General features: G+C 70.6%; 55 protein-coding genes, 2 tRNA genes and 1 pseudogene (2 of these 58 cut by a window edge). 33 read left to right on the forward strand and 25 right to left on the reverse strand.

Annotated elements, in window-relative coordinates; all coding sequences use genetic code 11:
• Positions 1–836: the start of a glycogen debranching protein GlgX gene (gene glgX, locus ACFC1J_RS01290; RefSeq protein ID WP_375901778.1), read on the reverse strand. It extends 1264 nt beyond the left edge of the window; only the first 836 of its 2100 coding nucleotides appear in the window; its start codon is at positions 834–836; its stop codon lies off the left edge, out of view.
• Positions 837–935: 99 nt separating this feature from the next.
• Here glgX and ACFC1J_RS01295 point away from each other — a divergent pair, with 99 nt between their 5' ends.
• The 3 genes from ACFC1J_RS01295 to ACFC1J_RS01305 all read left to right on the forward strand — a co-directional run bounded on the left by ACFC1J_RS01295 (position 936) and on the right by ACFC1J_RS01305 (position 4605).
• Entirely contained in the window at positions 936–2108 is a 1173-nt protein-coding gene (locus ACFC1J_RS01295) for a cysteine desulfurase family protein (RefSeq protein ID WP_375901779.1), read from the forward strand.
• A 41-nt stretch (positions 2109–2149) separates the two neighbouring features.
• On the forward strand, positions 2150–3247 hold the full coding sequence (gene mnmA / locus ACFC1J_RS01300; protein WP_375901781.1) for a tRNA 2-thiouridine(34) synthase MnmA: 1098 nt from the start codon (positions 2150–2152) through the stop codon (positions 3245–3247).
• Between the two features lie 86 nt (positions 3248–3333).
• Positions 3334–4605: an ATP-binding protein gene (locus ACFC1J_RS01305; protein WP_375901783.1), complete on the forward strand. Its 1272-nt coding sequence runs from the start codon at positions 3334–3336 to the stop codon at positions 4603–4605.
• Positions 4606–4660: 55 nt separating this feature from the next.
• On the opposite strand, the gene ACFC1J_RS01310 is transcribed toward ACFC1J_RS01305, so the two are convergent.
• Both ACFC1J_RS01310 and ACFC1J_RS01315 read right to left on the reverse strand, forming a co-directional pair.
• A complete protein-coding gene (locus ACFC1J_RS01310; protein ID WP_375901785.1) occupies positions 4661–5299 on the reverse strand; it encodes a response regulator transcription factor in 639 nt (212 codons plus the stop codon).
• Positions 5280–6578 (reverse strand): sensor histidine kinase, encoded by a 1299-nt coding sequence (locus ACFC1J_RS01315; RefSeq protein ID WP_375901787.1) that lies wholly within the window; start codon positions 6576–6578, stop codon positions 5280–5282. The genes ACFC1J_RS01310 and ACFC1J_RS01315 overlap by 20 nt, the downstream gene beginning before the upstream one ends.
• A 124-nt stretch (positions 6579–6702) precedes the next feature.
• Between ACFC1J_RS01315 and ACFC1J_RS01320 the strand changes: the two genes are divergently transcribed.
• From ACFC1J_RS01320 to ACFC1J_RS01335, 4 genes are read left to right on the forward strand one after another with little or no spacing between them, the layout of a single operon-like run.
• A complete protein-coding gene (locus ACFC1J_RS01320; protein ID WP_375901788.1) occupies positions 6703–7482 on the forward strand; it encodes an ABC transporter ATP-binding protein in 780 nt (259 codons plus the stop codon).
• The gene (locus ACFC1J_RS01325; protein ID WP_375901790.1) at positions 7479–8849 is read left to right on the forward strand and encodes a hypothetical protein; all 1371 of its coding nucleotides are present in this window, start codon (positions 7479–7481) and stop codon (positions 8847–8849) included. Before ACFC1J_RS01320 ends, ACFC1J_RS01325 begins: the two co-directional genes overlap by 4 nt.
• A gap of 54 nt (positions 8850–8903) precedes the next feature.
• On the forward strand, positions 8904–11222 hold the full coding sequence (gene ligA, locus ACFC1J_RS01330; RefSeq protein WP_375901791.1) for an NAD-dependent DNA ligase LigA: 2319 nt from the start codon (positions 8904–8906) through the stop codon (positions 11220–11222).
• A gap of 30 nt (positions 11223–11252) precedes the next feature.
• Positions 11253–12002, forward strand: a complete 750-nt coding sequence (locus ACFC1J_RS01335) for an ABC transporter permease (RefSeq protein ID WP_375901793.1) — start codon at positions 11253–11255, stop codon at positions 12000–12002.
• A 377-nt stretch (positions 12003–12379) separates the two neighbouring features.
• Here ACFC1J_RS01335 and ACFC1J_RS01340 read toward each other — a convergent pair whose 3' ends face one another.
• The gene (locus ACFC1J_RS01340; RefSeq protein WP_375902699.1) at positions 12380–14278 is read right to left on the reverse strand and encodes a DEAD/DEAH box helicase; all 1899 of its coding nucleotides are present in this window, start codon (positions 14276–14278) and stop codon (positions 12380–12382) included.
• 143 nt (positions 14279–14421) lie between these two features.
• The gene (locus ACFC1J_RS01345; RefSeq protein ID WP_375901795.1) at positions 14422–16122 is read right to left on the reverse strand and encodes a long-chain-fatty-acid--CoA ligase; all 1701 of its coding nucleotides are present in this window, start codon (positions 16120–16122) and stop codon (positions 14422–14424) included.
• 83 nt (positions 16123–16205) lie between these two features.
• Here ACFC1J_RS01345 and gatC point away from each other — a divergent pair, with 83 nt between their 5' ends.
• The 3 genes from gatC to gatB are packed head-to-tail and all read left to right on the forward strand — an operon-like array spanning position 16206 to position 19551.
• Positions 16206–16505: an Asp-tRNA(Asn)/Glu-tRNA(Gln) amidotransferase subunit GatC gene (gene gatC / locus ACFC1J_RS01350; RefSeq protein WP_375901797.1), complete on the forward strand. Its 300-nt coding sequence runs from the start codon at positions 16206–16208 to the stop codon at positions 16503–16505.
• Positions 16502–18037, forward strand: coding sequence for an Asp-tRNA(Asn)/Glu-tRNA(Gln) amidotransferase subunit GatA (gene gatA / locus ACFC1J_RS01355; protein ID WP_375901799.1), 1536 nt, complete (start codon positions 16502–16504; stop codon positions 18035–18037). Before gatC ends, gatA begins: the two co-directional genes overlap by 4 nt.
• Positions 18037–19551, forward strand: coding sequence for an Asp-tRNA(Asn)/Glu-tRNA(Gln) amidotransferase subunit GatB (gene gatB / locus ACFC1J_RS01360; RefSeq protein WP_375901801.1), 1515 nt, complete (start codon positions 18037–18039; stop codon positions 19549–19551). The genes gatA and gatB overlap by 1 nt, the downstream gene beginning before the upstream one ends.
• Before the next feature lie 37 nt (positions 19552–19588).
• Here the strand turns inward: gatB and ACFC1J_RS01365 are convergent, their stop codons facing one another.
• Positions 19589–20209: a TetR/AcrR family transcriptional regulator gene (locus ACFC1J_RS01365; protein ID WP_375901803.1), complete on the reverse strand. Its 621-nt coding sequence runs from the start codon at positions 20207–20209 to the stop codon at positions 19589–19591.
• A 67-nt stretch (positions 20210–20276) separates the two neighbouring features.
• Positions 20277–20651, reverse strand: coding sequence for an SPW repeat protein (locus tag ACFC1J_RS01370; protein WP_375901805.1), 375 nt, complete (start codon positions 20649–20651; stop codon positions 20277–20279).
• Positions 20652–20782: 131 nt separating this feature from the next.
• Here ACFC1J_RS01370 and dinB point away from each other — a divergent pair, with 131 nt between their 5' ends.
• The 3 genes from dinB (at position 20783) to ACFC1J_RS01385 (ending at position 23017) form a co-directional block, all read left to right on the forward strand.
• Positions 20783–22036 carry a DNA polymerase IV gene (gene dinB, locus ACFC1J_RS01375; RefSeq protein WP_375901807.1) on the forward strand — a complete coding sequence of 418 codons (1254 nt, stop codon included), beginning with the start codon at positions 20783–20785 and terminating at the stop codon, positions 22034–22036.
• Positions 22037–22119: 83 nt separating this feature from the next.
• Entirely contained in the window at positions 22120–22452 is a 333-nt protein-coding gene (locus ACFC1J_RS01380; protein ID WP_375901809.1) for a hypothetical protein, read from the forward strand.
• Entirely contained in the window at positions 22436–23017 is a 582-nt protein-coding gene (locus tag ACFC1J_RS01385; protein ID WP_375901811.1) for a hypothetical protein, read from the forward strand. The genes ACFC1J_RS01380 and ACFC1J_RS01385 overlap by 17 nt, the downstream gene beginning before the upstream one ends.
• A 4-nt stretch (positions 23018–23021) precedes the next feature.
• On the opposite strand, the gene ACFC1J_RS01390 is transcribed toward ACFC1J_RS01385, so the two are convergent.
• The 4 genes and pseudogenes from ACFC1J_RS01390 to ACFC1J_RS01405 form a co-directional block, all read right to left on the reverse strand.
• On the reverse strand, positions 23022–23495 hold the full coding sequence (locus tag ACFC1J_RS01390) for a DUF2017 family protein (protein WP_375901813.1): 474 nt from the start codon (positions 23493–23495) through the stop codon (positions 23022–23024).
• A gap of 5 nt (positions 23496–23500) precedes the next feature.
• A complete protein-coding gene (clpS, locus tag ACFC1J_RS01395; RefSeq protein ID WP_375901815.1) occupies positions 23501–23797 on the reverse strand; it encodes an ATP-dependent Clp protease adapter ClpS in 297 nt (98 codons plus the stop codon).
• Complete coding sequence (locus tag ACFC1J_RS01400; RefSeq protein ID WP_375902701.1) at positions 23794–24141, reverse strand: metallopeptidase family protein; 348 nt, start codon at positions 24139–24141, stop codon at positions 23794–23796. Before ACFC1J_RS01400 ends, clpS begins: the two co-directional genes overlap by 4 nt.
• 117 nt (positions 24142–24258) lie before the next feature.
• Positions 24259–24654 (reverse strand): annotated as a pseudogene (locus ACFC1J_RS01405) (GNAT family N-acetyltransferase); the annotation flags it as partial.
• Between the two features lie 180 nt (positions 24655–24834).
• On the opposite strand from ACFC1J_RS01405, the gene ACFC1J_RS01410 reads away from it, so the two are divergent.
• A complete protein-coding gene (locus tag ACFC1J_RS01410; protein WP_375901817.1) occupies positions 24835–25323 on the forward strand; it encodes a LysE family translocator in 489 nt (162 codons plus the stop codon).
• Entirely contained in the window at positions 25305–25463 is a 159-nt protein-coding gene (locus tag ACFC1J_RS01415) for a hypothetical protein (protein ID WP_375901819.1), read from the forward strand. Before ACFC1J_RS01410 ends, ACFC1J_RS01415 begins: the two co-directional genes overlap by 19 nt.
• A 15-nt stretch (positions 25464–25478) precedes the next feature.
• On the opposite strand, the gene ACFC1J_RS01420 is transcribed toward ACFC1J_RS01415, so the two are convergent.
• The 3 genes from ACFC1J_RS01420 to ACFC1J_RS01430 form a co-directional block, all read right to left on the reverse strand.
• Positions 25479–26552, reverse strand: a complete 1074-nt coding sequence (locus ACFC1J_RS01420; RefSeq protein ID WP_375901821.1) for a PLP-dependent aminotransferase family protein — start codon at positions 26550–26552, stop codon at positions 25479–25481.
• 13 nt (positions 26553–26565) lie between these two features.
• Positions 26566–26925 (reverse strand): GntR family transcriptional regulator, encoded by a 360-nt coding sequence (locus ACFC1J_RS01425; protein ID WP_375901823.1) that lies wholly within the window; start codon positions 26923–26925, stop codon positions 26566–26568.
• 107 nt (positions 26926–27032) lie between these two features.
• Positions 27033–27590, reverse strand: a complete 558-nt coding sequence (locus ACFC1J_RS01430; RefSeq protein ID WP_375901825.1) for a TetR/AcrR family transcriptional regulator — start codon at positions 27588–27590, stop codon at positions 27033–27035.
• Between the two features lie 55 nt (positions 27591–27645).
• On the opposite strand from ACFC1J_RS01430, the gene ACFC1J_RS01435 reads away from it, so the two are divergent.
• A complete protein-coding gene (locus ACFC1J_RS01435) occupies positions 27646–28050 on the forward strand; it encodes a carboxymuconolactone decarboxylase family protein (protein ID WP_375901827.1) in 405 nt (134 codons plus the stop codon).
• A 98-nt stretch (positions 28051–28148) separates the two neighbouring features.
• On the opposite strand, the gene ACFC1J_RS01440 is transcribed toward ACFC1J_RS01435, so the two are convergent.
• Both ACFC1J_RS01440 and orn read right to left on the reverse strand, forming a co-directional pair.
• Positions 28149–28224 (reverse strand) — tRNA-His (locus ACFC1J_RS01440).
• A gap of 36 nt (positions 28225–28260) precedes the next feature.
• On the reverse strand, positions 28261–28887 hold the full coding sequence (gene orn, locus ACFC1J_RS01445; RefSeq protein ID WP_375901829.1) for an oligoribonuclease: 627 nt from the start codon (positions 28885–28887) through the stop codon (positions 28261–28263).
• A 45-nt stretch (positions 28888–28932) separates the two neighbouring features.
• Between orn and ACFC1J_RS01450 the strand changes: the two genes are divergently transcribed.
• Positions 28933–29005, forward strand: a tRNA-Arg gene (locus ACFC1J_RS01450).
• Positions 29006–29021: 16 nt separating this feature from the next.
• Here ACFC1J_RS01450 and ACFC1J_RS01455 read toward each other — a convergent pair.
• Together ACFC1J_RS01455 and ACFC1J_RS01460 are read right to left on the reverse strand one after the other, a co-directional pair.
• Positions 29022–29717 (reverse strand): phosphatase PAP2 family protein, encoded by a 696-nt coding sequence (locus tag ACFC1J_RS01455; protein ID WP_375901830.1) that lies wholly within the window; start codon positions 29715–29717, stop codon positions 29022–29024.
• 148 nt (positions 29718–29865) lie between these two features.
• Positions 29866–30129 carry a hypothetical protein gene (locus tag ACFC1J_RS01460; RefSeq protein ID WP_375901831.1) on the reverse strand — a complete coding sequence of 88 codons (264 nt, stop codon included), beginning with the start codon at positions 30127–30129 and terminating at the stop codon, positions 29866–29868.
• 93 nt (positions 30130–30222) lie between these two features.
• Between ACFC1J_RS01460 and ACFC1J_RS01465 the strand changes: the two genes are divergently transcribed.
• From ACFC1J_RS01465 to ACFC1J_RS01485, 5 genes are all read left to right on the forward strand, one after another.
• Positions 30223–30849 (forward strand): LysE family transporter, encoded by a 627-nt coding sequence (locus tag ACFC1J_RS01465; RefSeq protein WP_375901833.1) that lies wholly within the window; start codon positions 30223–30225, stop codon positions 30847–30849.
• A 151-nt stretch (positions 30850–31000) separates the two neighbouring features.
• Complete coding sequence (locus tag ACFC1J_RS01470) at positions 31001–31558, forward strand: single-stranded DNA-binding protein (RefSeq protein WP_375901835.1); 558 nt, start codon at positions 31001–31003, stop codon at positions 31556–31558.
• 75 nt (positions 31559–31633) lie between these two features.
• On the forward strand, positions 31634–32137 hold the full coding sequence (locus ACFC1J_RS01475) for a DUF6993 domain-containing protein (protein ID WP_375901837.1): 504 nt from the start codon (positions 31634–31636) through the stop codon (positions 32135–32137).
• A gap of 121 nt (positions 32138–32258) precedes the next feature.
• The gene (gene ettA, locus ACFC1J_RS01480; protein ID WP_375901839.1) at positions 32259–33938 is read left to right on the forward strand and encodes an energy-dependent translational throttle protein EttA; all 1680 of its coding nucleotides are present in this window, start codon (positions 32259–32261) and stop codon (positions 33936–33938) included.
• Position 33939: 1 nt separating this feature from the next.
• On the forward strand, positions 33940–34461 hold the full coding sequence (locus ACFC1J_RS01485) for an acyl-CoA thioesterase (RefSeq protein ID WP_375902703.1): 522 nt from the start codon (positions 33940–33942) through the stop codon (positions 34459–34461).
• A 45-nt stretch (positions 34462–34506) separates the two neighbouring features.
• Here ACFC1J_RS01485 and ACFC1J_RS01490 read toward each other — a convergent pair whose 3' ends face one another.
• Positions 34507–35391, reverse strand: coding sequence for an acyl-CoA thioesterase (locus tag ACFC1J_RS01490; protein WP_375901840.1), 885 nt, complete (start codon positions 35389–35391; stop codon positions 34507–34509).
• Positions 35392–35459: 68 nt separating this feature from the next.
• Here ACFC1J_RS01490 and ACFC1J_RS01495 point away from each other — a divergent pair, with 68 nt between their 5' ends.
• Complete coding sequence (locus ACFC1J_RS01495; RefSeq protein WP_375901842.1) at positions 35460–36125, forward strand: hypothetical protein; 666 nt, start codon at positions 35460–35462, stop codon at positions 36123–36125.
• A gap of 63 nt (positions 36126–36188) precedes the next feature.
• Here the strand turns inward: ACFC1J_RS01495 and ACFC1J_RS01500 are convergent, their stop codons facing one another.
• The 5 genes from ACFC1J_RS01500 to pepN all read right to left on the reverse strand — a co-directional run bounded on the left by ACFC1J_RS01500 (position 36189) and on the right by pepN (position 42864).
• Positions 36189–36692: an OsmC family protein gene (locus ACFC1J_RS01500; RefSeq protein WP_375901844.1), complete on the reverse strand. Its 504-nt coding sequence runs from the start codon at positions 36690–36692 to the stop codon at positions 36189–36191.
• 52 nt (positions 36693–36744) lie between these two features.
• On the reverse strand, positions 36745–38415 hold the full coding sequence (locus tag ACFC1J_RS01505) for an FAD-binding dehydrogenase (protein WP_375901846.1): 1671 nt from the start codon (positions 38413–38415) through the stop codon (positions 36745–36747).
• A gap of 37 nt (positions 38416–38452) precedes the next feature.
• Positions 38453–38887, reverse strand: a complete 435-nt coding sequence (locus ACFC1J_RS01510) for a globin (RefSeq protein ID WP_375901848.1) — start codon at positions 38885–38887, stop codon at positions 38453–38455.
• Positions 38884–40104, reverse strand: a complete 1221-nt coding sequence (locus ACFC1J_RS01515; protein WP_375901850.1) for a mechanosensitive ion channel domain-containing protein — start codon at positions 40102–40104, stop codon at positions 38884–38886. The genes ACFC1J_RS01510 and ACFC1J_RS01515 overlap by 4 nt, the downstream gene beginning before the upstream one ends.
• Before the next feature lie 147 nt (positions 40105–40251).
• A complete protein-coding gene (pepN, locus tag ACFC1J_RS01520; protein ID WP_375901852.1) occupies positions 40252–42864 on the reverse strand; it encodes an aminopeptidase N in 2613 nt (870 codons plus the stop codon).
• A 188-nt stretch (positions 42865–43052) separates the two neighbouring features.
• On the opposite strand from pepN, the gene ACFC1J_RS01525 reads away from it, so the two are divergent.
• From ACFC1J_RS01525 to ACFC1J_RS01535, 3 genes are all read left to right on the forward strand, one after another.
• Positions 43053–44243 carry a ferrochelatase gene (locus ACFC1J_RS01525; RefSeq protein WP_375901854.1) on the forward strand — a complete coding sequence of 397 codons (1191 nt, stop codon included), beginning with the start codon at positions 43053–43055 and terminating at the stop codon, positions 44241–44243.
• Positions 44244–44305: 62 nt separating this feature from the next.
• Entirely contained in the window at positions 44306–44791 is a 486-nt protein-coding gene (locus tag ACFC1J_RS01530) for a ribose-5-phosphate isomerase (protein WP_375901856.1), read from the forward strand.
• Positions 44791–45792 (forward strand): Fpg/Nei family DNA glycosylase, encoded by a 1002-nt coding sequence (locus ACFC1J_RS01535; RefSeq protein WP_375901857.1) that lies wholly within the window; start codon positions 44791–44793, stop codon positions 45790–45792. The genes ACFC1J_RS01530 and ACFC1J_RS01535 overlap by 1 nt, the downstream gene beginning before the upstream one ends.
• Before the next feature lie 208 nt (positions 45793–46000).
• Here ACFC1J_RS01535 and ACFC1J_RS01540 read toward each other — a convergent pair whose 3' ends face one another.
• Positions 46001–47452 carry a DUF222 domain-containing protein gene (locus ACFC1J_RS01540; protein ID WP_375901859.1) on the reverse strand — a complete coding sequence of 484 codons (1452 nt, stop codon included), beginning with the start codon at positions 47450–47452 and terminating at the stop codon, positions 46001–46003.
• A gap of 311 nt (positions 47453–47763) precedes the next feature.
• On the opposite strand from ACFC1J_RS01540, the gene ACFC1J_RS01545 reads away from it, so the two are divergent.
• The 7 genes from ACFC1J_RS01545 to ACFC1J_RS01575 all read left to right on the forward strand — a co-directional run.
• Positions 47764–48765: a TerC/Alx family metal homeostasis membrane protein gene (locus ACFC1J_RS01545; RefSeq protein ID WP_375901860.1), complete on the forward strand. Its 1002-nt coding sequence runs from the start codon at positions 47764–47766 to the stop codon at positions 48763–48765.
• Between the two features lie 208 nt (positions 48766–48973).
• The gene (gene leuC, locus ACFC1J_RS01550; RefSeq protein WP_375901861.1) at positions 48974–50413 is read left to right on the forward strand and encodes a 3-isopropylmalate dehydratase large subunit; all 1440 of its coding nucleotides are present in this window, start codon (positions 48974–48976) and stop codon (positions 50411–50413) included.
• Between the two features lie 2 nt (positions 50414–50415).
• Positions 50416–51048: a 3-isopropylmalate dehydratase small subunit gene (leuD, locus tag ACFC1J_RS01555; RefSeq protein ID WP_375901863.1), complete on the forward strand. Its 633-nt coding sequence runs from the start codon at positions 50416–50418 to the stop codon at positions 51046–51048.
• Positions 51049–51123: 75 nt separating this feature from the next.
• Positions 51124–52482 carry a UDP-N-acetylglucosamine 1-carboxyvinyltransferase gene (gene murA / locus ACFC1J_RS01560; RefSeq protein WP_375901865.1) on the forward strand — a complete coding sequence of 453 codons (1359 nt, stop codon included), beginning with the start codon at positions 51124–51126 and terminating at the stop codon, positions 52480–52482.
• 1 nt (position 52483) lies between these two features.
• Positions 52484–53236 (forward strand): lysophospholipid acyltransferase family protein, encoded by a 753-nt coding sequence (locus ACFC1J_RS01565; RefSeq protein ID WP_375901867.1) that lies wholly within the window; start codon positions 52484–52486, stop codon positions 53234–53236.
• A complete protein-coding gene (locus ACFC1J_RS01570) occupies positions 53226–54374 on the forward strand; it encodes an NAD(P)H-dependent glycerol-3-phosphate dehydrogenase (protein WP_375901869.1) in 1149 nt (382 codons plus the stop codon). The genes ACFC1J_RS01565 and ACFC1J_RS01570 overlap by 11 nt, the downstream gene beginning before the upstream one ends.
• On the forward strand, positions 54280–54451 hold the start of the coding sequence (locus ACFC1J_RS01575) for a D-alanine--D-alanine ligase family protein (protein WP_375901871.1). The gene runs 911 nt beyond the window's last position; only the first 172 of its 1083 coding nucleotides appear in the window; it begins with the start codon at positions 54280–54282; its stop codon lies off the right edge, out of view. Before ACFC1J_RS01570 ends, ACFC1J_RS01575 begins: the two co-directional genes overlap by 95 nt.

Below are 54451 nucleotides of genomic sequence, written 5' to 3' on the forward strand. Positions count from 1 at the left end.
CCGCCGATGCCCTCTTCGTTGGTGTGGTTGTACACGACGTCGAGGATCACCTCGATGCCGGCCTCGTGCAGCAGCTTCACCATGCCCTTGAACTCGCGCAGGACCGCCTCTGGGCCCTCCTTGCGCGAATCCTCGGTCGCGTAGGCCGCGTGCGGCGTGAAGAAGTTCAGGGTGTTGTAGCCCCAGTAGTTCGACACCCCCCGATCCAGCAGCCGCGGCTCGGAGGCGAAGGCCTGCACGGGCAGCAGCTCGACGGCGGTGATGCCGAGCTCGCGGTAGTACTCGATCATCGCCGGATGCGCGACGCCGGCGTACGTGCCGTGGAGCGCCGGAGGCACCCCGGGGTGGCGTTTGGTGAGTCCCTTGACGTGCCCCTCGTAGATCACGGTGCGGTCGAGGGAGGTCCGCGGCTTGGCGACGCCGCCCCAGTCGAAGCCGTCCTCGATGACGACGGAGCGCCATTCCTCGTAGCCGTCGCCCTGCGCGAGCCCCCGTGCATAGGGGTCGAGCAGCAGGGTCTCGGGGTTGAACGTGTTGCCGGGGCTGTGCGCGCCATCGACGCGCAGCGCGTAACGGGTGCCGGGCTGGAGGAGGTCGGTGGTGATCTCCCACACGCCCCCGGGGCTGCGCTCGAGCGCGAGCTGCGCGGTCTCCCAGTCCAGGTCGGTCTCGTCGAAGATCACGAGCTCGATCGAGGACGCGTTCTGCGACCAGACGCGCAGCGTGGCGCCCCCGTCGTGAAGGCGGACGCCCAGGTCATCCAGGGACGGGTTGCACAGCGTGCAGCCATCGCCGTCGGGTGCCGGCGTCTCGTCCTCTATCGCGTGCGGACACATGAGGGAAAGAATACGCGGCACGGGAGGGGAAGGATGCCACGGCGTACCGCGATCCCTGCTACCGAGTCCCATCCGCGCACGAAGTGCGAGAGTGGTGGGGTGCACTACCTGGATCACGCGGCGACGACCGACCTGCGGCCCGAGGCCGCCGACGAGTGGCTGCGCGTCGCCCGGGCGACGGGCAACGCCTCCTCGACGCACGGTGCGGGCCAGCAGGCGCGGCGGATCCTGGAGGAGTCCAGGGAACGGCTCGCGGCGGTGCTGGGGTGCGATCCGATCGAGGTCGTCCTCACCTCGGGCGGCACCGAGTCGGTGAACCTCGCCGTGCAGGGCCTGTGGCGGTCCCGGCCGGAGGGGCGCGATGCGATCCTGCTCCCGGACGGGGAGCACCACGCGACGCTCGACACGGTCGCCGCGCTCGCCGCGGAGGGAGCCAGGGTGATCGCCGTCGGGCTCGACGCCGTGGGGCGGATCCCCGTCGACGCCTTCGCGGCGGGGCTGGCAGCGGACGGGGTGGCCGTGGCCACCGCGCTCGCGGCGAACAACGAGGTCGGCACCGTCAATGACGCCGCCGCGCTCGCCGCATCGGCGGCGGCCGCCCGCGTTCCTCTGCACCTGGACGCCGTCGCCGCCTTCGGCCATCTGCCGCTCTCGTTCGCGGCGCTCCGCGGCGACGCCCCGGCCGGCGAGGGCCTCGTCGCGCTCAGCGTCGCCGGGCACAAGATCGGCGCCCCCACGGGCATCGGAGCCCTCGTCGTCGCCCGCACCGCGCGCCTCGCACCGCTGCTGCACGGCGGCGGTCAGCAGCGCGGCCTCCGCTCCGGCACGCAGGACGTGGCCGGCGCCGCCGCGTTCGCCGTCGCCGCGGAGCTCGCCGTCGCCGAGCGGGCCGCGGGATCGCTGCGGCTGAGCGCCCTGCGCGACCGCCTCGCCGCCGGGATACTTGACCGGGTGCCCGCCGCCGAGCTCCTCGGCGATCCCGATGCCTCCGGCCGCCTGCCGGGCAACGCGCACCTGCTGTTCCCCGGCGCCCCGAGCGAGAGCCTGCTGTTCCTGCTCGATGTGGCAGGGGTCTCGGCATCGGCCGGATCCGCCTGCCAGGCCGGTATCGCCGAGCCCTCGCACGTGGTCCAGGCGCTCGGCCGCAGCGAGGCAGAGGCCCGCAGCGTGATCCGGTTCACGCTCGGGCGCACCTCGTCCGACGCCGACGTCGACGCCGTGCTCGCGGTGATCGGCGACGCGTACGCACGGGCCTCCGGCGCCGTGCGCTGACGCCCGGCGCCCGCCCAGCCGTCCGCTCGTACACTGGATCCATGCGTGTTCTGGCGGCGATGAGCGGGGGAGTGGACTCCGCCGTGGCTGCGGCGCGCGCGGTCGAGGCCGGTCACGACGTGGTGGGGGTGCACCTCGCGCTGTCGCGGGCGGGCGGCACCCTGCGCACCGGCAGCCGCGGCTGCTGCACGATCGAGGACGCGATGGACGCCCGCCGGGCCGCGGACCTTCTCGGCATCCCGTTCTACGTCTGGGACTTCTCCGAGCGCTTCCGCGAGGACGTGATCGACGACTTCGTCGCCGAGTACCGCGCCGGTCGCACGCCGAACCCGTGCCTGCGCTGCAACGAGAAGATCAAGTTCGCGGCGCTCCTGGAGCGTGCGATCGAGCTCGGCTTCGACGCGGTGTGCACCGGGCACTACGCGGCGCTCGTCGACGGCGAGGGCGGCCTCGAGCTGCATCGCGCCTCCGATGCCGCCAAGGATCAGTCCTACGTGCTCGGCGTGCTGAACGCCGAGCAGCTCTCCTACACGTACTTCCCGCTCGGATCCACGCCGTCCAAGGCGCTCGTGCGCGCGGAGGCGGCCGAGCGCGGGCTGAGCGTCGCGCAGAAGCCGGACAGCCACGACATCTGCTTCATCCCCGACGGCGACACCCGCGGCTGGCTCGCGGAGAAGGTCGGCGCCGAGCAGGGCGAGATCCTCGACCGCGACGGGGCGGTCGTCGGCACGCACGAGGGCGCGCACGCGTTCACGGTCGGCCAGCGCAAGGGCCTGCGCCTCGGCGTGCCCGCACCCGACGGCAAGCCCCGGTTCGTGCTCGAGGTCCGCCCTGTCTCGAACACGGTCGTCGTCGGCCCGAAAGAGGCGCTCGCGATCGCGGAGATCTCCGGGGGGCGGCGTTCGTGGGCCGGGGCCGCGCCTGCCGCGGAGGAGTTCGCCTGCGAGGTCCAGATCCGCGCCCACGCCGATCCGGTTCCCGCGCGCGCCTTCGTCGCGGAGGACGGCGTCAGGGTCGTCCCCGATGAGCCGCTCGACGGCGTCGCTCCCGGCCAGAGCGCCGTGCTGTACGTCGGAACCCGGGTGCTCGGCCAGTTCACGATCGACCGCACGGTCTCGGCGGTTCCGGCCGGGGTCTGAGCTCCGATCCGTCGCCGGGCGTCATCTCGACGGCGACGGCCGCAGCCTCTGTGATGATGGGTGCACCGTCCGACGGAGGAGGCGCCATGACGAGGACGTACATCCGCGATTTCCACGGGGACGATCTGGACCAGATCGTCCGGCTGTGGGGCCAGGTCACGCGTGAGAACGAGTGGCCCATCTACTCGCTCGCCGAGGTGATCGCCTCGTGCCAGCAGGACCACGCCGTCGTCGCGGTCCAGGGCGAGCTGCTCGTCGGCGCCGCCGTCGGCCGCGGTGCGCACGCGCAGGGGTGGATCGTGTTCTTCGGGACGATCGACGACGCGGGATCCGAGGTGAGCTCGTCGCTCCTGCACGCGCTGGAGCGCAAGATGGCGCCGCTCGGCCTCGCGAAGCTCTCGGTGCTCATCCCCGAGGCCGACGGTCTGGGCGCCTTCACCGAGAGCGGCTTCCACGTGCACCACTCCGTGCGCTACCTCGAACGCGCGATGCCCATCCAGCGGCGCGAGATCGATGCGCTCAAGGAGGTGGGCGGACGCATCCTCCCGCCGCATCTGTGGGATCGCGTCGCCGGGATGACGCACGAGAAGACCCTCCTCGAGGAGCGTCTAGTGACCCCGCTCGCCCGGCCGGAGCTCGCCGAGCGGTTCGGCGTCGTGCCCCCGCGCGCCGTCATGCTGTTCGGCCCTCCCGGCACAGGCAAGACCACGTTCGCCCGGGCCGTCGCCTCGCGGCTCGACTGGCCCTTCGTCGAGCTGTTCCCGTCGCGCCTCGCCGATGGCGGCACGGGGCTCGCCGGCGGGCTGCGCTCCTCGTTCGAGACCATCGACGAACTCGAGCACGCGGTCGTCTTCATCGACGAGGTGGAGGAGATCGCCTCCCGCCGCGGCGGAACGCCGCCCTCGCCCACGCAGGGCGTCACGAACGAGCTGCTGAAGCTCGTCGCCGACTTCCGCGACAGGGAGGGGCGGATCCTGATCTGCGCGACGAACTTCGTGCGCGCGCTCGATGCGGCGTTCCTCCGCCACGGGCGCTTCGACTACGTGATCCCGATCGGCCTGCCCGACGCCGATGCCCGCCGGGCGATCTGGGCGCGGTACATGCCGGTCGAGTCGGCCGGCGCCGTGGATCTGGACCGGCTGGTCGCGGCGAGCGAGGGGCTGACCCCGGCCGACATCGAATACGCCGCGCGGCGCGCATCCCAGGAGGCGCTGGCGCGGGCGCTGAGCGATGGCGGGCAGTCGTCCGCGCTCGACACGGATGACTACGCGCGCGCTCTCGGGAGCACGAGGGCGACCGTGTCGGCGGACGAGATCGCGGAGTTCAGGGCGGACATCGAGACCATCGCACGGCTCTGAGGATCCAGGGCGGTCGGCGCATCAGGGTTTCCGCCCACGGGTGGGGATCGGCCGCTCACCTCTGCAGGAAGAGCAGGATCGCTCTGACGCGCCGGTTCTCCTGGGCCGGAGTCAGGCCGAGGCCCGTGAAGATGTTGCCGACGTGCTTGCGGACGGCGGCGTCGCTGAGGTGCAGGGTGTGGGCGATGTCGCCGTTGGATGCGCCCTCGGCCATCAGCTCGAGCACCTCGCGCTCGCGGGGCGTGAGGGCGTCCAGCACGTCGGGCCCGCCGCTGCGGAGCAGGTGCCGCGCGACCTCGGGGTCGATCACGGTGCCGCCGCCCGCGATCATGCGGAGCGCGCGTTCGAAATCGGAGATCCGGTTCACCCGGTCTTTGAGCAGATAGCCGATCCCGCCCTCGGGCAGCGTCAGCAGTTCGCGGGCGTAGCGGTCGGCGACGTACTGCGAGAGCACCAGGACCGGTTGCGTGGGACGTGCCCGCCGTATCGCCAGGGCCGCCCTCAGTCCGTCGTCGGTGCCGTCCGGCGGCATGCGCACGTCCGTCATCACGAGGTCGGGGGCGGTGGCGGCGAAGACCGCACGGAGCTCGTCCGCATCCGCGGCCGTCCCGACGATCTCATGCCCGAGCCGGACGAGCAGGGCCGCGAACGCCTCGCGCAGCAGCGCCGAATCCTCAGCGAGCAGGATGCGCATGCGCGACCTCCTCGAGCCCGCGCGGCGCGGTGAGGGCGATCGTCGTGGGCCCGCCGGCGGGGGAGTCGATCTCGAGCGCGCCGTCGAGGGCCGCCGCGCGCGCGATCAGGCCGGTGAGACCGGTGCCGCCGGACGGATCCGCGCCGCCGCGGCCGTCATCCCGGACGACCACCTCCAGCGACGTGCGATCCGTGCGCGCGATCACGTCGATGCGCGTGGCGTCCGTGTGCTTGACCGCATTCGTGAGGGCCTCGCGCACGACGAAGTAGGCCGCGGCCTCGACCGCGGGGCCGGCGCGCCCGAGCTCGTCGCAGTCCAGCGCCACGCGGAACGGCGATCGCCCCGCGAGCTCCTCGAGCGCAGCCCCGAGGCCGCGGTCGGCGAGCACCGCCGGGTGGATGCCCCGCACGGACTCCCGCAGCGCCGCGGACGCGCGATCGGCCTGATCCTGCGCCGCGACGAGAGACCGGCGGGCGGGATCCGCCTCACGGCCGAGGAGCGCGAGGTCGAGCTCGAGCGCGCCGAGACGCGTCGCGAGCACGACGAGCTCCTGCTGGACGCCGTCGTGCAGATCTCGTTCGATGCGCCGGCGCTCATCCTCGTGCGCGGTCACGATCGCCGCGCGGGAGCGGGTGAGCCGCTCCATCCGCTGGTCGATCTCGGCTCCGCGCGGGGCGAGTAGCCAGGAGATCGTGAGGCTCTGCGCCGTCGCCACGGCGAGGTTCAGGTACGCGGCGAGGATCAGCACGACCACGAGCGCCACCGGTGGGAGCCACCAGGTGCCGGCGTCGAGGCGGATCCTGGCATCCCCGAACAGCAGGATCTCGGTGGCGCCGCGGGTGAGCGCGTGGATCGGCACGCCGACCACCACGATCAGGGCCACCGCCTCGAAGAAGAGCAGTGCGAGCGCGAAGAGCCCTGCGACCAGATCCAACAGCAGGACGAGCGCCTCGCGCCAGGTCGCGGGCTCCGTGAGACGGATGTTCAGCCAGTTGTGCCGGTCCTCCCTCGCCACCCGGACGTGCCCGGTCTCGATCGCGCCGAACCCGAGCAACCTCTGCCGCCGGCGCTCCAGGGCGCCGATGGCGATGCTCCAGATCGGCAGCAGCAGAAGCGTGAGGGGGACGAGCACCAGCAGCAGCGGGCCGAGCACGGCCGAGATCAGGAGATAACCGAGCGCCCGCCACGGCCACCACGCGGTCAGGACGACCCAGGGCGCCCGCTGCAGGGCCTGCGTCACGGTGCGCACGCGACGCGAAGAGGGCGGGCGCGTGCTCATGCGGTCGGTCTAGGGACGAGGCGGATCCGCCGAGTCCGGCAGCGCTGAAGAGTAGACCTGGCGCTACCGGCGATGTCGCTCGCGGCCTCCTGCACGCACGACCGGATCCGGCTGGACTGGAGGCATGGAAGAGATCCTGGTGGCCGAGGGCCTCATGAAGCACTACGTCGCGGGCCGGGAGCGGGTGCCGGTGCTGCGCGGCATCGACCTGGCGGTCGCCGCCGGCGAGTTGGTGAGCATCGTCGGCCCGAGCGGATCCGGCAAGTCGACGCTCCTGTACTGCCTCGCGGGTCTCGAACGCGCCGATCACGGGGAGGTCAGGGTGCACGGGGAGACGCTGACAGGAGCGTCCGCGGCGAGGCTCGCGACGCTGCGGCGTGACCGGATCGGCTTCGTCTTCCAGTCCTACAACCTGATCCCTTCGCTGTCCGTCCGGGAGAACGTGGCGCTCCCCGCCCGGCTGGCCCGTCGCGCGGCGCCGGATGCCGAGGGCGCCCTCGCAGCCGTCGGGCTTGCGGAGCACGGAGCCAAGCGCCCCGGGCAGCTCTCCGGCGGTCAGCAGCAGCGCGTCGCGGTCGCGCGGGTGCTCGCCGCACAGCCGGCCGTGCTGTTCGCGGACGAACCCACCGGAGCGCTGGACTCCTCGGCCGGCGGTGTGGTGCTCGATCTGCTGCGGGGATACGCGCAGGGGGAGCGCTCCGTGGTGCTGGTGACGCATGACCTCGACGCCGCCGCGCGCGCCGATCGCACCATCGTGCTCCGGGACGGACTCGTCGTGGCCGAGCTGCGGAGGCCGAGCTCCGCGCAGATCCTCGCCGCGCAGCACGCCGGGAACGGGGCCGCTTCCGCTCACGGACCCCGCGCGGAGCGACACCCGCTCCGCGCCGCGGAGGCCGGCGCATGATCCGGCTGCTGCTCGGCGAGCTGCGCGCGGACTGGCGCTCCTGGGCGGGCCTCGTTCTCGTCGCAGCCGTTGCGGGTCTCGCGATCGGGATCGGCGGATCCTTCCTCGAGACCGGGCTCCACGTCGGCGGGCGGAGGGGGACGGGGATCAGCGGTGCGTCGTCGATGATCCTGGTGTTCGGCGGCGTGAGCGCGATCGCCGTCACCAGCGCCGTCGCCCGTCTCGCGGTCGATCTCGGCAGGCCGGGCTATGCGCGATGGCAGCTCTGCGGGGTCACCCCTCGGCAGACTGCGGCGGTCGTCCTGTGCCAGGTGGTGGTGCTGAGCCTGACCGGGGCGGCCCTGGGTCTCGGGGCGACCGCGCAGCTCGCCCCGTTCGTGCTGCGCCTCGCCTTCGAGGGGGCCTCCGGAGGCTACGACACGACGACCGCGATCGTCGGACCGCTGACCGCGGTCTTCGTCGGCGGGGGCGTGCTGCTCGTCGCTCTGCTGGGCGGCCTTCCCGCCGCGCGCCGGGCCGCCCGTACGCCTGCGCTCGAGGCGCTCCGCGAGTCCGAGCCTCGCGGTGCGGCGATGCGGTGGTGGCGGGGGGCGCTGTTCGCCGTCATGACGACCGGCGTGGTCGCCGCGGTGCAGGCGTGGATCTCCTCGGCCGCTGCCGCGACCTCCGTCGACCGCAACACACTGATCTCGCAGACGCCGCTCATCGCGCCGCTCCTCACCGTCGTGATCGTGACGGGAGGTCCGGTCCTGTACGCGCCGCTGCTGCGGGCCTGGACGGCGCTGCTGCCGGCGAGGGCCTCCTCGGCGTGGTTCCTCGCCCGGCACCAGGCGCGCTACCACCTCGGGCGCAGTACGGCCTCGATCACCCCGCTGCTCACCGGGACGGCGATGCTGGGCGGCCTCTACACGGTCATCGCGACCTGGGGTGCGGCGGCGAGGGCCGCCGGGGAGCCGTTCGAGGGGCTCGAGCTGGGCCAGGCGATCGTCCTGCTGGGCGGACCGCTGCTGCTGGCGGGGGTCGGCGCAGCCGCGGTCGTGTTCATGAGCAACCGCACCCAGGCCCGCGAGCAGGCGCTGCTGTCCGCGAGCGGCGCGACGACGGCGGTGATCGTCCGAGCCGCGGTGCTGCAGGCGCTCATCCACGTGTGCACGGCCGCGCTGCTGTCCGGTGCGGTGATCGGGGTGACGGGCGTCCTGACGGCGGCGATGCTGCGCCCGTTCTATCCCGCTGTCACGCCGCAGTTCGACGTCGGGTCCGCGGGGATCCTCGTCGGCGCGGGTGCGCTGCTCACCGCGGCGGCAGTGCTGATCCCCGTCCTGTCGCGCCTGCGGGCCTCGGTGGCGACGGCGCTCAGCGCGGTGTGAGCGCCGCCCGGGTGCCGACCCGCCGATGTCCGCGCCCACTCGTAGAATTCAGAGGTGCCGGAGAACATCTCGCTGGAAGCCGCCCGCGTCGAGGCCGACGAGCTGACGACTCGCATCCTTGAGGCGAAGGATGCGTACTACGGACGCGACACCTCGCTCGTGGACGACGCCACCTACGACGGCTGGATGCACCGGCTCGAGGAGCTCGAGCGGCTGCACCCCGAGCTGCAGGGGCAGGACTCGCCGACCCAGATGGTGGGCGCGGCCGACGCGACGGGCCTGCAGACCATCGAGCATGCCGAGCGCATGCTCAGCCTCGACAACGTGTTCTCGCTCGACGAGCTGCGCGAGTGGGCGGCGAAGACCCGCGCCGCGGCGGGTCGCGACGTCGCCTGGCTCACCGAACTGAAGATCGACGGCCTCGCGATCAACCTGCGCTACGAGCACGGCGTGCTCACCTCCGCCGCCACGCGGGGCGACGGGCGGGTCGGTGAGATCGTGACCGAGAACGCCCTGCGCGTCGCGGGCATCCCCGAGAGGCTCAGCGGCTCCGGGCACCCGGCGATCGTCGAGGTGCGCGGCGAGGTCTTCATCCCGGTCGCGGCCTTCGAGTGTCTGAACGCCGCGCAAGCGGCCTTCCGGGACCGCGCGTACGCCGAGGCGCTGGAGCGCTTCCAGGCCCGTGGCGGCGCCAAGAAGCCCTTCGACGAGGAGAAGGCCCGCACCGCGGCCGCCCGGCGCTTCCCGTCCTTCGCGAATCCGCGCAACGCCGCGAGCGGAGGCCTGCGACAGCAGCTGGACAAGAAGGACGGCCTGGAGCTCGAGGCGGGGCTGCTCCGCGTCGACTCCCTCGCGCTGTACGTGCACGGCATCGGCGCGTGGCCGGATCCGCCCGTCTCCGCGCAGAGCGAGGTCTACGAACAGCTGGCGCAGTGGGGACTGCCCACGAGTCCGCACACGAGGGTCTGCGCCACGATCGACGAGGTCGCCGAGTTCGTCGCCTACTTCGGCGAGCACCGGCACGACATCGAGCACGAGCTGGACGGCATCGTCGTCAAGGTCGATGAGCTCGATCTGCACGCAGAGCTCGGCGCCACGAGCCGTGCACCCCGCTGGGCGATCGCCTACAAATACCCGCCGGAGGAGGTGCAGACCACCCTTCTCGACATCGTGGTGTCGGTCGGCCGCACCGGCCGTGCGACGCCGTTCGCGGTCATGGCACCGGCCCACGTCGCGGGAAGCGTCGTGCGCCAGGCCACGCTGCACAACAAGGACGTGGTCAAGGCCAAGGGCGTGCTCATCGGCGACACGGTCGTGCTGCGCAAGGCCGGCGATGTGATCCCCGAGGTGCTCGGCCCGGTGGTCGAGCGGCGCGACGGCTCCGAGCGGGAGTTCGTGATGCCGGAGCGCTGCCCGGAATGCGGTTCGGTCCTCGCGCCCGCCAAGGAGGGCGACATCGATCTGCGCTGCCCGAACACGCGATCTTGCCCTGCGCAGGTGCGCGGCCGCGTCGAGCACATCGGATCCCGTGGCGCCCTCGACGTCGAGGCGCTCGGCGAGGTCACCGCCGCCGCGCTCACGCAGCCGAGCCACCCGGCGGTGCCGCCGCTGGAGACCGAGGCCGGCCTGTTCACGCTCACGCTCGAGCAGCTCGTGCCGATCGAGGTCGTCGTCCGCGACGGCGAGACGGGGCTCCCGAAGGAGGACGAGGACGGGATCGTGAAGACCCGCGCACCGTTCCGGCGCAACCCGACCGCGGCCGAGAAGAAGGAGGGCGTCAACGCGTCGCAGCCGTCCTCCCAGGCCGTCAAGCTGCTCGCCGAGCTCGAGAAGGCCAAGACCAAGGATCTCTGGCGTCTGCTGGTCGCCCTGAACATCCGCCACGTCGGTCCGGTCGCCGCGCGCGCCCTGGCGCAGTGGTTCGGGTCCCTGGATGCGATCCGCGCCGCGTCCCGCGAGGAGCTCGCCGCGGTCGAGGGCGTGGGCGGGATCATCGCCGACTCGCTCCTGGACTGGTTCACCGTCGACTGGCACCAGGACATCGTGCAGCGCTGGGCCGACGCCGGCGTGCAGTGGGCGACACCGGGGCACGCCGGGCCGGGAGCCGCGGCTGCGGAGGGCGGAGTGCTCGACGGGCTCACCGTCGTCGCGACCGGATCCCTCGACGGCTACACCCGCGAGGGCGCGCAAGAGGCGATCATCAAGGCCGGCGGCAAGGCGGCGTCGAGCGTCTCGAAGAAGACCGACTTCGTGGCCGCGGGGCCCGGTGCCGGATCCAAGCTCGCCAAGGCGGAGGAGCTGGGCCTGCGGATCCTCGACGCGGCGCAGTTCCACCTGCTCGTGACCCGGGGGCCCGACGCGCTCGACGCCTGAGAGCGCGACCGCCGGGGGGAGGAGCTGGTCATGACGGGCGGGATCGATCTGCTGCCGACGGTGATCGGGGTGCTCGTCCTCGCCGCGATCGCGACCGCGGCGCTGCTCGCCTTCCGGGTGCCGGGGCGGTGGACTCCGGCGCTCGCCGTCCTCCGCGGCGCGGTGCAGCTCGCGATCATCAGCGTGATCCTGACCGGGATCGTCTCGCAGCCGGCGTGGATCGGCGTCGCGCTGCTGGTCATGTTCGGCATCGCCGCGGGCGTTGCCGTGCGCCGCACGGGCGGCGGTGCGCACATGGTGCTCGTGATGGCGACCTCGATCGGCGCGGGCGCGGTCGTGTCCATCGGCACGGTGTTCGCGACCGGCGCCCTCCAGCCCACGCCGCGCTACCTCCTCGCGATCGGTGCGATCCTCATCGGCAACTCCATGAGCATCGCCACGCTCGCCGGGCGCCGGTTCACCGCGTCGGTGGCCGACCGGTGGGATGAGGTCGAGGGATGGCTCGCTCTCGGCGCGACCCCGCGCCGCTCCACGCTCGAGCTCGCGCGCAAGGCGGTCCGCGAGGCCCTCATCCCGTCGATCGACCAGACCAAGACGACGGGACTCGTGGTGCTGCCCGGCGCGTTCGTCGGTGCGATCTTCGGCGGATTGCCGCCGCTGGAGGCGGGACGCTTCCAGATCGTGGTGCTGGCCGCGATCATGGCGGCGGGATCCCTCACGGCCGTCCTGATCGCGACCTGGCTCGGCCCGGTGCGGACGAAGCCGGTCGTCTCGGCGTGACGGACGCCCCGCGGGGCTTCCCGGGGTGCGCTCTACGCTGCGCGCTGCGCGCTGCGCGTGACCGCCGCTCCCCGCCGAGTGCACGGGAAGCTGCCGAGTGCGCGGGAACTTCGCGTCGGGTTCCGGTGATTTCGGCGATAAGCGGTGTGCTCGTGGATCCGCGTGTCGGGTTCCGGTGATCTCGGCGATAAGCCGTGCGTTCGTGGATCCGTGCGCCGAGTGCACGGGAGCCTGCCGAGTGCACGGGAACTTCGCGCGAAGTGCCGGTGCTTTCGGCGACAAGCCGTGCGCTCGGCGGATCCGGATCCGGGTCCGGATCCGGACCCGGCGGCAAATAGGTCGTGCACCCGGCGAGAACGCCGGGTGCACGAACAGGCTCAGTCCTTGTGGCGCGGCTTGCGCGGGGGGCGGTCGTCGCGCGGGGCGTCGTCGCGGCGCGGACGGTCGCCGTAGCTGCGATCCGCGGATCCGCCGTCGTAGGAGCGGCGGGGACGGTCGCCGTAGCCGCGGTCATCACGGCCGCGGTCGTCGCGGCGCGGACCGCGATTCGGGCGGCCGGAGTCGCGCTGGATCTCGATGAACCGGCCCGAGATGCGGGTGTCGCGAAGGCGGTCCAGCACCGAGGAGTCCAGGTTGGAGGGGAGCTCGACGATCGAGAAGTCCGGGCGGATCGTGATCGCGCCGAAGTCGTCACGGCCCAGGCCGCCCTCGTTCGCGAGCGCGCCGACGATCTGTCGCGGCTCGACACGGTGCCGGCGACCGACCTCGATCCGGTAGGGCGTGTAGTCGCCGCGGCTGCGCCGTTCGGGACGCGCGCCGCGGTCGTCACGGGCGCCGTCGCGTCCTCCCGAGCGCTCGGTGCGCTCGCGCTGCGGCCGGTTGTCGGCGGCGATCGCCGCGGAGAGCGAGTCGTTCGCCGGGTCCAGCAGCAGCGGAGTCTCGCCCTGGGCGACCACGGCGAGGGCCGCGGCCACGTCGGCCTCCGGCACGTCGTGGTTGCGCACGTAGTGGGCGATGATGTCGCGGAAACCCTCGATCCGTCGGGTCTCCTCGAGCGCCGCGGTGATCGCGTCGTCGAAGCGCGCCAGACGGGTGCTGTTCACGTCCTCGGTCGTCGGCAGCGCCATCTGCGTGGGCTGCTGGCGCGTGGCGCGCTCGATGTGCTTGAGCAGGTAGCGCTCGCGCGGGGTGATGAAGCTGATCGCGTCACCGGAACGGCCCGCGCGGCCGGTGCGGCCGATGCGGTGCACGTAGGACTCGGTGTCCGTGGGGATGTCGAAGTTGACGACGTGGCTGATCCGCTCGACGTCGAGGCCGCGCGCGGCGACGTCGGTGGCGACGAGGATGTCGAGCTTGCCGTCCTTGAGCTGGCCGACCGTGCGCTCGCGCATCGGCTGGGCGATGTCGCCGTTGATCGCGGCGGCGGAGTAGCCGCGGGCGCGCAGCTTCTCGGCGAGCGTCTCGGTCTCGTTCTTGGTGCGGACGAAGACGATCATGCCCTCGAAGTTCTCGACCTCGAGGATCCGGGTGAGCGCATCGACCTTCTGCGCGTACGACACCACGAGGTAGCGCTGGGTGATGTTCGCGTTGGTCGTGGTCTTGCCCTTGACCGAGATCTCCTCGGGGTCGTGCAGGTACTGCTGCGCGAGCCGGCGGATCGTGGCGGGCATGGTCGCCGAGAACAGTGCGACCTGCTTGTCCTCCGGAGTCTGCGCGAGGATCTGCTCGACATCCTCCGCGAAGCCCATCTTGAGCATCTCGTCGGCCTCGTCGAGGACGAGGTTCTTCAGCTCGGACAGGTCGAGGGTGCCCTTGGCGAGGTGGTCCATGATGCGGCCCGGCGTGCCGACGACGATGTGCACGCCGCGGCGGAGCGCCGACAGCTGCACGCCGTAGCCCTGGCCGCCGTAGACCGGCAGCAGGTGCACGCCCGGCATCTGGGCGGCGTAGGCCTCGAAGGCCTCGGCGACCTGCAGCGCGAGCTCGCGGGTCGGGGCCAGCACGAGCGCCTGCGGCTTCTGCTGCTGCAGATCCAGGTTCTCCAGGATCGGCAGGGCGAACGCCGCGGTCTTTCCCGTTCCGGTCTGCGCGGTGCCCAGCACGTCGCGCCCGCCGAGCAGCAGCGGGATCGTCTCGCGCTGGATCGCGGAAGGGGTCTCGTAACCGAGGGCCTTGACCGCGGCGAGAACGGGCCCGCTGATGCCGAGCTCCTCGAAGCCGGGACCGGCCGGCGCTTCCGTTTCGGTCGCTCCGTCGCCCTCCGCAGCGGGGTCGATGAGGGGCTCGGTCGGCGTCGCGTCGTCTCGGGTCACAACTCAGAGTACCGTCCCGGGCCTGGGAGATCGCAGCCCGGAGTGCGCGGATCGCTCGATCCGCCGCCGGAATCGTGCGGCTCGCGCGTGTCGAACCGGGGAACGGGTCAGCTCCCGGAGGTCAGCGCGACCAGTCGCTCCTTGACCTGGCGTCGCAGCACCTTGCCGATGAGGGAGGTCGGCAGCTCGTCGACGACGAAGATGCGGCGCGGGACCTTGTAGGGCGTGAGGATCCCGCGAGCGAAATCGCGGATCGCCTCGACATCGACGTCCGTGCCCGGATCCACGACGATCGCGGCGACGACCTCCTCGCCGGAGTGCTCGCTGGGAAGCGCCACCACTGCGGCGTCGATGACGTCCGGGTGCTGGCGCAGCACGCCCTCGACCTCGGTGGGGGCGACGTTGAAGCCGCCGGTGATGATGAGCTCCTTGATCCGATCGACGATGCGCACGAATCCGCCCTCGTCGATCGTGACGATGTCGCCGGTGCGGAACCAGCCGTCCGCGAACACGGCCTCGGTCTCCTCCGGCTTGCCGTAGTAGCCCGAGAACACCTGCGGCCCGCGGACGACGAGCTCGCCGGGCTGCCCCGGTTCGACGTCCTTCGTCGGCTCGTCCGGATCCACTACCCGGCATTCGGTGCCGGGCAGCGGCAGGCCCACGGTGCCGGGCACGCGGTTGTCCGCGACGGGGTTCGCCATGAGCACGGGCGAGCATTCGCTGAGGCCGTACCCCTCGACGAGATAGCCGCCGGTCGCCTTCTCGAACGGGACAACGAGCTCATGGGGCAGCGCCATGGCGCCCGAGATCGCGACCTCGATGCCGGCGAGAGACACGCCCTTCGCGGTCGCCGCCTTGAGCAGCCGGTCCGCGATGGGCGGCACGAGCGGCAGGAACGTCGCGGGGTGCTTCTTGACCACGTCGAGCACGAGATCAGGGTCGAACTTGGGGAACAGCACGAGGCGCGCGCCCATCGACATCGCGAACGTGAGGCAGAGCGTGAGCCCGTAGGCGTGGAACATCGGCAGCACGGCGTATACGACGCAGCCGTTCCCGCGCGTGATCGAGGGCACCCACGCCTGGGCCTGCGCGGCGTTGGCGAGCAGGTTGCGGTGCGTCAGGGAGGCGCCCTTCGGGGTGCCTGTCGTGCCGGACGTGTACTGGATGATCGCCAGATCGTCGGTTGCGGGGCGCGGGTGCGACGAGGGGAGCGGGGAGTACCCGACGACGGACTCCCACGTGACGGTGCCGCGCACACGCGTGGTGAGAGCCTCCCGGGACTCGCGCGCCTTCGCGACCGGCAGGCGCAGCGCGAATCGCGTGAGCGCGGGCATCGCGCGCGTGACGTCGACCGAGATGAGACTCGTGACGGCGATGTCCGCGGGGAACTCCTGCACGGATGCGACGACCTTGTTCCAGACGATCGCGTGCTTCGCACCATGATCCTCGAACTGCTTGCGCAGCTCACGGGGCGTGTACAGCGGGTTGTGCTCCACGGCCACGGCGCCCAGTCGCAGCACGGCGTAGAACGCGATGATGTGCTGCGGACAGTTCGGCAGCACGATCGCGACCGGATCCCCGGCCTTCACACCGAGCGCCTTGAGCCCTGCGGCCGCACGGTCGATCGCGGCCTGCAGGTCGCGATACGAGGTGGTCCGCCCGAAGAACTGCAGCGCGGGCGCGTCCGGATAGTCACGGGCGGACGCCTCGACGATGTCGACGAGGGATCCGGCGACCTCGGCGAGATCCTCCGGCACCCCCTCGGCGTAGCTGGCGGTCCAGGGGCGCGGAGGAACGAACGTCGTCACCTGCACAGCTTATGCCTGCGGCCGCGCGTGGGCGGAGGCCCGCTCGGGCGGGGCGCCGGACGTCCGCTGGCTAGACTGTCCTGGTGTCTGAAATCACCCCTGATCTCGTACGCCATCTCGGCGTGCTCGCGCGCATCCAGCTCTCCGACGACGAGGTGACGCAGCTGACCGGTCAGCTGGACGCCATCGTCGACAACATCGCGAAGGTCTCGGAGGTGGCGACGCCCGACGTCGCCGCGACGAGCCATCCGATCCCGATGCACAACGTCTTCCGGGAAGACGTCGTGGGCCAGACCCTCACCACCGCGCAGGTGCTCCAGAATGCGCCGGACGCCGACGGCGACCGCTTCCGTGTGACCGCGATCCTGGGAGAAGAGCAGTGAGCGAGATCATCCGCTGGACCGCCGCCGAACTCGGCGCCAAGCTGGCCGCGGGCGAGGTGTCGAGCGTCGAGGCGACGCAGGCCCACCTCGACCGCATCGCCGCCGTCGATGGCGACGTGCACGCCTTCCTGCACGTCAACGAGCACGCGCTCCATGCGGCCGCCGACATCGACCGTCGCCGTGCGGCGGGGGAGAGCCTGGGCGAGTTGGCCGGCGTACCGCTCGCGATCAAGGACGTGCTCGTCACGACCGACCAGCCCGCCACGAGCGGCTCCCGGATCCTCGAGGGCTACCGCTCGCCGTTCGACGCGACCGTCGTGGCCCGGGCGCGCGCGGCCGGTCTCGTCGGCATCGGCAAGACCAACATGGATGAGTTCGCGATGGGATCCTCCACCGAGCACTCCGCGTACGGCCCCACCCACAATCCCTGGGATCTGGACCGGATCCCCGGAGGTTCCGGCGGCGGCTCGGCTGCGGCCGTCGCCGCCTTCGAGGCGCCGCTCGCCCTCGGCTCCGACACCGGCGGCTCGATCCGCCAGCCCGCGCACGTCACCGGCACGGTCGGCATCAAGCCGACCTACGGCGGCGTCAGCCGGTACGGGGCGATCGCCCTCGCGTCGAGCCTCGATCAGGTCGGCCCCGTGAGCCGCACCGTCCTCGACGCCGGCCTGCTGCACGACGTGATCGGCGGTCACGACCCGAAGGACTCGACGTCCCTTCCCGACACGTGGCCCTCGTTCGCCGAGGCGGCGCGCGAGGGGGCGACCGGACAGGTCCTCAAGGGCCTCAAGGTGGGCGTCATCAAGGAGCTGCCCGACTCCGGCTTCCAGGCGGGAGTCGCGAGCTCGTTCCACGCCGCGCTGAAGCAGATGGAGGCGCAGGGCGCGGAGATCGTCGAGATCTCGGCACCGCATTTCGAGTACGGCGTCGCCGCGTACTACCTGATCCTGCCCGCCGAGGCGTCCAGCAACCTGGCGAAGTTCGACTCGGTGCGCTTCGGTCTGCGCGTCACGCCCGAGGGCGGCGGCACGGTCGAGGACGTCATGTCGCTCACCCGCGAGGTCGGCTTCGGTCCCGAGGTGAAGCGCCGCATCATCCTCGGCACCTACGCGCTGTCGGCCGGCTACTACGACGCCTACTACGGCAGTGCGCAGAAGGTGCGCACGCTCATCCAGCAGGACTTCGACGCCGCGTTCGCGCAGGTCGACGTCATCGCGACGCCGTCCGCGCCGACCACGGCGTTCAAGCTCGGCGAGAAGATCGACGACCCGCTGCAGATGTACTTGAACGACCTCACCACGATCCCGGCGAACCTCGCCGGCGTGCCGGGGATCTCGATCCCGTCGGGCCTGGCGGAGGAGGACGGGCTGCCTGTCGGCATCCAGTTCCTCGCTCCCGCGCGCGAGGACGCCCGCCTGTACCGGGTCGGCGCCGCGCTGGAGACGCTGCTCGTCGACGCCTGGGGCGGGCCGCTGCTCGACCGCGCACCGACCCTTCGACAAGCTCAGGTACCGCAGGGAGGGACCCGCTGATGGCCGCCGTGACGCTCATGGACTTCGACAAGGCGCTCGAGCTGTTCGAGCCGGTGCTCGGCTTCGAGGTGCACGTCGAGCTCAACACCGAGACCAAGATGTTCTCCGACGCCCCGAACCCGGCGAACGAGCGCAACCACGATGCGGAGCCGAACACGCTCATCGCACCGGTGGATCTGGGGCTTCCCGGATCCCTTCCGGTCGTGAACGAGACGGCCGTGCGCTCCTCGATCAGCCTGGGCCTCGCGCTCGGCTGCTCGATCGCCGAGTCCTGCCGGTTCGCGCGGAAGAACTACTTCTACCCCGACCTCGGCAAGAACTATCAGATCTCGCAGTACGACGAGCCGATCGCGTTCGAGGGATCCGTCGAGGTCGAGCTCGAGGACGGGACGCTCGTGACGATCCCGATCGAGCGCGCGCACATGGAGGAGGATGCCGGAAAGCTCACCCACCTGGGCGGCGCGACCGGTCGCATCCAGGGCGCGGAGTACTCGCTCGTCGACTACAACCGCGCCGGCGTGCCGCTCGTCGAGATCGTCACCAAGCCGATCTTCGGCGCCGAGCACCGCGCCCCCGAGATCGCGAAGGCGTACGTCGCCACGATCCGCGACATCGTCCGGGGTCTCGGCATCTCCGAGGCGCGTCTGGAGCGCGGCAACCTGCGCTGCGACGCGAACGTGTCCCTGCGCCCCCGCGGCCAGGAGAAGCTCGGCACCCGCACCGAGACGAAGAACGTCAACTCGATGCGCTCCGTCGAACGCGCCGTGCGCTACGAGATCCAGCGGCAGGCGGCGATCCTCGCCGACGGCGGCACGATCACGCAGGAGACCCGGCACTGGCACGAGGACACCGGCACCACGTCGCCCGGGCGACCGAAGTCCGACGCGGACGACTACCGCTACTTCCCCGAGCCCGACCTGCTGCCCGTGCAGCCGGCCCGTGAGCTGGTCGAGGAGCTGCGCGCGGTGCTGCCCGAGCAGCCCGTCGCCCGGCGTCGTCGCCTCAAGGCGGACTGGGGCTTCGGTGACATCGAGTTCCAGGGCGTCGTGAACGCGGGCCTGCTCGACGAGGTCGAGGCGACCATCGCTGCGGGCACGACCGCCGACACCGCGCGGAAGTGGTGGAGCGGTGAGATCAGCCGCATCGCCAACGAGCGCGAGGTCGACGCGGGATCGCTGATCGCGCCGGCCTCGGTCGCTGCGCTGCAGCAGCTCGTCGACGCCGGCACGCTCACGGACAAGCTCGCCCGTCAGGTGCTCGAGGGCGTCATCGCCGGCGAGGGAACCCCGCAGCAGGTCGTCGACGCGCGCGGGCTCGCGGTCGTCTCCGACGACGGCGCGCTCATCGCCGCGATCGATGAGGCTCTGGCCGCCCAGCCCGATGTGATGGCCAAGATCAAGGACGGCAAGGTGCAGGCCGCCGGCGCCGTGATCGGTGCCGTGATGAAGGCGATGAAGTGGCAGGCGGACGCCGCCCGCGTGCGCGAGCTCATCCTGGAGCGCGCCGCGCAGTAGCGACAGCCCGCTCAGTAGACGCTCAAGGGCGCCGCACTCAGAGTGAGGCGCCCTTGAGCGTCGCTGTCTGAAGACCGGCGCCGAGCACGCGGGCGATCGCGCGCAGGCTGGCCGGTTCGTGCAGCCTGCGGCGCTGCTCCTCGGCACTCTCGTCGAGGGCGGCGTCGAGGGGCCGGGCCGTGATCGTCGCCGACCAGGCGTCCGCGGCGGCACGCACGGCGCCGCGGTCCGTTCCGGCGGGCAGGCACGCCGTCAACGCGCGCTCGACCGTGTCGTGCAGCGCGCGGCGGTAGCGGGTCAGCGCTCGTGCGACCTCGGGGCGCACGTGGGATTCGTGCCAGAGGATCTCGCGCAGCACATCCGACGCCTCCCGGTCGTGCAGAACGCGCTCGCCCACGTTCATGAGCGTCTGCACGGGGTCTCCGCGCACCGCGAGCGGTACGGCATCGAGCGCGGCGGTGCGCAGGCGTTCGTCGATGAGCGCCGCGAGGATGTCGGGCTTGGCCGGGAAGTAGTAGAAGAGCAGGCCCTTGGGCACTGCGGCGGCACGCGCGATCCGGGCTGTCGACGTGCCGTCGAAGCCGTCGCGGGCGAACAGGGTCTCGGCGGAATCGAGGATCCGGGTGCGGGCGTCGCCGGCTTCCGTGTTCCTGGTCATGACGGCTTCTCATGACGGTGCGGGGCGGTGGTCTCCCAGCGTCCCGCACCCTGTGCAACCGTCCAGGTCACGCGTGAGCCGCCGTGGGGCCGCCGTGCGAAGCGCGGTGGGCCTTTTCGGCGGGCACCAGTGCCCAGAGCCCTGCGACCGCGCAGACGGCTCCGCAGATCCACGAGGCCCAGGCGGGCCCCGCGTCTCCGGCGTAGGAGCCGATCCATGGGGAGATGAAGAGCAGCGCGCCGATCGCGGCGAGGATCCACTCCATCGACACGAGACCGGGGGCTGCGAGGCTCCATACCCCGGCAGCGATCATCAGGACGCCCAGGACGATCATCATGGTCATCGTCATGCCCATGCCGGGCGTCATCACGATGCCCGCCACGACCGCGACCAGTCCGGCGGCGACGGCCACCCAGTCCTGCCAGCGTGTCCACTTCTTCATAGAACTCATCCTCCTTGCAGTCAGATGGCTCCCGAATGGGGGTCGCTACGATTCTACCGTCTTGATTGACCGCCCGGTCAAAAGTCGAGGATCGAAGATCGGATGTCGTCGGCCTCCGCGAGAATGGAAGCATGGGACGAGGCGACGGGTCAGGGCGGATCGTCTCCGCACCCGACGCCGACGACACCGGCACGGGGATCCTGCATGTCGACATGGATGCGTTCTATGCCGCCGTCGAGGTGCTGCACGATCCCTCGCTGCGCGGGCTCCCCCTGATCATCGGCGCTCCCGACGGGCGCTCCGTGGTCTCGAGCGCGTCCTACGAGGCCCGGCGCTTCGGTGTGCGCTCGGCGATGCCGGTGGCGCAGGCGATCCGGCTCTGCCCGACGGCGCGGATCGTGCCGCCCGACTTCACGAAGTACCGCGACGTGTCCCAGAAGGTCATGACGATCTTCGAGCAGTTCACCCCTCTCGTCGAACCGCTCTCGATCGACGAGGCCTTCCTCGACGTGCGCGGGGTGCGACGGCTCTGGGGGAGCCCGGGGCGCATCGGCGCCATGATCCGGGAGCGCGTGCAGGACGAGGTGGGGATCAGCTGCAGTGTGGGCGTCGCCGCCACCAAGCACGTCGCCAAGATGGCGTCGACCATGGCCAAGCCCGACGGGCTGCTGGTCGTCGCCGCGGCCGACACGCTCGACTTCCTCGCCACCAAGCCGGTGCGGGCGATGTGGGGCGTCGGACCCAAGACGGCGGAATCCCTGGAATCGCGCGGCATCCGGCTGATCCGCGACATCCGCGCCACTCCCGCCTCCGCCCTCGAGCGGGCGGTCGGCCCGGCCCTCGCCCAGCGCCTGGGCGAGCTCGCCGAGGGGCGGGATCCACGGAGCATCGAGACGAACCGGGTGGAGAAGAGCGTCGGGCACGAGGAGACCTTCGAGATCGACATCTCCGACCGCGAGGCGCTGCGCTCGGAGCTGCTGCGCCTCGCCGACCGCGTCGCCGCACGACTGCGCAGGGCGGGCTGGGAGGCCGGGACTGTGGCGATCAAGATCCGCTTCGCGGACTTCACGACGGTGAGCCGCTCCCAGACGCTTCCCGAGCCGACGTCGGTCGGCCAGCGCATCGGCGAGGTCGCCAGGACGCTCTTCGACGCGCTCGACCGGCGGGACCCGGTCCGGCTTGTCGGCGTGCGCGCCGAGCGGCTGACGGATGCCGGCGGGGCACTGGGACTGTGGGACGACGACGCCGAGTGGCGTCGCGTGGAGGACGCGCTCGACAGCGCGCAGGCGAAGTTCGGATCCGGAATGGTGACGCGCGCGCGGCACCTGGGCGCGCGGGCCGGGCGCGGGGCGGCGCCGCATCCCCGCGCGCACGGACTGGACTGATCCCGGCGCGACGCGGGGGCCGGCGTCCCTGAGCCGGCGGCAAGCCGGTGGTCGAGGTCGCACGGGTGGGCTAGCGTGGACGCATGCCGCACATCGCACTCGAGCTTGGCAAGAACTCCGCGTCCTTCGGCGTCAAGAGCGCCTACGGCGAGACGCAGGAGGTGGACGGCGCGTCGTTCACCCCTGTCGCCCTGACCTTCTCCGGCTTCGGCGGGGGCTCCGGTGGTGCTGACGGCGCCGCCGAGGGCGAGGGCGGCGGTGGAGGCGGGATCGCGATCCCGCTCGGCGTGTACGTGCGGCGCGAGGAGGGGCTGCGGTTCGAGCCGAACCTGGTCTCCCTGCTGGCCGTGGCTGTGCCCTTCGTCTGGGTCGCCGGGCGTGCGATCTCCCGCATCATCCGTGCCCTCAAGAAGTGACGATCCGGTTGCACGTGCGCTGAGCGAGGCGGTCTTCCGGATCGCCGACGCCGTACGAGCCGTGCAGGCCTCGAATCCCGTGGTGCTCGTGGACGGGCGCAGCGGCGCCGGGAAGTCCACGCTCGCCCGGCTGCTCGCGCAGCACTGGCCGCTGAGCACGGATCCGCAGCTGATCGCGCTGGACTCGATCTACCCGGGCTGGGACGGCCTGGACGCCGGGGCCGAGCGTGCTTACGAGCAGATCCTCCGCCCGCACGGGCGCGATCTCATCGGCACGTGGCAGCGCTACGACTGGGACGCGGGCGAGTACGCGGAGAGCTACGCGGTGGATCCCTCGCGCGGCGTCATCCTCGAGGGCTGCGGTGCGCTCACGCCCAGAGCGGCGCGCATCGCCGACGTGCGGGTGTGGGTGGAGTCGCCGGAGGCGAGCCGTAAGCGCCGTGCCCTGGACAGGGACGGCGAGCTCTTCCGGCCGCACTGGGAGCGCTGGGCCCAGCAGGAGGTGGCGCACATCCGCCGGGACGACCCGATCGGTTTCGCCACGCTCGTGGTCTCGATCCCGTGACCGCTCAGACGCCGTCGAGTTCGTCCGCGGCCTCGACGAGCAGATCCAGTCGGTAACCGAGCCACTCGTACACGCCCAGCCGAGGATCCTCCGGATCGGGAGCGGGGTCGTCCTCGATGCCGAGCCGCGAGGCGATCACGAGCCGCAGCGCAGCGAGCGTGCGCAGCCAGGCGTCCACCACGGAGGGGGCGAGCACCAGCTCGTCCCGCAGAGCGGTCTTCTCAGCGAGGGAGCCGAGACCGGTCTGCACCACGCGGGCGTCGGCGGCCCGCCGGTCCAGCAGGTCGGCGCTGGTCGCATCCGCGAACTCCGCCGACGCGTCGGCGTCCTCCGGGTACACCGCGGGAGTGAGGCGGTTCAGGGCGGCATCCGCACCGATCTCGGTCTCGCGGAGCAGGTCGAGGAACTGCTCGACGAGTTCGGCGAGGTGCTGGGCCTCGATCGACTGCATCGGTACATGGATCTCGGAACCGGTCATCCCGCTCACTCTCCCACTCGGCGCACGGTCGCCCACAGCCCGTAGTCGTGCATCGCCTGTGCGTGCACCTCCATGGTCTCGCGCGGGCCGGTGGCGACGACCGCATGACCTTCGTTGTGCACCGCCATCATGAGGCGCGTCGCCCGATCCTTGGGATAGCCGAAGTACGTCCGGAACACCCGCGCTACGTAGCTCATGAGGTTGACCGGGTCGTCCCACACGACGAGCTCCCACGGCACGGCGGGCGCGGCCTGCAGGTCGAGCTGCTCGTCGACGTCCGGGGTGAGGAGAGGGGAGCTCATGCCCAGCCCAGTTCGTGCAGCTGCGCGTCGTCGATCCCGTAGTAGTGCGCGATCTCGTGCACGAGGGTGGTGTGCACCTCGTCGCGCAGCTCCTCCTCATCGGCGCACTGGGCGAGGTGCGGCTCACGGTAGACGATGATCCGGTCGGGGAGCTCTCCCATGCCGTAGTTGCCGCGCTCGGTGACGGCGAGGCCGTCATAGAGTCCGAGCAGGTCGAGCGAGCCGTCCTCCGGCCGGTCCTCGACGACGAAGACCAGGTTCTCGAGGCCTTCGACCATCTCGTCCGGCAGACGGTCGAGCTCGTCCGCGACGAGCTCTTCGAACTCCTCCTGATGCATCTCCATCCCTCCGGAGAGCTCGATCATCATGTGCACACGGCGTCCGAGATCGTTCAGCCCGATCCGCTCTTCGGTGTCGAGGAGCGCGCGATAGAACGGGTGGTCGGGGGAGTCGCCCTCCGTGAATCCGAGCGAGGCATAGAACGGCGCATTCCACGGCACGTCCGCGAAGGTGCGCAGGGTGACGGCCCCGTGGCCGCGGTCGGCCGCTTCCTCGAGGGCCGCCTCGACCAGCTCGCGCCCGTGGCCGCGGCGCGCGTGCGAGGGCAGGACGGAGAGCTGCTCGAGGTGTGCGTGGCCGTCCTCCTCGAGGACGTGGACGAAGCCCACGGGCGCGCCGTCCTCCTCTTCCGCGATGACGAGGATGAAGCCCGGTTCCGCGGCGCGAGCGATGCCGGAGGGGGCGTCGCCGGCGAGCGCGGCGCCGAAGAGAGGGGCGAAGACGGCGTCGGCCTCGCCCTCGATCCCGGCCAGCTTCGCGAGGTCGGCATCGGTCGCGGTGCGGACGAAAGAAGCCATGTCTCGATGCTATCCGGCCTGCGGCGGCGGTCGGCCGAGGCCGTGAAGCTCCCGGAGCGGCGTCCCGGTCTTCGTTGCGGGGCGAGGCTCGGAGCTTCGTGGGCGCTCTGCGATTTGGACCTTGACAGCCGTGGATTCTTGGATCTTCTGCCTGGTCCAGGTTCCCTCCAGTCTGAGGACATGGATACGAGCTTCCTGGTGACATCGATCGTGATCACGGCGACCCCCGGTAGCGGCGTGCTGTTCACGATCGCCGCAGGGCTGTCCCGGGGCGTCCGCGCGGGGATCATCGCGGCGATCGGGTGCACGCTGGGGATCCTGCCGCACCTCGCGCTGGCGCTGTCGGGCGCCGCTGCCGTGATGGCGGCGAGTTCCGTGCTGTTCGACGTCATCCGCTGGGTGGGTGTGGCGTATCTCCTCTTCATGGCCTGGGGCATGTGGCGGGACGAGCGCGGGCTCGTGGCGACCGCGGAGACGGAGGACGGCTCCGCTGCGCCGGGGATGTCGTTCGGGCGGGTGATCCGCGATGCGGTCCTCGTCAACCTGCTGAACCCGAAGCTCACGATCTTCTTCTTCGTGTTCCTGCCGATGTTCGTGGACGTCGAGGCGTCCGACGGCGTGCTGCGGATGGCGGCTCTGGCGCGGCGTTCATGGGGATCACCTTGGTGATCTTCGCGGCATATGGGGCGGGCGCCGCGCGCGTGCGGGACGTCGTGCGCGCGCGTCCCGCGGTGAACCGGCTCCTCGGCCGTGGCTTCGCGCTGACCTTCGTCGTGCTCGCGATGCTCCTCGCGATCGCGCCGCGGTGAGAGCGACCCGCAGGTTCAGAGGAGACGACCGAGTGCCGCGATCGCAGCCGTGAGCCGGGCGCTCGAATGGGGGCCGTAGCCGATCACGAGTCCCGGCGGGCCGGGGGAGAAGCGATAGTCGGAGAGAGGCTTGACCGAGATCCCCTCGGAGACGGCCCGCTGTGCGAGGTCAGCATCGTCGACGCCGTCCGGCAGCATCACCTGGACGTGGAGTCCGGCGGCGATGCCCTCGACGCGGCACCCCGGCATGTGGTCGCGGATGGCGGCGACCGCGGCGTCTCGGCGCTGCCGGTGCCGCAGCCGGAGGCGCCGCACCTGACGCTCGAGGACGCCGCTGCCGATGAGGTCCGCCAGGACGAGCTGCGGCAGGGCGGGGGAGCCGAGATCCGTCGCCCAGCGCCTGCGGACGAGATCGTCGGCCCAGCCCTCGGGAGCGATCATCCAGCCGATCCGCAGTGCCGGGGCGAGCACCTTGGACAGGCTGGAGATGTGCAGGATCCGCTCCGGCGCACTCGCCTGCAACGCAGGGATGGGCGCGCGGTCGTAGCGATACTCCGAGTCGTAGTCGTCCTCGATGATCACACCGTCCACGCGCTCTGCCCAGGCGATGAGCTCCCGGCGGCGCGAGGGTGAGAGCACCACGCCGGTGGGGAATTGATGCGCGGGCGTGGTCAGCACCGCTCGGACGCCGCTCGCCTCGAGCGCGGCGACGTCGATGCCGTGGCCGTCCACGGGAACGGGGTGCAGCTCGTCCAGCCAGTATCCGAGGATGCGACGGTTCCCGTCGGCGCTCGGGTCCTCGATGCCGCACGAGGTCGCGCCCCGCTCGCGCATTGTCTGGGCGATCAGGCTGAGGGCTCCCGTGACACCCGCCGTGACGATGATGCGCTCCGGGGACACCGCGATGCCGCGACGGCGCGCCAGCCATCCGGCCAGGGCCTCGCGGAGCGTGGGGACGCCCTGCGGATCGGCGTACCCGAGGTCGCGAGCGGTCGCGATCGTGAGGACTCGGCGCTCGGCCTGCAGCCAGGCCGCACGCGGAAACGCGCTCAGATCAGGCGCGCCCTCGGAGATCTGGAGCGGCTCCACCGGCCGGAGCGGTTCAGCGAGACGGCGTGGACGCGGGGGGGGGGGGGGGGAACCCCCCCGGCCAACCGGGTGCCGGCGCCCCGATTGGTGGCCCCCCGCCCCCCCCCCCGCCCCCCACCGCCGCGGCGATCCGTGTGCCTGCGCCCCGATTGGTGACGAGCAGTCCCTCCTCCGTCAGGCGGCGGTAAGCCTCGACGACGACGCCGCGGGAGAACGAGAGCTCCTCGGCGAGTTCGCGGCTCGGTGGCACGCGTGTGCCGGCGCCGAGAGTCGCGTCGGCGACCGCGGCGCGGATCCGTGCGGTGAGCCACGCGGTGCGCCCACGGGACGGCGCGTCGCGCGGGTCCAGTCGGAGGAAGTCGGATCCGGTCATCTGAGGGGGGAGCCTATCCGGCGTGCTGCGCGGCTCGCGACATGGGCGCCTCGTCAGCGGTCAGCGGAGAAGCGTCGTCGACGAGGGAGCCGTGGCGGAATGCGCGATCAAGGGGCGGGCCACAGACTGTCGACCAGTCGTGTCGCGTAGGCCCTGTCGAGCGGTGCACGGGCCACCAAGACCCGGTAGTAGAGCGCGCCGTAGAGGCCGTCGACGAGGATCTCGGGGTCGATGCGGGGCGCCAGCTCGCCGTGCTCGATGCCTGTGCGGAGTCGACGGATCGCGGCGTCCCGTTGGTCCGCGATGTACTGGTCGCGCAGCGCTGTGCCGATCTCGGGGTCGTGCACGCTCTCCGCGATCATTGCAAGGTAAGCCCGGCCCGTCCTGTTGCCGAACAGCTCGATGACCGCCTCGATCTGGGCGACGACATCATCGCGGACGGTCCCGTCCTGTGGGAACTTCACCCGCGGAGCGAGCCTCTCCTTCAACGCATCGATGAGGATGGCCGACTTGGTGGGCCACCGTCGATACACGGTGGTCTTCGCCACGCCGGCCCGGTTCGCGATCTCCTCCATCGTCGCTCCGGGCAGTCCGCGTTCGCAGAAGATCTCCCAGGCCGCGTCCTGGATCCGGGTGGAGGTGCGAGTGCGAGGAGATTCCGGCATCGCATCAGAGTATCGAGCGTTGCGTCGAAACGCTACGTAGCGTAGCGTCGCGCTCATGTCACCTCGAGAGGGAGAACGGTACGACCGCGGCCGGGAGCTGATGGACCGGATTCTCGGTGCGGAGACCGCGGCACGCACGCTGGCAGGATTCGATGAGATCAGTCCGGACTTCGGAACCTACGTGGTCGAAGCGGGCTTCGCCGATGTCTACGGGCGTGAGGCCCTGTCGCTGCCCGAGCGCCAGCTGATCAACATCGCTGTGCTGACGGCGATCGGCGGTGCCGAACCACAGCTCGCTCTGCACATGCGGGCAGCTCTGAATGTGGGCGTCACAGCGGAGAAGATCGTCGAGACGGTCTTCCACACGGCGCTCTATGCGGGTCACCCGCGTGCGGGAAACGGGCTGGCTGTTGCGCGTGAAGTCCTTGGACAGCGCCCGGACGAGGGCGAGCCGCGATGACGCGATCTGCAGGTTCAGGCCGGGGCTCCGCCCACCGGCGACAAGAAAAGAGGGAGGCCCGGACCCTGTCCGAAGACAGGATCCGGGCCTCACCCCATTGGGGTGGCTAACGGGGCTTGAACCCGCGACCCCCGCGACCACAACGCGGTGCTCTACCAACTGAGCTATAGCCACCATGTGCCTGCCGGAGCGGGCAACCTGACAAGTGTATTACAGGTTTGAGGCGAACTCTGACACGACGGCGTCCGATGTCGCCTGCACTTCTTCGGTCGTCGGCCCCGGCTGGTCGATGAACACCGCGCGGCGGTAGTACTCCAGCTCGCGGATCGACTCCAGGATGTCGGCGAGGGCTCGGTGACCGCCGTCCTTGGACGGGGCGTGGAAGAAGACCCGCGGGTACCAGCGGCGGGAGAGCTCCTTGATGCTCGAGACGTCGACGTTGCGGTAGTGCAGGTACTGGTCGACATCGGGCATGTACTTCGCGAGGAACATGCGGTCGGTGCCGATCGTGTTGCCGGCCAGCGGCGCCTTGCGCTCCTGCGGCACGAACCGCCGGATGTAGGCGAGCGTCTGCTCCTGCGCCTCGGCGAGGGAGACGCCGCCCGGGATCTCCTCATACAGCCCTGAGGTGCGGTGCATGTTCGTGACGAAATCGTTCATCTGACCCAGGGCGGCATCGCTCGCGCGGATGACCACCTGGAACCCGGGGTCCACCAGGCGCAACTCGAAGTCGGTGATCACGACGGCGATCTCCACGAGTTCATCGATCGCGAGATCGAGCCCCGTCATCTCGCAGTCGATCCAGACCAGACGATCGTTCTCGGACGAAGAAACCATGCGGCCATCCTACTGAGCGGCGCCGACGCGCTAGCCTGGAGAGGCGCCTCCTTAGCTCAGTGGATAGAGCAACGGCCTTCTAATCCGTCGGTCGCAGGTTCGAATCCTGCAGGGGGCACTTCTTCTGCGCCGGTTCAGGCCGCGGCTCGACGCCCCACCTGCGCGGCGATCACGTCGACGATGAGCCAGCGCACGGCGGCGGCCGTGGTCAGCGCCCAGACGATGGATCCGAGCACATCCGTGGGGAAGTGCAGACCGTCGCTCACCACGGCGAGGCCGATCACCGCGGTGGCGACGGCGCCGAGCACGAGGGGCAGCCAGGCGTACCGCGTGTCGCGGAGCAGGAACCAGAACGCGATCGCCAGGGCGACGACGTACGCAGTGTGGCCGCTGGGGAAGGAGCCATCGGTCTGCAGCGGCGAGAACGGGTGCGCGAGCAGCGAGGCGTCGGGACGCGGACGGTCGACCAGGATCTTGACGGCCGCGACGGGCAGCCAGGTGAGCGCGACGGTGACCCCGAACAGGATCGCGGTGCGCAGCGAGCGGGACACGGCCCACACGATTCCGGCGATCACGAGGGTGATCGCCACGGCGGGGAGCGGCTCGATGCCGCGATAGATCGCGGTGCCGATCGTGCCCCACAGGCCCGTGTGGGTCTTGTTGAGGGCTGTGACGAGGCTCTGATCCGCCTGCGTCGCCTTCATCGCGAACCCGAGGGCGATCACGGCGACGGCGCCGATGACCGCGATGGACACGGCGACCAGCGGGCGCCGAGAGGCGCGCTCAATGCCGGTGAGCGGCCGGGTGCGGGTGCGTCGCAGCTCAGTCATGGGGATCCTCATCCGTCGCGGTTCCTCGCGATGGCGACATCGGAGGCGGGCGCCCGCCGGTTCGCATGCGCCGGATCCATGTTCCGATGCATCGCCTAAGGATTGGCCAAGAAACGCGGCCTTCGTCGGCCGCGTCGCACCCGCGCCGTCAGAAGCGCAGCGCGGCAACGGCGTCGTCGGCGCTCCAGAAGTCCCCGACGATGCGGAACGTTCCGGAGGAGAGATGCAGGCGCTCGGCGCGGTAGCGCAGGCCGAGGTCGTGCGGCATGATCCGCAGGTGCCCGCGGATCGCGCCGCGGCGGTCCAGCACGCGCCAGAGGCACTCGCCGGCTGGCTGCAGCGTCTCGACGGAGCGGGTGAGGACGGGAGTCGCCCAGCGGATGGTCGGTGCGGGGGTGATGTTCGTGGTCATGGTTCCTCCTTCTCCTTCGAACATAAGGACGGCCACCGACATTCGTCGGACACGCCGGAGGTCCGCGCGCCGGATAGTCCCTACACTGTGCTGGTGACCGTGACTGTGTGGCTTTCGCTGGTGGTGGCGTGCCTGGTGATCAGCCTCACGCCGGGCGCGGGCGCGATCAACACCATGACCAACTCCCTGAACGAGGGATGGCGGCGTTCGATCTGGGGGATCGTCGGACAGCAGCTCGCGCTCGTCGTGCATGTCGCGATCGTCGCCGCAGGAGTCGGCCTGCTCGTCGCGCGTGTTCCGTGGCTGTTCGAGACGGTCCGCTACGTCGGTGCGGCGTACCTGGTCTACCTCGGGATCCGGCTGATCATCGCACGGGTGCCGGAAGAGGTCGCCGAAGCCGAGGCCCTGCGTCCCGCCGAGGGCCGGTGGCCCATGCTGCGGCGCGGGTTCTGGGTCAATCTGCTCAACCCGAAGGCGATCGTGTTCTTCCTCGCGTTCGTGCCGCAGTTCATCCGCCTGGACCGCGATCCCTGGCCGCAGTACCTGATCCTCATCGGGACGACGGTGGTCATCGACGTGATCGTGATGTGGTTCGTGTTCGCCGCGACGGCGCAGAGCTTCCGACGGCTCACCTCCAGCCCGCGAGGGCAGCGCACGCTCAACATCGTCTTCGGCTCGCTGTTCATCGCGGTCGCGGCGCTTCTGCTGTTCGTGCACTGATCCTGCCGTTCGGGCGCCTCGGCGTCGCGCGTTCGTTCCTCCTCCACAGGTGGACCCAGGGGCGGGTTCGGCACCGATTGCGCATCGCCGTCTCCACGATCTCCGCCGGGACGGGACGCTGTCTGCAGGAGCGGAGCCGAGAGGGCTCCGCATGAGCAGAGAAGAGCAGATCATGGCCGACACCATCACGGTCCTGGGGAACGTCGCGTCCGACCCGGATCGGGGCGCCACGGCGACCGGTATCCCCACCCTGAGCTTCCGGATGGCCACCAACCACCGCCGGCCGGACGGTGCGGGCGGCTGGATCGACGCGGGGACGAACTGGTTCGAGATCAGGGCCTACCGCGCCCTGGCGGAGAACGCCGAGGCCTCTCTGTCGAAGGGCGACGCGGTCGTGGTCGTGGGGCGGCTGAAGCTGCGCGAGTGGGACGCCAAGGACGGCAAGCGGATGAACGCGGAGATCGAGGCAGAGAGCATCGGGCCGGATCTGCGGCGCGGGCGCAGCGTGTACCACCGGGTGTCGCATCAGGCATCGCCCCGCGCGGAGGGCGCGGCGGGGGACAGCGGGGGAGCCTCTGTCGGTGTCGCCGCCAGTGCCGGCGCTGGTGCGGGCGCGGGTGTGGCGGTCGGCGTCACCGCGGGCGTCGGGGCGCCGGACGCGGCGGCCGATGCGTGGGCGACGCCGGGCAGCGATGCCACGCCGTTCTGACCGCCGTTCTGGCCGGATGGGAGGGAACGGGACCGCCGAGGATCGTCGCGGGCGAGAGCCGCCTAGACTCGTGGAGTGCGTGGATCCCAGGCTGTGCTCGTCCGAACACCCGTGATCCGATCGCTCGCGCCCGTGGCGCTCGTCGTCGCGCTTCTCCTGAGCGGCTGCTCGGCAGGGTCGCCGGTGCCGTCGAAGTCGCCCTCCGCGACGGCGGGGAGCGCGACCGCTTCGCCGGCCGCAGCACCCGAACTCCACCCCGACGGCTCGGCCGAGGACAACCTCCCGTTGTTCGCCGCCGTCGTGGCCCAGGTCTGGGCGGGGGAGAGCCGGATCAAGGGCGGGGCGTACATCGACGCGCTCACCGCCGCGGGATTCGCCAGGGCCGACATGCAGGTGACGGCGGACGAATCGACGGTGGGCAACCCGGCCGAGAGCATCCAGTTCTCCGTGCGATGGGGACAGGAGCAATGCCTCGTCGGACAGGTGGGGCCGTCCACGGGGGATCCGGTCACCTCGGTGCTTCCGCAGGTGGACGGTGGCAAGTGCCTCATCGGCAAGACCGTCCCCGTCGGGCCGTAGCCGCCCCGGGGAGGAAGAGCACGCACCCCGGGTAGGCTGGAGTGTCGATCCCGCGGCACACCGCCGGAGAGCGACCCGCAGCCCTCGCAACCGTCGTCATGACGACAGAAGGAGCGCCCTCGTGGCCGAATACATCTACTCCATGGTCCGCGCCCGCAAGGCCGTGGGCGACAAGCTCATCCTCGACGACGTCACCATGGCCTTCCTGCCCGGCGCGAAGATCGGCATGGTCGGCCCGAACGGCGCCGGAAAGTCCACAATCCTGAAGATCATGGCCGGCCTGGACACCCCGTCCAACGGCGAGGCCAAGCTCACCCCCGGATTCAGCGTGGGCATCCTCATGCAGGAGCCGGAGCTCGACGAGTCCAAGACCGTCCTGGAGAACATCCAGGAGGGCGTGGCGATCAAGGCCAAGGTCGACCGCTTCAATGAGATCTCCGCTCTGATGGCGGATCCCGACGCCGACTTCGACGCACTGCTCGCCGAGATGGGCGCGCTGCAGGAGGAGATCGATGCCGCCGACGGCTGGGACCTCGACTCCCAGCTCGACCAGGCGATGGACGCGCTGCGCACGCCGCCGGCGGACGCTCCCGTGACCAACCTCTCCGGTGGAGAGAAGCGTCGTGTCGCCCTCGCCAAGCTGCTGCTGCAGAAGCCCGATCTGCTCCTGCTCGACGAGCCCACCAACCACCTCGACGCCGAGAGCGTGCTCTGGCTGGAGAAGCACCTCCAGGCCTACAAGGGCGCGGTGATCGCGATCACCCACGACCGGTACTTCCTCGACAACATGGCGGAGTGGATCGCCGAGGTCGACCGCGGTCGCCTCATCGGCTATGAGGGCAACTACTCGACGTACCTCGAGAAGAAGGCCGAGCGACTCGACATCCAGGGCAAGAAGGACGCGAAGCTCGCCAAACGCCTCAAGGACGAGCTCGAGTGGGTGCGCTCGAGCGCCAAGGGCCGTCAGACCAAGTCGAAGGCACGTCTCGCCCGCTACGAGGAGATGGCGACGGAGGCGGAGCGGACGCGGAAGCTCGACTTCGAGGAGATCACGATCCCCGCCGGTCCGCGCCTGGGAAGCGTCGTGATCGAGGCGAAGAAGCTGCAGAAGGGCTTCGACGGGCGCTCGCTCATCGACGGCCTCAGCTTCAGCCTGCCGCCGAACGGCATCGTCGGCGTGATCGGCCCGAACGGCGTCGGCAAGACCACGCTGTTCAAGACGATTGTGGGACTCGAGCCCCTCGACGGCGGCGAGCTCAAGGTCGGCGAGACGGTCAAGATCAGCTACGTCGACCAGTCCCGCGCCAGCATCGACCCCGACAAGACCCTGTGGGAGGTCGTCTCCGACGGCCTGGACATCATGATGGTCGGCAAGACCGAGATCCCGTCCCGCGCCTACGTCTCGAAGTTCGGCTTCAAGGGGCCGGACCAGCAGAAGAAGGCGGGCGTCCTATCCGGTGGTGAGCGCAACCGCCTGAACCTCGCGCTGACGCTCAAGGAGGGCGGCAACCTGCTGCTGCTCGACGAGCCGACCAACGACCTGGACGTCGAGACGCTGAGCTCTCTCGAGAACGCGCTGCTCGAGTTCCCCGGCTGCGCCGTGGTCATCACGCACGACCGGTGGTTCCTCGACCGGATCGCGACCCACATCCTCGCCTACGAGGGCACCGACGAGAACCCCGACCAGTGGTACTGGTTCGAGGGCAACTTCGACGCCTACGAGCGCAACAAGATCGAGCGCCTCGGCGCGGATGCGGCCAACCCGCACCGCTCGACGCACCGCAGGCTCACGCGTGACTGAGATCGCCGGTGCCGGTGCTCCCCCCGCAGCGGCCCCCGACGGGGCCGCTGCGGGGGAGCGCCTGCACATCCCGATCCACCTGCGCTGGGGCGATCTCGACGCCTTCAACCACGTGAACAACACCTCGATGCTGAAACTGCTCGAGGAGGCGAGGGTGCGGGCGTTCTGGCGGCCGGGCGAAGGCGAGCACGGCCCGAGCACGGCGGTGCTGAGTTCGGGGATCGACGCGGGCGTGCTGACCCTCGTCGCGCGCCAGGAGATCGAGTATCTGGCGCCCGTGCCGTACCAGCGGCACCCGCTCGAGGTGCAGATGTGGTTCGGCAAGCTCGGCGGATCCAGCATCGAGGTCTGCTACGAGGTCTACAACGACGCGGCGTTCGAGGAGCGCGTGCTGTACGCGCGTTCGACCGCGGTAATCGTGCTGGTGGACGCGGCCACGGGTCGTCCCACCCGGATCGGCCCGGAGATGCGTGAGGCCTGGGAGCCGTTCTCCGGACCGTCGATCGTCTACGCGCACCGCTGAGCGGCACGGCGTCCCCCTCGGCCCGCCGCTCGGCCAGCGGCGGGATCAGGCCTCGGGCACCCGGATCGTGATCTCCTGGGCGACGCTCGCCACGAGGCCCCCGCTGCGCTCGTAGATCCGCCCTGTCGCGAGCCCTCGGCCTCCGCGCGCGTTCGGCGATTCCTGCACGTACAGCAGCCAGTCGTCGACGCGTCCCGGGCGGTGCCACCACATGGCGTGGTCCAGGCTCGCGACCTTCAAGCCCGGCACATTCCAACTGAGGCCGTGCGCGCGCAGGATCGATTCCTGGATCGACATGTCGCTGAGATACGCCAGCGCCGCGCGGTGCAGGGCCGGGTCGTCGGGGAACGGGGCGCGCAAGCGCATCCACACCGCCTGCTGCGCGGACTTCTCCGCCCCCGCTTCGCCGAACAGCGGCCCCTCCACGTGCCGCATGTCGACCGGTCGGTCGGTGAGCATGCGCTTCGACAGCGGGTGGATCCCGTCGGACAGCTCCTCGTCGGGCGCGAGATCCTCCGGGTCCGGGAGCCCTTCCGGCATCGGCGCGGCATGCTCGATCCCTCGGTTCTCGTCCTGGAACGACGCGATCATCGAGAAGATCGGCACGCCGTTCTGGTAGGCCTGAGCTCGTCGCGTCGAGAAGGAGCGACCGTCGTGGATCCGGTCCACGGCGTACGTGAGCCCCTGCGACGCGTCCCCAGGGCGGAGGAAATAGCCGTGCATCGAGTGCGGGACGCGACCCTCCGGCATCGTCCGCTCCGCGGCGATGATGGACTGGCCGAGCACCTGTCCGCCGTAGATCCGTCCGGTCGGCATTGAATGGGAGGCGCCCGTGAAGATGTCCTCGGTCGTGCGTGCATCGGAGGAGTCGAGATCCAGGATCCCCCGCAGCATCTCGACCGATCGGAGGGCGTGCTCGTCGTGCGTCATGGGATCCTCTCGGCGGACGCCGCGACACACCAGGGGACCGGTCGCGACCGGTTGCTAGTTTAGAGGGCGTGCCCACGCCCCTGATCCTCGCCGATGCCGACACCGCGCGTGATGCGCTCACCTTCGTCTCCCGGGCCGGCCGCGCCGGTGACGAAGGCGTCAGGCTGCAAGCCGACCGGGGAGTGCTCGCGATGACGGCGGCGGCCCTCGTGCCGCAGACGCTGTTCGATGCGACGCCGACGATCCTCGCGATGCGGATCGTGCGGGCCGACCCTGAGCTGCGCTGCGACATCGTGATCGACGAGCTCACCACGACCGACGACCCGCGCGCCCTCGCCCTGCCCGACACCGGCCGCAGCCCCTCTTGGGCCGGAGTCGCGCCGCCACGGGGCGGATGGACGCCGGTGGGAACGCTCGGCGCCGACGCCATAGCGCAGCGAGCGCAGTGGGGCATCTCGGCGGTTGCGCACGGATCCCCGGCGGGCGCGGGTGAGGACGCGGTCCGTGCGCTGCGCGCCGCGATCTGGGGCGAACCGGACGATGACCTCCTCGGCCTGCCTCGCGGCATCGCGTTCGCCGCGCACGCCTTCGGCTTCATCTCCGGTGCCGAGCAGGTGCCGATCACGACCTCGGGGCGGTGGACGCGTCTCGCGTTCTCGCGCGGGCATGTGCTGAGCCGGGGACCGGCAGCCGTGGGGCTGACCGCAGTGCGAGCGACGGGCAGCGCCGGCTGAGGCGCATCCGCTCCGCGGGCGGAAGGTGCGGGCCGCGTAGGCGGGTCGACACCGTGCGGACTGTCAGCGCCGGACGACGGTGATCGTCGGCGGTGACGCGAGGCTCTGTCCGACGACGCAGTAGCGCTCGGTCGAGGCGGCGATCCGCTCCAGACGCCCGTCGTCCGCGTCGCTGTCGATCGTGATCGTGACGGAGATCTCACCGACCCCGACCGGCGCCTCCCGATCCAGCCCCAGCGTCCCGCGCGCATCCCAGTGGCACTCCGCGGTGAGCCGGACGTTCTCGACCGTCACGCCCATCGCCGTCGTGACGGCACGGAACGTCACCCCGACGCACCCCAGCAGCGCCTGCATCAGGAGATCCGCCGAGCACGCATCGGATCCGTCTCCGCCGGTCGCCGGGTGCTGCCCGGCGCGGACAGGGCCCGCCCATCCGTCGATGGTCGCGGTGATGCCCGGATCCCGGTAGTCGCCGGTCGCTCCCGAGACGACGCGCGCGAGCCCCGGATCCTGCCGGTAGCGCTCCTTGAGCGGTGCCTGACGTGCTCGCAGCTCTTCCGCGTCCATGCACGCGATCCTGGCACTCCGATCGCGCGGGGTCCAGTGCTGCGGTCCGGCCTCAGATCGCCTGCGCCGCCGCGCGCCCGGCCTGGCGGCCCGAGAACAGGCATCCGCCGAGGAACGTGCCCTCCAGCGCGCGGTACCCGTGCACTCCGCCGCCGCCGAAGCCGCTCGCCTCGCCCGCGGCGTAGAGTCCCGGCACGGCCTCGCCGTCGGCGCCGAGAGCGCGCCCGTCCAGATCCGTCTCGATACCGCCGAGCGACTTGCGAGTGATGACCCGCAGCCGCACCGCGATCAGGGGACCCGCGGAGGCGTCCTGCAGGCGGTGCGGGGACGCCGTGCGGATCAGCCGATCTCCGCGGTAGGCGCGGGCGGAGCGCAGCATCGCGATCTGCGCATCCTTGGTGAAGTCGTTCACGATCTCGCGATCGCGCGCGACGACCTCCTCGCGCACCCGGCCGGGGTCCAGTGCCTCCCCGCCCGGGAGCTCCTGCATGCGCGCGATCAGCCGCCCGAGGTCGTCCTCGACGACGAAGTCCTCGCCCTTGTCCAGGAACGCCTGCACCGGGTCCGTGGGACCCTTCGCGAGCCGGGAGCGCACGAGGAGCGGTACGTCCTTGCCGGTGAGGTCGGGATTCTGCTCGCTGCCTGACAGCGCGAACTCCTTCTCCACGATCTGCCGCGTCGTCACGAACCAGGAGTGATCGTGCCCGGTCGCACGCAGGTGGGCCAGGGTGCCGAGCGTGTCGAATCCGGGGAACAACGGCACGGGGAGGCGTGCGCCGGTCGCGTCCAGCCAGAGCGAGGACGGGCCGGGCAGGATCCTGATGCCGTGGCCGGGCCAGACCGGATCCCAGTTGCGGATGCCCTCGACGTAGTGCCACATGCGATCGCCGTTGATGAGTCGCGCGCCCGCCGTCGCGGACACCGCCTGCATGGAACCGTCGACGTAGGCGGGCACCCCGGTGAGCATGTCCGCGGGCGGCGTGCCGAGGCGCTCGGGCCACGCCGCGCGCACGAGCTCGTGGTTGCCGCCGATGCCGCCCGAGGTCACGATCGTCGCCCCGGCGGTGATCTCGAACGTGCCGACGGGCTCGCGGTCGCTCCGCACGCCGCGCGCCGACGGGGACGACGCGAGGATCGCGCCCTCCGCTCCCGTGACGACGCCATCCCGGACGGTGAGAGCCGTCACCCGGTGCCGGGGGAGGACCACCAGGTGCCCCGCCTTCTCGGCCTGCTCGATGGCGGCCTGGAACGGCGCGACGATGCCGGGGCCGGTGCCCCAGGTGATGTGGAAGCGGGGGACGGAGTTTCCGGGCCCCAGGGCGCCGTAGCCGCCGCGCTCGGCCCACCCCACGACAGGGAAGAAGCCCACCCCGCGCTCTCGGAGCCAGGCGCGCTTCTCGCCGCTCGCGAACTGGAGGTACGCCTCGGCCCAGCGCCGCGGCCAGGCGTCCTCCTCGCGATCGAAGCCCGCGTTGCCGAACCAGTCCTGCCGGGCCAGCTCGTACGAGTCCGTGATGCCCATGCGGCGCTGCTCGGGGGAGTCGACGAGGAACAGTCCGCCGAAGGACCACCACGCCTGCCCGCCCAGATTCGTGCGCGGCTCCTGATCCACCACGATCACGCGTCGGCCTGCGGCCGCGGCCTCCGCGGCGGCGACGAGGCCGGACAGGCCCCAGCCGATGACGAGGACGTCGGTGGAGTGGGTGGTCGTGGTCGCTGTCATGAGATCTCCGTCGAACTCGGTGTGCGTGCGGGCGCCGCTAGAGGACGGGGCGCCCGTCAGGGGTCGGGGCGCCCGTCGTCGTGCGGCCCGGCTCGAATGTATTCACCATCGCATGCGCGGCACGCTCGAGATAGTCCCACAGCGTCGCCTCGTGGATCGGCGAGAGCTGCGCGTCGTCGACGGCCGTGCGCATGCACCGCAGCCAGCGGTCGCGGGCGTCCGGGTCGACGTGGAACGGCATGTGCCGCATCCGCAGCCGCGGATGCCCGCGCTGCTCGCCGTAGGCGGTGGGCCCGCCCCAGTACTGCTCCAGGAACATGCGCAGGCGATCCGCGGCCGGACCGAGATCCTCCTCGGGGTACATCGGCTTCAGCACGGGATCGAGTGCGACCTCGCGGTAGAAGACCTCGACGAGGCGCTGGAACGTCGCCTGGCCGCCGACCTCGTCGTAGAAGGACACCGGCTCGGTCATCGTTCGTCTCCAGGGTTCTGCGGATCCTGCGGGGCCTGCGGATCGGGGAGGGGCGGGAGGGGAAGGCTCTGCGGAGCCGAAGGAGGGGTCTTCGGCTTCTCGGTCTTCTTCGGCGCGGGAGTCGTCGGCGCGGGCTTGGTGCGCGGCGGGGGCGTGACCGGGGCCGGCTTCTCGTCCTCGGTCTTCTTCTTGCGCCAGAAGCCGCGTTCCGGAACCGCGGGGGCGGTCGCGACCGGGTTGGGACGGGTGCGCGGGGGGTTGGCGCCGTGCACGCGGCGGGCGCCTTCGGGACCGGCGAGCTGCACGGTGGCCATGCTCGGGACGGTCAGGTCCATGCCGAGCACGGTGTCGCGCAGCCGCATCCGCAGCTCCCGCGCGACGTCGTCCATCGCGTTCGTGCGGGTCTTCATCACGACCCGGACCACGAGGGCGTCGCCGTCGATCGACTCCAGCCCCCAGATCTCGGGCTTCTCGATGATGCGCGTGCGCCACTTCGGATCCTTCGCGAGCCCCTGGGCGGCGGCGAGCAGCGCGTCCTCGACCGCGGGGACGTCCGCGTCGGCCGGCACGCCGAGATCGATGATCGCGCGGGCCCAGCCCTGCGACATGTTGCCGATCCGGGTGATCTCGCCGTTGCGCACGTACCAGAGCGTGCCGTTCGCGTCGCGCACCTGCGTGATGCGCACGCTGACGTACTCGACGACGCCCGAGGCGAGCCCCAGGTCGACCACGTCACCGATGCCGACCTGGTCCTCGGCGACGAGGAACATGCCATTCAGCACGTCCTTCACGATGTTCTGAGCGCCGAAACCGAGACCGGCGCCGACGGCCGCGGTGAGCAGGGTCAAGGACCCCAGCAGAGTGGGTTCGATGATGTTCACGATCAGGACGACTGCGACCACTACGAGGATCACGTTGACGATGTTCTGCAGGATCGTACCGAGTGTCCTCGTCCGCTGCACGAGGCGCATGTCCGCAAGCGGAGAGCGCTCCAAAGCTCGGGTGTCGGTGACCTCCGCCTTGGACTTGGCACCGGCGACGATCCGTCGCACGACGCGGCGGATGACGAAGCGAAGAGCGTAGGCGATCACGGCGCATACGACGATCGTCACGACGCTCCAGAGCGCCTTCATGCCGATATCGCCGAGGACGGTGAGGATCTGGGTCCACGCGTCGGCGACCTTCTCTGCCTGATTCTCGAAGGAGACGATATTCATCGTTCACGATCTTATGACCGGGGGCCTTGGCAGGTTCTGAACAGCGGCGGCGCTTTGCTTGGAGTCCGGGTCGGCGGGCCTGGCAATGCCGAAGGGCCGGAGGGAGCGAACTCCCTCCGGCCCTTCGACTCGTCGCTCTGAGGTGTGTCAGCCCTGTGCGTCGGCGGCCATGGCTTCGACGGCCTCGGCGTCTCGGGCCTGGGCGGCCAGAGCGCGGTCGACGTCGGCGAGGTTCTCGAACACCAGGCGGCGCAGTGCAGGCGCGGCGTCCTGGTGGGCCGAGAGCCAGGCACGGGTCGCATCGCGCAGGGCGCTGCTCGCGAGCGCCTTCGGGTACAGGCCCACGATCAGGTAGTTCGCGACCTGGAACGTGCGGCTCTCCCAGAGGGTGAGGAGCGCGTCGAAGTACTGCGCGACGAACGGCTCGAGCAACGCGACCCCGGCCGGGTGCGTGAAGCCGAGCGCCGCGGAGCGGACGATCGTGTTGGAGAGGTCGTCGTGCTCGACGAGCGACGACCACGCGGCCTGCTTGTCCTCGGGCGTGGGCAGTGCGGCGCGCGCCTGTGCGGCGAACTCCCCGCCCTTGGCGGTGTTGTCGCCCTCGAGCGCGGCGTCGATCGCAGCGCCGTCGACGGCGCCGACCGTGGCGAGGCCGACGAGCAGCTGCCAGGAGAGGTCGGTGTCGATCGCGAGGCCGTCGAGCCTCAGCGCGCCGTCGCGGAGGCGACGGACGATGTCGGCGTGCTCGGGCGTGGTGAGCGCGTTCGCGAACGCGGTGACGAACTGCAGCTGGCTGTCGGACGCGGCTTCTGCGCCCTGGGCGAGCGTCCACAGGCCGTCCGCCACGCGGGTGCGAGCCGCGTCGCGGTGCTCCGGCGTGACGTACAGCGCCGCTGCGGTCTGCAGCTGACCGAGCGTGGTGCGCACCGTGGTCGACTCGGTCTCGCGGCCGATGTTGCCGAGCACGAGGTCGATGTAGTCGCTCGCGGGGCTCTCCGCGTCGCGGGTCTGGTCCCATGCCGCGCCCCACACGAGCGAGCGGGCGAGCGGGTCGCTGATGTCGGCGAGGTGCGCGACGGCGGTCGCCAGGGAGCGCTCGTCGAGACGGATCTTCGCGTAGGCGAGGTCCTCGTCGTTGAGCAGCACGAGATCGGGGCGCTTCAGGCCCTGCAGCTCGGGGATCTCCGTGCGGTCGCCGTCGACGTCGACCTCGACGTGATGGGTGCGCACGAGGGAGCCTGCGGCGTCGAGGTTGTAGAACCCGATGCCGAGGCGGTGCGGGCGGATCGTCGGGTAGTCGGCAGGCGCGGTCTGGGTGACCGCGAAGCGCGAGATGGAGCCGTCCCCGGCCTCCGCGATCACCGGCGCGAGCGTGTTGACGCCCGCGGTCTCCAGCCACTTCTTCGACCAGACGGTGAGGTCGCGGCCGCTGGTCCGCTCCAGCTCGACGAGCAGGTCGCTGAGCTCGGTGTTCTGCCAGGAGTGCTTGGTGAAGTACTCGGAGACGCCGGCGAAGAACGCCTCGATGCCCACCCAGGCGGCGAGCTGCTTGAGCACGGATCCGCCCTTGGCGTAGGTGATGCCGTCGAAGTTCACCTGCACGTCGTCGAGATCGTTGATCTCGGCGACGACGGGGTGCGTGGAGGGGAGCTGGTCCTGACGGTAGGCCCAGGTCTTCTCCATCGCGTTGAAGGTCGTCCACGCCTCGGTCCACTCCGTGGCCTCGGCGGTCGCGATGGTCGACGCCCACTCGGCGAACGACTCGTTCAGCCAGAGGTCGTTCCACCACTTCATGGTGACCAGGTCGCCGAACCACATGTGTGCGAGCTCGTGCAGGATCGTGACGACCCGGCGCTCCTTGACGGCGTCGGTCACCTTGCTGCGGAAGACGTAGGTCTCGGTGAAGGTCACCGCACCCGCGTTCTCCATGGCGCCGGCGTTGAACTCGGGCACGAAGAGCTGGTCGTACTTCGCGAACGGGTACGGAACCCCGAACTTCTCCTCGTAGTAGGCGAAGCCCTCACGGGTCTTGTCGAAGATGTAGTCCGCGTCGAGGTGTTCCCACAGGCTCTTGCGCCCGTAGACGCCGAGCGGGATCACGCGGCCGGACGCGCTCGTCAGCTCCGAGAAGGTCTCCTCGTAGGGGCCGGCGATGATCGCGGTGATGTACGACGAGATCCGCGGGGTGGGCTCGAAGCCCCAGGTGGCGACCGCGCCGGTCTCCTCCGATGCGGATCCGTTCGAGACGTCGTGATGGATCGGCTCGGGGGTGGGGGAATTCGAGACGACCTTCCACGCGGCCGGCGCGGTGATCGTGAACTGGAACGTCGCCTTCAGATCGGGCTGTTCGAACACGGCGAAGACGCGACGGGAGTCGGGCACCTCGAACTGCGAGTAGAGGTAGACCTCGCCGTCGACCGGGTCGACGAAGCGGTGCAGGCCTTCGCCGGTATTCGTGTACTCGCAGTCGGCGTCGACGACGAGCACGTTCTCCGCGGCCAGACCTTCGAGCACGATGCGTGAGTCGGCGAACGCCGACGTCGGATCGATCTGCTCGCCGTTCAGCGTGATCTCGCGCACCTCGCGCGCGATCAGGTCGATGAAGGTCGAGGAACCTTCGGTGGCGCTGAAGCGCACCACGCTGCGGGATCCGAACACCTCCGCACCCTTGGTCAAGTCGAGCGCGATCTCGTACGACTCGGTGTCGACGATCGCGCGGCGCTCCTGCGCCTCGATGCGGGTGAGGTTCTCTCCAGGCACTGCTCAGACTCCCAGGGGTGAGGGTTTCGGCCGCAAGATCTGCGCTGCTGGCGCCGGCGGCAACCGTCCCAGCCTACGCCAGAGCGCGTCTCGCACGATTCGGCGGGCTCCTCTGGGCTCCCGCGGCGGCGCCATGCGCTCGGCCGGCGCTCGGCGGTGGCAAAGGAACTTCAGGGGAAGATAGGAGGGTGAGTGCTCGTAATGTGACCGCAGCAACCGTCCCCTTCGCCTCCGAGCCCGCCGCGAGCGGGCCCGAGTTCGTCGAGACGCCCGTCGCGTACGACGGCATCCTGCTCGCTGGATTCGGCGGACCCGAAGGCCAGGACGACGTGATCCCGTTCCTGCGCAACGTCACCCGCGGTCGCGGCATCCCGGACGAGCGGCTCGAAGAGGTCGCGCATCACTATCGTCACTTCGGCGGCGTGAGCCCGATCAACGCGCAGAACCGCGCGCTCAAGGCCGCACTCGAGTCCGAGCTCGTGCGTCGCGGGATCGACCTCCCCGTGTACTGGGGCAATCGGAACTGGGCCCCGTATCTGTCCGATGCCGTGACCGCAGCGTCGGAGAGCGGCGACACGACTCTGCTGGCGTTCGCGACGAGCGCGTACAGCTCCTTCTCCAGCTGCCGTCAGTACCGCGAGGACTTCGCTCGCGTGCTGGACGAGACCGGTCTCGGCGAGACGGTGACGATCGACAAGATCCGCCCGTTCTACGACCACCCCGGATTCGTCACGTCCTTCGTCGAGGGGGTGCGCGACGCGATCGTCGGCTTCACGGCCGACGGCGCCGATGCGGCGGCCGTCCAGGTCCTGTTCACGACGCACAGCGTGCCGACCGACGACGCGCTGCGCTCCGGCCCTCGCGACGTCGACTGGGGTCCCGGCGGCGCGTACGCCGCGCAGCACGAGGCCGTCGCGGCGTGGGTCATGAGCCGCGTGGCCGAGCTGCTGCCGAGCGCGGCCGGCGTCCCGTGGGAGCTCGTGTACCAGTCCCGTTCGGGCCCCGCTTCGCAGCCCTGGCTCGAACCCGACATCTGCGACGTGATCGAGGAGCTGCCCGCTCGCGGTCGCACCGCGGTCGCCGTGGTCCCGCTCGGCTTCGTGAGCGACCACATGGAAGTGCTCTGGGACCTCGACACCGAGGCGAAGGACGCGGCCGCCGAGGCGGGCCTCGCCTTCGTGCGCACACCGACGCCCGGCGTGTCGGACTCCTTCGTGGCGGGGATCGTCGACCTCATCCAGGAACGGCTGGAGGGGCGCCCTGCGGCGGATCGCGCGCACGTCACGGCGCTCGGCCCCGCGTTCGACGTGTGCCGTCCCGGGTGCTGCGAGAACATCCGTGCGGGATTCAAGCCCGCCGCGGCGGGCATCGCGCCCTGACCCCTTCTGCGGGGCCGCGTCACGCCGCCCGCGGCGGTCGCGGCGCTCCGTAGGATTGAGCCATGCGCATCCACATCGCCACCGATCACGCCGGTCTCGAGTTCTCCACGCAGTTGCAGCATCACCTCGCCGAGGCGGGGCATGAGGTCGTGGACCACGGCCCCGTCGAGTACGACGCGCTGGACGACTACCCGGCGTTCTGCATCCGCGCAGCGCAGGCGACGATCGACGACCAGCGCGCCGGCGTCGACGCGCTGGGAGTGGTGTTCGGCGGATCCGGCAACGGCGAGCAGATCGCGGCGAACAAGGTCGAGGGCATCCGTGCCGCCCTGGTGTGGAGCATCGCGACCGCCGAGTTGGCGCGGGAGCACAACGATGCGAACGTGATCGCGATCGGTGCGCGCCAGCACACCTTCGACGAGGTCGCGGGCTTCATCGACCGCTTCATCGCCACGCCGTTCTCGGACGAGGAGCGGCACGTGCGCCGGATCGCGCAGATCGCCGACTTCGAGCGCGACGGATCTCTGCTCCCGGACCCGCGCGCCTGATGCCCGAGGGTCATTCCGTCCATCGGATCGCGCGGCAGTTCGCGCGCAACTTCGTCGGCAAGCCCGTCGTCGCGTCGAGCCCTCAGGGGCGGTTCGCGGAGGGCGCCGCGCTGCTCGACGGCCGGACCGTGGAGAGCGTGCAGGCGGTCGGCAAGCAGATGTTCCTCGAGACCGAGGGGGATCTGTGGCTGCGCGTGCACCTGGGGCTCTACGGCGCTTGGGACTTCTCCGGCGAGATCCTCGTGGATCCGACCATCGCGTCGGCGAACGGACGGATGGGGCAGACGAACCAGCGCGGCACGGATCTCGATGAGGCGCCGATCCTGGACGATGCCGGCGAGAATTCGCTGGCATCCATCGGCGCCCCGCGGAAGACCCGCGTGCATGTGCGCATGTCTGAGGCGACGAAGGGTCTCGCGGACGAGGGCGCCGAGTGGCCGCCGCCCGTGGTCGGGCAGGTGCGCCTGCGCCTCATGACGGATTCGACCTGCGCGGATTTGCGCGGACCGACCGCGTGCGTGCTGCAGACGCCGGACGAGATGCTGGCGACGGTCGCGAAGCTCGGGCCGGATCCGCTCGTGGGCGATGTCGACGCGGGCGAGGAGCGCTTCGTCGCCGCGGTGCGGCGTCGGGCTGTGCCGATCGCGCTCCTGCTCATGGACCAGTCCGTGGTCAGCGGGATCGGCAACGTGTATCGCGCCGAGTTGCTGTTCCGCGCGCAGCTGAACCCGCACACTCCGGGGCGCGATGTGCCGGAGGAGACCGTGCGAGCGCTCTGGCGGGACTGGGTGCGCCTGCTCGCGATCGGCGTCGAGACAGGTCAGATGATGACCATGGACGATCTCTCGGCCGATCAGTACCGCGCCGCAATGGCGCACCGTGACGATCGCCACTGGGTGTATCACCGCACGGGACTGCCGTGCCGTGTGTGCGGCACCGACATCGTTCTCGAGGAGATCGGCGCCCGCAAGCTGTACTGGTGCCCGCGCTGCCAGGCGTGAACGGGCGCGACGGTCTCTGATCGACGGCGTCCTGCCCGCGTCTACCGCGTCCTGTTCGCGACGGCTTTCGCCGGCGATCGCTGCCGTCAGTGACGATCGCGGCTGTCACTGACGGCCACTATCGCCACGCCATGGATGGTGCTGCGCGACATGGCAGGGAAGCGGTCGTCTTCCCACGCCTGGCGCCACGCCCGGGGTGAGCCCCGGTTCAGGCGGTGGGATGGAATCGTTTGGGTGGTGGGTCGATGTTCCCCCAGGCGTATTTCAGGGCGAGTCTCGGGTGCAGCACGTTCTGTTCCCCGCCCGGGTGGTGCAGGACGAAGTCGTGTTTCCCGTCGCGGGTGATGTGCCATCGCCCGTGGTGGAGTTGCATGTGGTGGAAGCGGCAGAGCAGGATGCCGCGGTCGATGTTCGTGTGGCCGTCGTCTCGGGCCCATTCGTCGATGTGGTGGGCTTCGCAGTAGGACGCGGGCCGGTCGCACCCGGTCCACCGGCATCCGCCGTCTCTGACAGCGAGCCCGACGCGTTGTGTCGGGGTGAACAGCCGTGATTCCCGTCCCACGTCGAGCGGGTTCCCACTCGCATCCACGGTGACGGGGAGGGTCCCGGCGTCGCAGACGTGTCTTTCCGCGACCGTGGCGGGGAGGGCGGTGAGCCCGTCCTCGGTGACAGCTACCGCGGCGGGAGAACCGTCTGCCGTGATCTGCTGCACGAGCCGGAGTCCGGCCTGCCGGGTGCCGAACACCGCGGCCGGGTCAGCGAGCGCTCCGGCGCGGATGAGGTCGAGGAGCAGGTCGTAGGACAGCTGATCGTTGGTCCGCGGATCCACGGACAGGTCTGCGGCGGACGCCTTCTCGGAGGCGTCGACGAACCGGGGCCCGCCACGGCGGGGCCGCAACGCGGCGTTGAAGATCGTGTCCACGAATGCGCCGCCTTCGTCGTCGAACGCGATCGACGCCCGCCGCATCCCGTCCTGGTCGAACCAGGTCCGAAACGCCCGCTTCTCATACCGGGCCGCGAATCGGGCTTCGGCCCCGTCGGGGTCGAGCAGGTCCCGGATCGTCCGGGCCGATGCGGCCAGTTCTTCCACGGTCCGCCGCCCGGCTTCGTCGATGAGTTGTGCGGCGGCCTCCGCCCAGGCATCGTCGGCGCCCTCGGGTGGATCGCCGAGTCCGCGGCGGATCGCATCGAACTGCGCCGACGTCACCACCCCTGACCGCAACCCCTCCCGCAACACCTGCCGCCAGTCCCGCGCGATGGGCTCATCCAGCGGGCCGCCGTCCGGCGGATCGGGATCAGCACCGTCCACCAGCGCGTCGTCCGCGAGCAGTGCTTCCCCGACTCGCACCTGCCGGGCCGCTTCACCCTTGCTCATCCCGCCCAGCTCCTGCACCAGCGACGCCGCGGACCGGTGCCCACGCGCCTGCGCCAACCCCGTATGTCCCGCGTCCCGCGACGAGCGTCGTGCGATCACCCCGGCACAGATCACCTGCACCTGCTCCACCAACCGCCCGACCTCACCCGCCTCCCGAAGCACCGCCACCGCCGCGTCATCCGCGAGCCCCTCCACAACCGCTTGCACCTCCGACGCGCCCGCACCCGCACCGATCCGCCCGGCCAGGGTCGGGATCAGCGCCGCGATCGCATCCAACGTCCTCATACCCCCATCCTCCTCGGGGCCACCGACATTCGAACCCCAGATCACCCGGGATTTCCAAACGGTGCAGAACTCGTCAGAAGACCAAACCGTGGAGGACAATCAACAGACCGAACGCACCGTCCGTCGTGCGCCCTCCGTGCTGACCGAAGCTCCCGCCCCCGCTCGTGCCATAGAATGGACTCTGCGAAGGGGAGTATTCCGACTTCACGCGATCGTCATCACGAGGCCCGCTGCCGGGCCTCCGGGCGCGTGGCCGCCATCCGGCGGGGAAGAGACTTTCGGCCGTTGACCGACCTCCTCGAAAGGCCCCTGTGGACGTTCCCGTCTGGTTCGAAATCGTCTCGCTCGCCGTTCTGCTGCTGATCCTGATCGGCGACCTGCTGATCGTGCGCTGGCGCCCGCACATCCCCTCCACCAAGGAGTCCACGCTCTGGGTCGTGTTCTACGTCGCCCTGGCACTCGGATTCGCCGGGCTCCTGCTCGCCGTCGCGGGCGGGCAGCATGCGGGGGAGTTCCTCACCGGATGGGCGCTGGAGTACAGCCTCTCGATCGACAACCTCTTCGTGTTCGTGCTGATCATGGCCCAGTTCTCGGTGCCGCGGAGGCTGCAACAGGAAGTGCTGATGGTCGGCATCATCATCGCGCTGGTCCTGCGCGGCGTGTTCATCTTGCTCGGCGTGACGATCATCGAGAACTTCGCGCCGGTGTTCTACCTGTTCGGCGCCTTCCTCATCTGGACCGCGATCCGCCAGGCGATGCCGGAGAAGGAACAGGAGGACGAGACGGCCGCGAAGGAGGGCTTCGCCGTGCGCCTGGTGCGCCGGCTCGTCCCTGTGAGCGACGAGTTCGACGGCCCCAAGCTGCGGACGGTCGTCGACGGCAAGCGGATCTGGACCCCGATGATCATCGTGTTCGTCACGATCGGCGTCACGGACCTGATGTTCGCGATCGACTCGATCCCTGCGATCTTCAGCATCACGCAGAACAGCTTCCTCGTGTTCACCGCGAACATCTTCGCGCTGATGGGTCTGCGCCAGCTCTACTTCCTGCTCGGGGATCTGCTCGATCGCCTGCGGTACCTGCACTACGGCATCGCGGTGATCCTGGCCTTCATCGGCGTCAAGCTCGTGCTGCACGCGATGCACGAGAACAGCGTGCCCTTCATCAACGGCGGCAAGCCCATCGAATGGGCGCCGGACGTGCCGATCTGGCTGTCGCTCACGGTGATCGTCGTCGCGATGCTCGGTGCCACCGGGGCGAGCCTGATCGCCTCGGGACGCGAGAAGCGCCGCGAGCGCGCTCTCGCCGAGTGACCCGTCGGCGCCCCCTTCTCCGTCTGCGGAACCGCCCAGGGTGGGTGGGAAACACCCACCCTGGGCCGAGGTAAACTCATCCGCATGCAGGCGGTGCAGCTTCTCCTTAGCAGCCGCGGCGAGACCTCGATCTAGGCCTCTCTCGCCGCGGAGTCGCGCCCTGCTCTTCAGGGGACACGGCCGCACCACTACCCAGGAGAAGCAACGCATGAACGACGCATCCCCCCGCCCCCGGACGCTGGCAGAGAAGGTCTGGGACGATCACCTCGTGGTGAAGGGCGAGAACGGCGAGCCCGATCTCATCTACATCGACCTGCACCTCGTGCACGAGGTCACCAGCCCCCAGGCCTTCGACGGCCTGCGCTCCGAGGGGCGGCCGCTGCGCCGTCTCGACCTCACGATCGCGACCGAGGACCACAACACCCCGACGCTGGCGATCGACAAGCCGATCGCCGACCTCACGAGCCGCACGCAGATCGAGACGCTGCGCCGCAACGCCGCGGAGTTCGGTGTGCGCCTGCACTCCCTGGGCGACGCGGAACAGGGCATCGTGCACGTCGTCGGACCGCAGCTGGGGCTCACCATGCCCGGCATCACCGTGGTCTGCGGCGACTCGCACACCTCGACGCACGGCGCGTTCGGCGCGATGGCTTTCGGCATCGGCACGAGCGAGGTCGAGCACGTCATGGCCACGCAGACGCTGCCGCTGAAGCCGTTCAAGACCATGGCGATCACGGTCGACGGCACACTGCGGCCGGGCGTCACGGCGAAGGACATCATCCTCGCCGTGATCGCGAAGATCGGCACCGGCGGCGGGCAGGGATACGTGCTCGAGTTCCGCGGCAGCGCGATCCGCGCCCTGTCGATGGAGGGCCGCATGACGATCTGCAACATGTCGATCGAGGCCGGTGCCAGGGCGGGCATGGTCGCCCCGGACGAGACCACCTTCAAGTACGTGCAGGGCAAGCCGCACGCGCCGCAGGGTCAGGACTGGGACGACGCCGTCGCGTACTGGCGGACGCTGCCGACCGACGAGGGTGCGACCTACGACGCCGAGGTGTTCATCGACGCCGATGCCCTGGAGCCGTTCGTCACCTGGGGGACCAACCCCGGTCAGGGCGTCTCGCTCTCGGCCTCGGTGCCGAACCCGGCCGAGATCGCCGACGCGAACGAGCGCAGCGCCGCAGAGCGAGCGCTCGAGTACATGGATCTGACGCCCGGCACTCCGCTCAAGGACGTGAAGGTCGACGCCGTCTTCATGGGCTCCTGCACGAACAGCCGGATCGAGGATCTGCGCGCCTTCGCCTCGGTCATCAAGGGCAAGAAGAAGGCCGACGGCGTGCGCGTCATGGTGGTCCCCGGATCCGCCCGCGTGCGCCTCGAGGCCGAGGCCGAGGGCCTGGACAAGGTCTTCACCGACTTCGGCGCGGAGTGGCGGTTCGCCGGGTGCTCGATGTGCCTGGGGATGAACCCCGACCAGCTCGCCCCGGGCGAACGGTGCGCATCGACGAGCAACCGCAACTTCGAGGGCCGTCAGGGCAAGGGAGGGCGCACGCACCTCGTGTCGCCCCTCGTTGCCGCGGCGACGGCGGTGCGCGGCACGCTGTCCAGCCCGAGCGACCTCGTCGAGAACGGGCAGGAGGCCTGAGCATGGAGAAGTTCACCACCCACACCGGCGTCGCAGCCCCGCTGAAGCGCTCCAACGTCGACACCGACCAGATCATCCCCGCGGTGTTCCTGAAGCGGGTCACCAAGACCGGCTTCGAGGATGCGCTCTTCCACGCCTGGCGTCAGGATCCGGAGTTCGTTCTCAACCAGGAGCCGTTCCGGAACGCGTCGGTGCTCGTGGCCGGCCCCGATTTCGGCACCGGATCGAGCCGGGAGCACGCCGTGTGGGCCCTGCGCGACTACGGGTTCAAGGTCGTGCTGAGCCCGCGTTTCGCCGACATCTTCCGCGGCAACTCCGGCAAGCAGGGACTGCTCGCGGCGACCGTCGACGAAGCCGACATCGAGCGGATCTGGGCGCTGATCGACGAGGATCCCGGCCGCGAGATCACGGTCGACCTCGCGGCGCGGACCGCCTCGATCGGCGCCTCCGGTGCTGCGGGACCTGCGACAGGCGAGCCCGTCTTCCAGACCACCATCGGGATCGACGATTACACTAGATGGCGGCTCCTCGAAGGGCTCGATGACATCGGGCTCACGCTGCGCAACGAAGACAAGATCGCGCAGTTCGAGGCCCGCCGCGAGTCGTGGCGGCCACGTACGCTTCCTGTTCTGTGAACCGGACGCGGCCGTGAGCCTGGGGCATCCGCCCGACGGCTCCGGCCGCGCCCGTTCCACAAGAAGAGGCCCTGAATGACGACACCGCTGCACGAGACCACGCTCGCTTCGAAGCCTTCGGGCGATGTCCTGGCAATCCGCGGCGGACGGCCACTTCACGGCCGGGTGGACGTGAAGGGCGCGAAGAACCTGGCGACCAAGGCCATGGTCGCCACCCTCCTCGGCGAGACCGCGAGCACGCTGCGCGACGTCCCCGATCTGAGCGATGTCGCCGTGGTGCGCTCCCTGCTCGAGGTGCACGGCGTGCGCGTCACCGAGGGCGACGAGCCCGGTGCGCTCATCTTCGACCCGAGCGACGTCGAGTCCGCGCACTTCGAGGAGATCGACGCCCACGCCGGTGCCTCCCGGATCCCGATCCTGTTCTGCGGCCCGCTGCTGCACCGCCTGGGCCAGGCCTTCATCCCCGATCTCGGCGGCTGCCGCATCGGCGACCGCCCCATCGACTTCCATCTCGACGCGCTGCGCAAGTTCGGCGCCGTCGTCGAGAAGCTGCCCAGCGGCATCCGCCTCTCCGCCCCGAACGGGCTGAAGGGCGCGAACATCCACCTGCCGTACCCGAGCGTGGGCGCGACCGAGCAGGTGCTGCTCACCGCGGTGCGTGCGCAGGGACAGACCGAGCTGCGCAACGCGGCGATCGAGCCCGAGATCATGGATCTCATCGCGGTGCTGCAGAAGATGGGCGCGATCATCTCCTACGAGCCGAACAGGGTCATCCTGATCGAGGGCGTCGAGACGCTGCGCGGCTACGACCACCGCTCGATCTTCGACCGCAACGAGGCCGCCTCCTGGGCATGCGCCGCCCTCGCCACCGACGGCGAGATCTTCGTCGGCGGCGCGAAGCAGCAGGAGATGCTGACCTTCCTCAACGTCTTCCGCAAGGCGGGCGGCTGGTTCGACGTGCGCGAGGACGGGATCCTGTTCCGCCGCGACGGCGAGCTGAAGCCGGTCATCGTCGAGACCGACGTGCACCCCGGCTTCATGACCGACTGGCAGCAGCCGCTCGTGGTCGCGCTGACGCAGGCCCGCGGCCGCTCGGTCGTGCACGAGACCGTGTACGAGAACCGGATGGGCTTCACCGCCGCGCTCGTGAAGATGGGCGCCGACATCGTCGTGCACCCGCACGGTCTGCAGGACGGCCCCCGCCGCGTCGCCCGTCGCGACCTCGAGCAGGCTGCGGTCATCACCGGCCCGACTCCGCTGCACGCCGCCGACATCGTGGTGCCCGACCTGCGCGGCGGCTACAGCCACGTCATCGCCGCCCTCACGGCGACCGGCGAGTCGAAGGTCTCCGGCGTCGACATCCTCAGCCGCGGCTACGAGAAGTTCCTCGACAAGCTCACCGCGCTGGGCGCCGACTTCGATGTGATCGGCTGACATGCGCGCGACCGCCGAGAAGACCCGCCCGAGCCTGTTCTGGTTCCTGGCGGTCTTCGTGGTGCCGTTCGTCGCGTTCCTGGCGAAGATCCGCGTCCGCGGCGCGGACAAGCTGCCCCGCTCGGGCGCTTTCGTACTGGCGCCGAACCACTACTCGGAGTTCGATCCGCTGATCGTCGCCGTCGCGGTGTGGCGGCTCGGCCGCGCCCCCCGCTTCATGGCGAAGGAGAGCCTGTTCCGGGTGCCGGTGCTGGGCTGGGCGCTGCGCGGCACCGGGATGATCCCCGTCGCGCGGTCGACCTCCGTCACCGCCGCGAAGCAGACCATCGCGCAGTCGAAGGAGCTGGTCCAGCACGGCCGCGGTGTGATCGTCTACCCCGAGGGCACGCTGACGCGCGATCCCGGGCTGTGGCCCATGCGCGGCAAGTCGGGCGCTGTGCGGCTCGCCCTCGCCGGGCGGATCCCGCTGATCCCGATGGCGCAGTGGGGCACGCAGAACATCATGGGCCGGTACCAGAAGGGCCTCAGCCTCTGGCCGCCGCGCAAGAAGGTCGACGTCGTGATCGGGGATCCGGTCGACATCTCCGACCTGTACGACCGAGCGGGAGAGAACGCCGCCCTCGTGGAGGCCACGGACCGGCTGATGACCGCGATCACGGCCCTGCTGGAGGAGCTGCGCGGAGAGAAGGCCCCGGCCCAGCGCTGGAACCCGGCCGAGCACGGCCAGAGGGAGACGGGTCGCCTTGACTCCTAGGAATGCACCGCGCACCGCGTCGATCCCGCTCGGGCCGCGCGTCACGGTGATCGGGGCCGGCAGCTGGGGGACCACCTTCGGCAAGATCCTCGCCGACGGCGGCGCCCAGGTCACGATGTGGGCGCGCCGGCAGGAGCTGGCTCACGAGATCGCCGAGGCCAAGCGCAACTCGCAGTACCTGTCCGGGATCAACCTGCCGCGCTCGATGACGGCCACGCACCACTTGGCCGAGGCGATCCAGGGCGCCGAGCAGGTGTACCTGTCGGTGCCGAGCCAGACGCTGCGGGAGAACCTGAAGGCGCTGCGCCCGCTGCTGCGGGACTCCGACATCCCTGTGGTGAGCCTCATGAAGGGCGTCGAGAAGCGCACCGGACTGCGGATGAGTCAGGTGATCGAGCAGGAGCTGCGCTGCGATCCCGACCGCATCGCGGTGGCGAGCGGTCCGAACCTGGCGCTCGAGATCGCCCGCGAGCAGCCCACGGCCGCGGTCATCGCCTCGAACAGCCAGGAGACGGCCGACATCGTCGCGCGCACCGCGCGCAACCGCTACTTCCGCAGCTTCGTGAACACCGACGTCGTCGGCACGGAGTTCGGCGGCGTGCTGAAGAACCTCATCGCTGTCGCGATCGGCATCGTGGACGGTGTCGGCTACGGCGAGAACACGAAGGCGTCGATCATCACCCGGGGCCTGGTCGAGATGACCGACTTCGCGGTGGCGAACGGCGCGCAGCCGGGTACCCTGCAGGGTCTCGCCGGCCTCGGCGACCTGATCGCGACGTGCCAGTCGCCGCTCAGCCGCAACAACACGGCCGGGCGCCTGCTCGGCCAGGGATACAGCTTCCAGGACGTGGTCAAGCAGATGCAGCAGACGGCCGAGGGACTCGCGTCCGTCGCGCCGATCCTGCAGCTGGCCCGCGCCGCCGGCGTGGAGATGCCGATCGTCGAGCAGGTGAAGATGGTGCTGGACGGCGCCATGGATCCGCGCGACATCGCCCCCCATCTGACCACCGACGACGACACCCCGCAGGGGGAAGGGACGGGCAATGGACAAGCAGACGGTGGTGGTGCTCTTCGGAGGACGCTCCAGCGAGCACTCGATCAGTTCCGCAACGGCGGGCGGGGTGCTGCGCGCCCTTGACCGGGAGCGCTACGACGTCATCCCCGTCGGGATCACCCGCGAGGGCGCGTTCGTCCTCGAAGACGACGAGCCCGAGA

The organism is Microbacterium sp. NPDC056052, assembly GCF_042266785.1.
In the GTDB taxonomy this organism is placed as follows: domain Bacteria; phylum Actinomycetota; class Actinomycetes; order Actinomycetales; family Microbacteriaceae; genus Microbacterium.

What these genes read in the sequence shown, in the direction of transcription:
- ACFC1J_RS01415 (WP_375901819.1), top strand. Translation starts at nt 25,305, where the DNA reads ATGGGGATCACCTTGGTGATCTTCGCGGCATATGGGGCGGGCGCCGCG.
- ACFC1J_RS01315 (WP_375901787.1), bottom strand. Translation starts at nt 6,578, where the DNA reads ATGAGCACGCGCCCGCCCTCTTCGCGTCGCGTGCGCACCGTGACGCAG.
- ACFC1J_RS01510 (WP_375901848.1), bottom strand. Translation starts at nt 38,887, where the DNA reads ATGACCGAGCCGGTGTCCTTCTACGACGAGGTCGGCGGCCAGGCGACG.
- gatB (WP_375901801.1), top strand. Translation starts at nt 18,037, where the DNA reads ATGGCCGCCGTGACGCTCATGGACTTCGACAAGGCGCTCGAGCTGTTC.
- ACFC1J_RS01455 (WP_375901830.1), bottom strand. Translation starts at nt 29,717, where the DNA reads ATGACTGAGCTGCGACGCACCCGCACCCGGCCGCTCACCGGCATTGAG.
- leuC (WP_375901861.1), top strand. Translation starts at nt 48,974, where the DNA reads ATGAACGACGCATCCCCCCGCCCCCGGACGCTGGCAGAGAAGGTCTGG.
- ACFC1J_RS01470 (WP_375901835.1), top strand. Translation starts at nt 31,001, where the DNA reads ATGAGCAGAGAAGAGCAGATCATGGCCGACACCATCACGGTCCTGGGG.
- ACFC1J_RS01370 (WP_375901805.1), bottom strand. Translation starts at nt 20,651, where the DNA reads ATGAAGAAGTGGACACGCTGGCAGGACTGGGTGGCCGTCGCCGCCGGA.
- ACFC1J_RS01305 (WP_375901783.1), top strand. Translation starts at nt 3,334, where the DNA reads ATGACGAGGACGTACATCCGCGATTTCCACGGGGACGATCTGGACCAG.
- ACFC1J_RS01505 (WP_375901846.1), bottom strand. Translation starts at nt 38,415, where the DNA reads ATGACAGCGACCACGACCACCCACTCCACCGACGTCCTCGTCATCGGC.
- ACFC1J_RS01365 (WP_375901803.1), bottom strand. Translation starts at nt 20,209, where the DNA reads ATGACCAGGAACACGGAAGCCGGCGACGCCCGCACCCGGATCCTCGAT.
- ACFC1J_RS01490 (WP_375901840.1), bottom strand. Translation starts at nt 35,391, where the DNA reads ATGACGCACGACGAGCACGCCCTCCGATCGGTCGAGATGCTGCGGGGG.
- ACFC1J_RS01540 (WP_375901859.1), bottom strand. Translation starts at nt 47,452, where the DNA reads ATGAGGACGTTGGATGCGATCGCGGCGCTGATCCCGACCCTGGCCGGG.
- ACFC1J_RS01400 (WP_375902701.1), bottom strand. Translation starts at nt 24,141, where the DNA reads ATGGAGATGCATCAGGAGGAGTTCGAAGAGCTCGTCGCGGACGAGCTC.
- ACFC1J_RS01425 (WP_375901823.1), bottom strand. Translation starts at nt 26,925, where the DNA reads ATGACCGGATCCGACTTCCTCCGACTGGACCCGCGCGACGCGCCGTCC.
- ACFC1J_RS01565 (WP_375901867.1), top strand. Translation starts at nt 52,484, where the DNA reads ATGCGCGCGACCGCCGAGAAGACCCGCCCGAGCCTGTTCTGGTTCCTG.
- leuD (WP_375901863.1), top strand. Translation starts at nt 50,416, where the DNA reads ATGGAGAAGTTCACCACCCACACCGGCGTCGCAGCCCCGCTGAAGCGC.
- orn (WP_375901829.1), bottom strand. Translation starts at nt 28,887, where the DNA reads ATGGTTTCTTCGTCCGAGAACGATCGTCTGGTCTGGATCGACTGCGAG.
- mnmA (WP_375901781.1), top strand. Translation starts at nt 2,150, where the DNA reads ATGCGTGTTCTGGCGGCGATGAGCGGGGGAGTGGACTCCGCCGTGGCT.
- ACFC1J_RS01325 (WP_375901790.1), top strand. Translation starts at nt 7,479, where the DNA reads ATGATCCGGCTGCTGCTCGGCGAGCTGCGCGCGGACTGGCGCTCCTGG.
- ACFC1J_RS01310 (WP_375901785.1), bottom strand. Translation starts at nt 5,299, where the DNA reads ATGCGCATCCTGCTCGCTGAGGATTCGGCGCTGCTGCGCGAGGCGTTC.
- ACFC1J_RS01435 (WP_375901827.1), top strand. Translation starts at nt 27,646, where the DNA reads ATGTCACCTCGAGAGGGAGAACGGTACGACCGCGGCCGGGAGCTGATG.
- ACFC1J_RS01410 (WP_375901817.1), top strand. Translation starts at nt 24,835, where the DNA reads ATGGATACGAGCTTCCTGGTGACATCGATCGTGATCACGGCGACCCCC.
- ACFC1J_RS01535 (WP_375901857.1), top strand. Translation starts at nt 44,791, where the DNA reads ATGCCCGAGGGTCATTCCGTCCATCGGATCGCGCGGCAGTTCGCGCGC.
- clpS (WP_375901815.1), bottom strand. Translation starts at nt 23,797, where the DNA reads ATGAGCTCCCCTCTCCTCACCCCGGACGTCGACGAGCAGCTCGACCTG.
- ACFC1J_RS01320 (WP_375901788.1), top strand. Translation starts at nt 6,703, where the DNA reads ATGGAAGAGATCCTGGTGGCCGAGGGCCTCATGAAGCACTACGTCGCG.
- ACFC1J_RS01515 (WP_375901850.1), bottom strand. Translation starts at nt 40,104, where the DNA reads ATGAATATCGTCTCCTTCGAGAATCAGGCAGAGAAGGTCGCCGACGCG.
- ACFC1J_RS01500 (WP_375901844.1), bottom strand. Translation starts at nt 36,692, where the DNA reads ATGGACGCGGAAGAGCTGCGAGCACGTCAGGCACCGCTCAAGGAGCGC.
- dinB (WP_375901807.1), top strand. Translation starts at nt 20,783, where the DNA reads ATGGGACGAGGCGACGGGTCAGGGCGGATCGTCTCCGCACCCGACGCC.
- ACFC1J_RS01460 (WP_375901831.1), bottom strand. Translation starts at nt 30,129, where the DNA reads ATGACCACGAACATCACCCCCGCACCGACCATCCGCTGGGCGACTCCC.
- ACFC1J_RS01380 (WP_375901809.1), top strand. Translation starts at nt 22,120, where the DNA reads ATGCCGCACATCGCACTCGAGCTTGGCAAGAACTCCGCGTCCTTCGGC.
- ACFC1J_RS01530 (WP_375901856.1), top strand. Translation starts at nt 44,306, where the DNA reads ATGCGCATCCACATCGCCACCGATCACGCCGGTCTCGAGTTCTCCACG.
- ACFC1J_RS01430 (WP_375901825.1), bottom strand. Translation starts at nt 27,590, where the DNA reads ATGCCGGAATCTCCTCGCACTCGCACCTCCACCCGGATCCAGGACGCG.
- ACFC1J_RS01390 (WP_375901813.1), bottom strand. Translation starts at nt 23,495, where the DNA reads ATGACCGGTTCCGAGATCCATGTACCGATGCAGTCGATCGAGGCCCAG.
- murA (WP_375901865.1), top strand. Translation starts at nt 51,124, where the DNA reads ATGACGACACCGCTGCACGAGACCACGCTCGCTTCGAAGCCTTCGGGC.
- ACFC1J_RS01335 (WP_375901793.1), top strand. Translation starts at nt 11,253, where the DNA reads ATGACGGGCGGGATCGATCTGCTGCCGACGGTGATCGGGGTGCTCGTC.